This window comes from Streptomyces sp. NPDC006739, assembly GCF_042869815.1.
In the GTDB taxonomy this organism is placed as follows: Bacteria; Actinomycetota; Actinomycetes; order Streptomycetales; family Streptomycetaceae; genus Streptomyces.
Genome location: NZ_JBIAGM010000020.1, coordinates 1 through 55,104 on the forward strand (window position 1 = coordinate 1; position 55,104 = coordinate 55,104).

Here is a 55,104-nt window from a genome sequence, read left to right on the forward strand (position 1 = left end):
ACCACCCACCTCCCCACCCACATGATCCCCACCACCATCACCCCCCTCCCCACACTCCCCACCACCCCCAACGGAAAACTCGACCCCACACGCCTCCCCCCACCTGCCGCTCCGCTTCAGCAACCCACCGGCAAAGAGCCCCGGGACGCCATCGAGACGGGGCTCGTGGAACTCTTCCGCGAGGTGCTCCCGCAGCGGCCCGTCGGGATCGACGACAGCTTCTTCGACCTCGGTGGGGACTCGCTGCTGGCGATGCGTCTGATGGCGCGTGTCCGCCGTGCCTTCGGGGTCGACCTCCGCGTCGGCGCGCTGCTCGAGGCCCCGACCGTCGAGCAGTTGGCGGTCGCGGTGGTGGAGGAACTGCTGAACGAGGTCGACCCGGAGCAGGTGGAGTCACTGCTCACGGGGCAGGAAGAGGAATCGCGTGCGTCGGCCGAGAACCGGCCGGGTCAGGAAAGGTCCGCATGAACATCCGCAACAAGCAGCGCTCGGCCGGCCGGGAAGGGATCTGGGCACTGTTGCGGCAGCGCGAGTTCAGACTGCTGTACATCGGCCAGACGTTCTCGGTCGTCGGGGACGCGATCGTCCCGATCGCCCTGGCCTTCGCCGTACTCGAAGTGACCAACTCGCCTTCGGCGTTGGGTCTCGTGCTGGCCGCCCGGATCCTGCCCACGGTGGTTCTGCTGCTGCTGGGAGGGGTGATCGCGGACCGTATGGCGCGTCGGCTGCTGATGCTCGTGTGCGACGCGACCCGTTTCCTCTCCCAGACGCTGCAGGGTGTGCTCCTGGTGACCGGGCACGCGTCCCTGACGTCGATGATCGTTCTGCAGCTGGTCGCCGGTACCGCGGCGGCCTTCTTCCAGCCCGCCGCCTCCGGGCTGCTGCCCGAGGTCGTCAAGCCGGGGGCGCTGCAACGGGCCAACGGGCTCGTCGGACTCAGCGAGAACATCGCGTGGTCGATCGGTCCCGCCTTCGGTGGTGTCCTGGTCGCGCTCGTCGACCCCGGGTCGGCGTTGATCTTCGACGGTGTGACGTACGCGGTCAGCGCGGTGGCTCTGTACATGCTGCGGCTCGGCCCGAAGAAGACGGCCGACGGCGAGGAGAACTCCAGCGTCCTGAACGATCTGAAGCTGGGCTGGCAGGAGTTCAGTTCCCGCACCTGGCTGTGGACGATGGTGGCCTGGGCCGCGAGCTTCCATCTGCTGGTGCTCCCCGCCTGGCAGATCTTCGGCCCCACCGAGGCGCGCGCCCATCTGGGCGGGGCGCCCGCGTGGGCCGTCATCACGACGTGCAGCGGGATCGGTTCGGTGCTCGGCGGGGTGATCGCCCTGCGCATGCGGCCCCGCTACATCATGCGTGCCTCGTTCCTGCCGCTCGGGCTCTACGGACTGCAGCTGCTGATGCTGGCGTTGCTCGCCCCCGTGCCGGTGATCGCGGCCGCCGCCCTGGTCAGCAATATCGGCCTGTCCATGTTCAACGTCTTCTCGCTGACCGCCATGCAGCAGAACGTGCCGCTCGGTTCGATGGGCCGGGTGAGTTCGTACGAGTGGCTGGGCAGCATCGGCCTGCTGCCGGTCGGTCAGGCTCTCGCGGGTCCGGCGGGCGGGCTGACCTCGCCGGCGACCATGCTGACGATCGGCGCCGTGTGGATGTTCCTCACGCCCGCGTTGCTTTTCGTGGTGCGTTCCGCGCGCATGCTGGAAGCGGTGCACGAGGATCCGGCGGCCGGTGACGGCGAAGGTCACGGCAGTGGCGATGACGGCCGCATCGCGCCGGAGCCGGACGGAAGTGAACCTGCCACGGCCTGATGTGAACCCGCACACCGTGAGACGGCTGGAATGTCCGTATGCCAATTCAAAAGGCCAGCCACTCTTTCCTTCGTCACGTCGGGTTAAACATATTTCATCGACGCTGGCCGAATTTCGTCGGCCCTTGCCTTGAGCCAGGCTATCTGTCAGCCTGAGCCGAGCACCGCACGACCATTCTGAAACGCTTGACTGGCGGCGACAGGGCCAGGAGATCGAAGTCGACCACCCGGGTTCTCTTTCCGCCTGCCTGTACCAGAAGGGGGCACCGCGATACCCGCGTCGCCCCCAAGGGGGATTCTCAGCAATGACCATCAATGTCCTGATATGTGATGAATTGCCAGTGGTACGCGACGGTCTCCGCGCACTGCTCTCCTCGGAGGACGACATCAACGTCGTCGACACGACGGACAGCGGAATTCACGCCATCATGCTGGTCCGGAAACACCGTCCGGACGTCGTGCTCACCGGGCTCTCCCTTCAGGGCCTGTCCGGAATTGAAATGATCCGCAGACTCAGCCAGGAAATCATCGAGCCTTCTCCGCGCGTGGTCGTCTACACGATGAACGACGGATCCGACATTGTGGCCGACGTCATTCACGCCGGGGCATGCGGACTCCTCGTCAAGGAGGTGAGCCGGGAGGAACTCCGCAGCGCCGTGCAGGCGGCGGCGCGCGGGCAGGTGATGCTGGCCCCCCGGGTGGCCCAGCGTCTCGTGCACTGGTTCCGCCGCCAGGACAGCCAGCCCGAGGAACTCCTCCAGCCGGTCCTGACGGCACTGACGCCCCGCGAACGCGAGATCCTGGTCCTCATCGCCAAGGGCATGTCGACCGAGGAGATCGCGGACTCGCTGACGATCGGCAGCGCGACGGTACGCACCCATGTCTACCGGCTGCGCAACAAGCTGGAGTTGAGGGACCGGGCCCAGCTCGTCTCCTTCGCCTTCCGGGCCGGCCTCATGCAGATGTCGATGTCCTAGGGGTTCCGGACGTTCCCGATGTCCTGGCGTCCCGCCGCCCGTCGGAGCCCGGGGCCGGGCCGTCGCCCTCCCGTTCCGCGGCGAAGTGGCAGGCGCTGGGGTGAGCGGTCGGTCCTGCCGCTTCGCGGAAACGATCCGGCACCGCGAGTTCCGGGACCTCGGTCGCACAGCGGTCCTGTGCCATCCAGCATCTCGTCCGGAACCGGCAGCCCGAGGGCGGGTCGGCCGGCGAGGGCACGTCACCGGCCAGGATGATGCGCTCCCGCCGCCGCCCGGCCTCCGGGTCGGGCACGGGAACCGCCGACAGCAGCGCCTGGGTGTAGGGATGGGTGGGGTGGTCGTAGATCTGCGTGACGTCGCCCGTCTCCACCATCCGCCCCAGGTACATCACCCCGACCTGGTCGGAGATGTGCCGGACGACGGACAGGTCGTGGGCGATGAACACGTACGACAGTCCGAACTCCCGCTGCAGCCGGGCCATCAGGTTCACCACCTGGGCCTGTACGGACACGTCCAGGGCCGAGACCGGTTCGTCGCAGATGATGATCTCGGGGTTGAGGGCCAGACCACGGGCGATGCCGATGCGCTGGCGCTGTCCGCCGGAGAACTGGTGCGGATAGCGGTTGACGTACTCCGGGTTGAGCCCGACCACGTCCAGCAGTTCCCGCACCTTGCGGCGCCGGTCGCCCTTGGGCGCGACCTCCGGGTGGATGTCGTACGGCTCCCCGACGATGTCGCCGACCGTCATGCGCGGGTTGAGCGAGGTGTACGGGTCCTGGAAGACCATCTGAACGTTGCGGCGCACGGCCTGGAGGGCCTTGCCGGAGAGCCGGGCGATGTCCTCGCCCTTGTACAGGACCTGTCCCGACGTCGGCTCTTCGAGGCGCATCAGCAGCTTCGCGACGGTGGACTTGCCGCAGCCCGACTCGCCGACGATGCCGAGGGTCTCTCCCCGGTTCAGGCCGAAGGAGACCCCGTCGACCGCCCTGACCGCGCCGATCCGTCGTCTGAGGAGGCCGCCGCGCGTCAGCGGGAAGTGCTTGACCAGATCGCGCACCTCGAGCAGCTCAGTCACCGAAGGTCTCCTTCCAGAAGTGGCAGGCGCTCGTCCGCTCCGGGGCCGGCCGGTCCGGCAGCGGCACCTCGGTGCGGCACAACTCCCTCGCCCGGTGGCAGCGCGGATGGAAGGCACACCCCTCGGGTATCCGCAGCAGACTGGGCGGCAGGCCCTCGATCGACCGGAGCGGGCCGCCCTTGCGGTCCAGCCGGGGGATCGACTCGAGCAGTGCCTCGGTGTAGGGATGAGCGGGCCGCCGGTAGATGTCGCGGACGGGCGCGCTCTCCACGATCCGGCCGGCGTACATCACCGCGATCCGGTCGGCGGCCTCCGCGACCAGCCCCAGGTCATGGGTGATCAGGATCAGCCCCATGTCCGACTCCCGGCGCAGTTCCGCGAGCAGGTCCATCACCTGGGCCTGCACGGTGACGTCCAGGGCCGTCGTCGGTTCGTCGGCGATGATGAGGTCCGGCTCCAGGGCCAGCGCCATCGCGATCATGATCCGCTGGCGCATACCGCCGGAGAACTGGTGCGGGTAGTCGTCCACCCTTGCGCTCGCCGCGGGGATGTGCACCCGGTCCATCAGCTCGATCGCCGCGACCCGGGCGGCTTTGCGGGACATCCCCCGGTGCACCTGGAACATCTCCCCGAGTTGCCGGCCCACGCTGAGCACCGGGTTGAGGGAGGAGAGCGCGTCCTGGAAGATCATCGCGATCCTGCGGCCGCGCAGCCTCCGGCGCTGCTCGCCCGTCATGGTCAGCAGGTCCTGGCCGCGGAAGAGGATCTGGCCGCGGGTGATCCGGCCGGGCGGCATGTCCAGGATGCCCATCACCGCCTGCGCGGTGACCGACTTGCCGGAGCCCGACTCGCCGAGCACGGCCAGCGTCTCCCCGCTGTGCACCTGGTAGTTCACCCCGTTGACCGCCTTGGCGACACCGTCGCGGGTGCGGAACTCGACGTGCAGATCGCGGATCTCCAGCAGGGGCGCCGTCGCCGGCGTCTGTCCGGCCGTGGCCGACGTGTCCAGGATGGCCATGAACGCAGCTCTCCTCAGCGCAGTTTGGGATCGAGGGCGTCGCGCAGTCCGTCTCCGACGAAGACGAAGCCCAGCACGGTCAGCACGATGGCGAAGCCGGGGCAGAGCCACAGGTAGTCCTTGACCCCGACGAACCCGCGGCCGGACGCCAGCATGCTGCCCCACTCCGGTACGCCCGGTGCGACGCCGATGCCGAGGAAGGACAGCGAGGCCACGCCGACGATCGCCGTACCGACGTTGAAGGTCGCGTACACCAGCACCGCGGCCAGGGAGTTGGGCAGGATGTGCTGCCGGATGATCCGCGCCCGGCCGGCGCCCAGGGCCCTCGCGGCGTGCACGTAGTCCATCTCCCGGGTGGTGAGGATGGAACTGCGCAGCAACCGCGCGATGGTGGCCCAGGAGAACAGGGCGAGAGAGATGATCACGGGCGTGATGCCCTGGCCCACCACCAGCATGATCGCTATGGCGCCGATGAGCAGCGGGAAGGCGAAGAAGATGTCCGCGGTCCGCATGATCAGGGTGTCCGCCCAGGTGCCGAAGCAGCCGGCGAGCACGCCCAGCACGATGCCCAGGAAGCAGCTGAGCGCCATGGCGGCGAACCCGACCACCATCGCGATCCGGGTTCCCGCGACCAGGCGGGAGAACAGATCGCGGCCGAGCGCGTCGGTGCCCATCCAGTGCCGGGCGGACGGGCCCGCCAGGGTGTTCCTGAGGTCCTGGGCGTAGGGATCCTGGGGGGCGAGCCACGGGCCGAGGACGGCGACGAGCACCAGGAGGGCGACGATCGCCAGCCCCACCACGGCGAGTCTGTTCTGCAGGAACCGGTGGCGTGCGTCCGCCCACTGCGTGGTGGCGGGGATCGGGGCCTCGGGCGGCGCGACGGCCGCGGCCGCCCCGCCGCCGGAGTGTTCGGTCGGCTCGGTCATGAGTTGGTCTTCCGTCATCGCGGGGGCCGGCTACTCGTATCGGATACGGGGGTCGAGGGCCGCGCAGACCAGGTCGACGAGGAGGTTGAGTACGACGAACACGGCGACGCCGTAGGTCACCACCCCCAGGACGACCGGGTTGTTCTGCTGCTGGACCGCGGAGACCAGTGCCAGTCCGACCCCGTCCCAGTTGAAGATCGTCTCCGCGATCAGCGCGCCGCCGAGCATCAGGCCGAAGGAGATGCCCAGGTAGGTGACGACCGGGATCGCGGAGTTGCGCAGGACGTGCCGGGTGATCACGGTGCGTCGCGGCAGGCCCTTGGCGACGGCCGTCTTGACGTAGTCCGCCCTGAGCACCTCCAGCATGGTGCCCCGCATCAGACGGGCCACCAGGGCCGCGTCGAGGATGGCCAGGCTGAACGCGGGCAGCACCAGCGACTTCAGGTCCCCCTGGCTGAGCAGCGGGAACCAGCCCAGTTGCACCACGAAGAACTTCTGCAGGAGGAATCCCGTGACGAACGTCGGGAAGCCGACGGCGAGCGTGGTCGAGAAGGTCGTCAGAATGTCCCAGACACTGAATCTGAACAGGGCGCCGACCACGCCGACGGACATGCCCAGCACGACGTCGATGACGATCGCGGCCAGGGCCAGTTCGCCGGTGTTCACCAGTTTCGGCCCGAGGATCTCGGTCACCGGGCGGCGCTGGATGAAATCCTCGCCGAGGTCGCCGACGGCCACGTCCTTCACGTAGAAGGCGTATTGCTCGTACACCGGCTTGTCCAGGTGATAGTGCTCCCGCAGCTGAGAGGCCACCACCGGGTCGCTCGCCTTCTCACTGCCCGCCAGGGGTCCGATGGGATTTCCCGGGACCAGGAAGAGACAGGTGAACATGATGACGGTGGCGCCGAGCAGGACGAGGATCAACTGCCCGAGCCTTCGGACCACATACCTTCCCACGAAGGGCCTCTCTGTCGCGCCGCGCGGTTCCGGTCACTTCTTCACCGAGATGTTCTCCAGGTACGGCGTCTCGCCGAAGCTGATGTCGTCGAGCCCGTCGAACTTGTCGGTCCGCACCACGCGGTACTCGGTCCTGGTGAAGGTCGGAATGAGCGCCATGTCGTCCATGGCGAGTTTCTCGGCCTGCTTGTAGATCTCGGTGCGCTGCTTCTCGTCGCGGGTGGCTCGGGCCTTGGTGATCAGCGCGTCGAAGGCGGGATTGGCGTAGCGGGCCCGGTTGTCGCCGACCACCGAGCCGTCCGCCGACCGGTTGATGGAGGCGGTGTCCAGCATCGGATAGAGGTAGTCGTCGGCCGTCGGGTAGTCCGCGCCCCAGGAGTAGCGGAACAGGCCGGTGGCGTTCGCGCTCTGCTCGTCGTCGAAGACCTGCTTGGACGGTTCGCCCTTGATGTTCACCTTCACGCCGAGGACCTGCTCGATCTGCTTGCCGACCGCCTGGATCCAGTCCTCGTGGCCGGCACCGGTGTTGAAGGTCAGGGTCAGCGAGTCACCCGGCTTGAGCCCTGCCTTCCTGGCGTAGGCCCTGGCCTTGGCCGGGTCCGGCTTGAGACAGGATCCGCACAGGCCCGGCTGGTACGACTCGGGCAGAGCAGCGGGGACGAGGGAACTGGACGGCTTCTGGAAACCCTGGTAGACGCTCTGGGCGATCAGCGAACGGTCGATCGAGTAGGAAATCGCGAGCCGGGCGTCCTTGCTCTTCATGGGACCCCGGTCGGTCACCGGCAGCAGATAGTTCATGCCGTTGGTTTCCTTCTGGATCCACTGACCCTGCGGCTTGTACTTCGCCTCGGCCACCTTCAGCTGCGGCGTCGGCACATGCGCGTAGTCGAACTGCCCCGTCTGGAATCCCTGGTACTCCAGGTCGAACACGCTGGTGGGATTGAGCAGATAGATCTCGACCTTGCCCAGATGGGCCTTCTCCAGGCCGTAGTCGTCATTGCGTACCAGCGTGATCAGCTTGTTGTGCTGCCAGGTGCCCTGCATCTTGAACGGGCCGTTGCCGACGGGGGCCGCTTCGAACTTCTTGTTCGGTCCGATTCCGGCCACCTTGGGCATGGGGCTGAAAACGGTGTGGCTGGTCTTCTTGTAGAACTCGCAGTCGGCCGAGCCGAGGTCGACCCGCAGCGTGGTCGCGTCGACGGCCTTCAGTCCGCTGAAGGTGCTGGACCTGCCGTCCTGCAGGTCCTGGAAACCCTTGATGCCGCCGAGGTGGTAGGCCACGTCGGAGGCCATGGCCTTGCTCGCGGCCCGGGTCCAGCCCCGGACGAAGGCCTGGGCGTCCACCGGCTCGCCGTCGGTGAACCGCGTACCGCCCTTGATCCGGAAGGTCCACTGGGTGCAGTCGGCGTTCGAGGTGGCGGACCTGGCCAGCTTGGGTATCAGCCGTCCGTCGGGGGCCACCCGGTACATCCCGGTGAACAGCACTTCCGCGGTCACCATGCCCGGCGTCTCGGCCGCGAGCGCGGGATCGATGGTCCTGGGCTCGGTGAGGCCGAACCGGAAGAGACCGCCGGGCGGACCACCGCCCTCGTCACCGGTCGTGCCGGCGCCGCAGCCGGTCGCGGCGAGTCCGACGGTCAGGACACCGGCGCACCACATCGCACCCATCGAGCCCCGCATGGAATTCCCCCTCAGTCACTACCGCGTCCGCACCGGAACACGGCGCCCACTATCGACCGCTCCCCGACGGCGGGGCGCCCTTTCCTTCATCTCTGTTCGATCACAACCGCCGTGCGTACCAGACCAATTCGCCCCAAAGAACACAGGGCATAAACGAAGCTGCGCATGCGTGCCTCAGCGGACCGACGAGATGTCCGCATCAGCGGGCGCACCATCGGAACACGCGCTAAACGCTGCGTTTATGGCAGGTGGGTCAATTGAGTTGACGTGTCGTCAACGGGGCCGAAAAGAGAGCGGCTCAGTGCGGGAGGCCGGTTAGGCTGCCGGAACGTGGGCGCCGAACCGCCGCGCCCGCCACGGCGGTGTGGACCGCACGCCACGGCGGCTCACCATCCGCCGCCGGACCGGTACTGCGAAGGGTTGCTCTGATGACTGGTCCCACCGACACGCACCCGCTGAGCCCCTACGGCTGGGACGCGGGCGTGGCCGAGGACTTCGCCCCGTACCGCTCACAGGGCCTGGTCCCCGCGCGTGTCGCACGCGTCGACCGGGGGCGCTGCAGCGTCGTCGTCGCGCGGGAGGGGAGCACTGCGACCGTGCACGCCGTCACCGGGCCGGTGGCCGCCGGGGACACCACCCCGTATGTGCCGACGGCGCTCTTCGCGAAGCCGTCGGACGGCAAGCTGCGGACGGTCTGCACCGGCGACTGGGCCGCGGTCGACCTCGAAGCCGATCCTCCCGCCGTACGGGCCCTGCTGCCCCGCCGTACCGCGTTCGTCCGCTCCACCTCCTCCAAGCGGTCCGACGGCCAGGTCCTCGCGGCCAACATCGACCTCGTGGTCATAGCCGTCTCCCTGGCGGTCGAGCTCGACCTGGCGCGCATGGAACGGTTCCTGGCCCTGGCCTGGGAATGCGGCGCCCAGCCCCTCCTGGTCCTGACCAAGGCGGATCTCGTCGAGGACCCGGTCTCGCTCGGCTACCTGGTCTCCGACTGCGAGGCGGCCGCGCCCGGGGTGCCGGTGCTGGCCGTCAGCGCCGAGAGCGGCGCCGGCGTCGACGACCTGGCCTCGGCCGTCGCCGGCGGCACCGCGGTGCTGCTCGGGCAATCAGGCGCCGGCAAGTCCACGCTGGCCAACGTGCTGGCCGGCGCCGACGCCCAGCGGGTACAGGCCGCACGGGACTCCGACGGCAAGGGCCGGCACACGACCACCACCAGGGACCTGATGCCGCTGCCCGGCGGCGGCGTCCTCATCGACACCCCCGGGCTGCGCGGCGTCGGCCTGTGGGACGCCGGGAGCGGCATCGCCCAGGTCTTCTCCGAGATCGAGGAACTCGCCCTCTCCTGCCGCTTCCACAACTGCGCGCATGACGCCGAACCCGGGTGCGCGGTCCTCGCCGCGGTGGCCGACGGCGAACTCTCCGACCGCAGACTGCACAGCTACCGCAAGCTCCTGCGCGAGAACGAGTGGATCGCCTCCCGCACGGACTCACGTCTGGAAGCCGAGGTCCGCCGCGAGTGGAAACGCCGCCAGGTCATCGGCCGCGACCGTGCCCAGCGGGCCGGCGAGGGGCTGGACGACGTGTGACGCCGCGGGGAGATCCGGGGAGGGCGGCGTCGCGCCCGGGATGTGCCGGCAGCGGGTACACCTGATGACACGCCCGCGCCCGCTCCGCGCGCTGTTCCGGCCGGTCGGCCCCACGCTTACACTGGCCTCCCGCCGGAGCGAGGAGCGACCTCCATTGTTCTACTACCTGCTCAAATACGTGCTGTTGGGGCCGTTGCTGAGACTGGTCTTCCGCCCCCGGACCGAGGGCCTGGAGCACGTGCCGGACTCCGGGGCGGCCATCGTCGCGGGCAATCACCTCTCGTTCTCCGACCACTTCCTGATGCCGGCGATCATCAAGCGGCGCATCACGTTCCTCGCCAAGGCCGAGTACTTCACCGGCCCCGGCGTCAAGGGCCGGCTGACCGCGTTCTTCTTCCGCAGCGCCGGGCAGATCCCGGTGGACCGCTCAGGCAAGGACGCGGGGCAGGCCGCGATCCGTGAGGGCCTCGGCGTGCTGGGCAAGGGCGAGCTGCTCGGCATCTACCCGGAGGGCACCCGCTCGCACGACGGCCGCCTCTACAAGGGCAAGGTCGGTGTCGCCGTGATGGCGCTGCGGGCCGGGGTCCCGGTCGTCCCCTGCGCGATGATCGGAACCTTCGAGGCGCAGCCCCCGGGCAAGGTCATCCCGAACATCCACCCGGTCGTCATCCGCTTCGGCAAGCCCCTCGACTTCTCCCGGTATGCCGGCATGGAGGACGAGAAGGCCATCCTGCGTGCCGTCACCGACGAGATCATGTACGCCATCCTGACCCTGTCCGGCCAGGAGTACGTGGACCAGTACGCGGCGGTCGTGAAGGCGGAGCAGGCGGCCACGGCGGAGAGGGAGCGCAAGTTCCCCCGGATGCCGCTGAGTTGAGTCGCGGGCTGGGCGAGGGAGGGGCGGCCGGGGTTTCCGGCCGCCCCTCGTCACCGCCGTGGAGCGGTTACGGCTTGGGCGTGGCGTGCGGGGCGCAGGTCACGTCCGCGGTGTCCAGCTTCCCGGTGAGCAGATAGGTGTCCACCCGTGTGTTGACGCACGGGTGGACCAGGCCGGTCACGCCGTGGGAGCCCGCGTCCCGTTCGGTGATCAGGCGGGAGCCCTGGAAGCGGTGGTGCAGTTCGACGGCGCCGTCGTAGGGAGTGGCGGCGTCCCGGGTGGACTGCACGATGAGCACCGGCGGCAGGCCCTTGTGGGTGGTGACGTCCACCGGCGTCCGCTGCTTGGCGGGCCAGGTCGCGCACGGCAGGTTCATCCAGGCGTTGGCCCAGGTCATGAACGGGTAGTCGGTGTTGAGCCGGGTGTTGTCCCGGTCCCACTTGTGCCAGCTGGCGGGCCAGTGCGCGTCGGTGCACTCGACGGCCGTGTAGACCGCGTTGCCGTTCTCCGAGGCGATGTTGCCGGCGGTGTTCGTGAGGTCGGGGCCGGCCGCGTCGACCAGCGCCTTGGTGTCACCGGCGACGTACTTGGCGAAGACCGTCGCCACCGGCACCCACGAGGAGTCGTAGTACGGGGCGTTCTGGAAGAAGGAGATCAGCTCGGCCGGCCCGACGATCCCGCCGATGGGGCTCTTCCTGGCCGTGGCGCGCAGCTCCAGCCACTTGGCCTGGACGGCGGCGCGGGTGGTGCCGAGGTGGAAGGCGGTGTCGTTGGCTGCGACCCAGTCCTCCCAGTCCTTCCAGCGGCCCTCGAAGGCGACGTCCTGGTCCAGGTTGGCCTGGTACCAGATCTTCTCCCGTGACGGGTCGACCACGCTGTCGACGATCATCCGGCGCAGGTGGCCCGGGAACAGCGTGCCGTAGACGGCACCGAGGTAGGTTCCGTAGGAGACGCCGAGGTAGTTGAGCCGCTTCTCGCCGAGGCCGGCCCGGATGACGTCCAGGTCGCGGGCGCTGTTGGGGGTGGTCATCTGGGGCAGCATCGCGCCGCTGCGCTCGGCGCAGCCCTCGGCGTACTCGCGGGCGAGCTTCCGCTGGGCCCTCTTGTCGGCCTCGGTGCCGGGCACCGGGTCGGCCTTGGGCGCCTTGACGAACGCCTGCGGGTCCTCGCAGGAGATGGGTGCGGAGTGGCCGACGCCGCGCGGGTCGAAGCCCACGAAGTCGTACGCCTTGGCCACGTTGGCCCAGACGGGGTTCTTGGTGGTGACCCGGCGCGGGAAGCGCAGCCCGGAGGCGCCGGGGCCGCCGGGGTTGTAGACGAGCGCCCCCTGACGCTCCTGCGGGGTACCGGTGTTGCCGATGCGGTCGACGGCGAGCTTGATCTGCTTGCCGTACGGCTTGGCGTAGTCGAGCGGTACCGAGACCCAGCCGCACTGGATGGGCTTCTCCAGCCCCCAGTCGGCGGGGCAGTCCTGCCAGTCGATCCCGGCCTCGGCCGCGCGGTCGGCGGCGATCCGGGCGCCCCGGGCCTCGCGGTCCTGTCCGTGGCGGCTTTCGGCGCTGGCCGCGGGTGCCGACACCGCGCCGGCTATCAGGGTCGCGGTGACCAGCACCCCGGCCGAACCGAGCGCCAGCACGCGGCTCTTCGCTCTGTTGTCCCTCAAGTGGGCTCTCCCCCTGCGTCGCTGCGAATGGTCAGGGGGGATCCTCGCGGCTGTGGGCAGCCCGGGAACAGGGGGCGTGTTCCTTCTTTGCCAATCCGATAACCGGACGATCTTGTACCGCTGAGCGGAGAGTCCTAGTTCCGCTCGCCGAGCCGGGCCAGTGACTCGTCCAGCACCCGCCGCAGCCGGAGCGCGTCGGCCGCCACGGCGGTCACCAGGACGGCGGGCCCGGCGAGCGGGACGAGCGCCGCGGACTCGCCCAGCATCCGTGCCGCGGCGGCCTGCTCGGTGAACTCGGGTCTGACGACGACGAGTTGGCCGACGGCGCGGTGTCCCGCCAGTACGGCCGGACCGTCCCAGCCGCCCGGCGCGCCCGGGCCGCAGGCCAGCTCCTGGTCGAGTACGGTGCGGCCCGCGATCCGCACGGTCAGGCGGCTGGTGAGCCGCCCGGGCTCCTCGCCGGTCCGCCCGAGCACCTGCTCCTCGCGCAGCACCAGCCGTGCCCCGGCCCCGAGTTCGGCGCGGGTGGTGACGTACAGGTCGCTCCCCGCGGCGGAGATCAGCTGCTCGGGCAGCCAGCGCAGTTCGCCGTCGTCGTCCACCCGCAGCCGTACGTCGTAGCGCGCCTCCCCCTTCGCCTGGCCCGGCAGCGCGATGGTGGCGGCGGCCGAGCCGATGTGCAGCCGGGCGCCCCGCTCCACCCGTGCGTCGACGGCGAACCGGTCACCGCCGAGCGGCCCGCTCATCGCCCCGACGACCATGACCCGGGCCTCGCCGCCGCTCGCCCGGGTGCGGCGAAGCGCCAGCGGCCCCTCGCCGTCCAGCACGGGCAGGGCCGTACCGCCGCGCCCGTCGTCGCGGGCGACGATCCGGGCGCTCGCCCGTACCCCGGACGCCGTCACGCGGTCCACGCGGCCAGCCGCCCGCGCACCCAGGCGGCCACGTCGGCGACCCCGTCCTCGCCGCGCAACGACTGCAGCACCACCGGGAGTTCGGCGCGCTGCGCCTTGGCGTCGGCGGCCATCCGGGCGAGGTCGGAGCCGACGTACGGCGCGAGGTCGGTCTTGTTGACGACGAGCAGGTCGGCGGTGGTGACGCCGGGGCCGCCCTTGCGCGGGATGTCGTCACCGCCGGCGACGTCGATCACGAAGATCTGTGCGTCCACCAGCCCCTTGGAGAAGGTGGCGGTGAGGTTGTCGCCGCCGGACTCGAGAAGGATCAGGTCCAGCGGCCCGACCGCCTCCTCCAGGTCCTCCACCGCTTCCAGGTTGGCGGAGATGTCGTCGCGGATCGCGGTGTGCGGGCAGGCGCCGGTCTCCACGGCCGTGATCCGCTCGGGCGGCAGCACGGCCTCCCTGAGCAGGAACTCGGCGTCCTCGCGGGTGTAGATGTCGTTGGTGACGACGGCGAGCGACAACTCGTCGCGCAGCGCCCGGCACAGGGCGGCGACGGTGGCGGTCTTGCCCGATCCGACGGGGCCGCCGAGCCCGATGCGCAGCGCGCGCCGTGATCCGTCGGGCCGGTGGGCGTCGGCGCTCACGGCGGCGGGACCGGGATGGGTGTGGTCGAGGTGCATGGATACGGCTCCAAACTTTGTTACGGGTACCCGGGGGGTGAGCGTCCTTACGAGGCGAACAACCGCACCGGCCAGGCCGCGTGGGCCTCGGCGCCGATCTCCAGCACGGGCGCCGAGGTGGCGGGCAGGGCGTCCACCCCCTCGTCGGCCACTCGGCGGGCCGCCTCCACCGCCCGGTCCGCGACGCGGTCCAGCTCCGGTGCCAGCCCGGCCAGCACGGCGGTCGCGTCGAACGGATCCAGGCTCAGCAACCGCACCGTCGCGGTCGCCGGCCCGCTCACGCTCTCGTACGCCGCGCAGTACGCCGCGTCCAGGGGGTCGAGTCCGGCCGCCCGGGCCGCGAGGCCGAGGACCACCGGCTGATGCGCGCCCTTGGGGAAGTCCCGTACCAGGGCGTCGAGTTCGGGTGCGGGCCAGGCGACCCGGGCCGCCCGCACCAGTTGCCGCCCCAGCCGCCGCGCGGCCGTCCGCAGCGCGGGCGACGGCGTCCGGGCGTCCGCCGCCGCGTCCAGTTCCCCGGGATCCAGTCCGAGGACGGCCGACGCGGCGAGCGCCGCCGCCACCAGCCCGGCCGTGTGCAGCCGCCCCCGGCAGAAGTCCGCCAGGTCCGGGGCCCCGGTGATCCGCCCGGCCCTGACGGCCGCCTCCGCCCCGCCGGAGTGCGCGTGCCCCCCCGCGGGAAAGCGGCCGTCGGCCAGGACGAGCAGTGCAGCCCTGGACATCAGAAGAGGAAGTAACGCTGGGCCATGGGCAGTTCGGCGGCCGGCACCGCCTCGACCAGCTCGCCGTCGATGTGCACGGCGAAGCTGTCGGGGTCGATCCGGACGTGCGGCCGGGCGTCGTTCTCCCGCATGTCGGCCTTGGTGACCCCACGGGTCGACTCGATCGCCACGAACCTCTTGCCCAGCCGCAGCCGCTCCGGCAGCCCGTCCTCGATGGCGAGCGGCGCCACGAAGTTGACCGAGTTGGCGGCGGGCGCCCGCCCGATCGCCCCGTACATCGGCCGGGGCAGGATCGGCTGGGGTGTGGGGATCGACGCGTTGGCGTCGCCCATCTGCGCGTACGCGATCTGTCCGGCCTTGAGGACGAGGTGCGGCTTGACCCCGAAGAACGCCGGCTCCCACAGCACCAGGTCGGCGAGCTTGCCGGTCTCCACGGAGCCGATCTCCCGGGCCAGCCCCTGGGCGAGCGCCGGGTTGATCGTGTACTTGGCGACATAGCGACGTACGCGCCGGTTGTCGGCCCGCCCGTCCCCCGGCAGTGCCCCGCGACGCCGCTTCATCACGTGCGCGGTCTGCCAGGTGCGCAGGATCACCTCGCCGACCCGGCCCATGGCCTGGGAGTCGGAGGAGATGATCGAGATCGCGCCCAGGTCGTGCAGGACGTCCTCGGCGCCGATCGTGGACGGCCGGATCCGGGACTCCGCGAACGCCAGGTCCTCCGGCACGGCGGGGTTGAGGTGGTGGCACACCATCAGCATGTCGAGGTGTTCCTCGGCGGTGTTCACGGTGTACGGCCGCGTCGGGTTGGTCGAGCTGGGCAGCACGTGCGGCTCGGAGACGACGGTCATGATGTCCGGCGCGTGTCCGCCGCCGGCTCCCTCGGTGTGGTACGCGTGGATGCCGCGTCCGGCGATCGCGGCGAGCGTGTCGCCGACGAACCCGGCCTCGTTCAGCGTGTCCGTGTGGATCGCGACCTGGATGCCGGTCCGGTCGGCCACCGTCAGCGAGGCGTCGATGACGGCCGGCGTGGAGCCCCAGTCCTCGTGCAGTTTCAGGCCCAGCGCGCCGCCCCGGATCTGCGACAGCATGGCCTCGTGCGAGACGGTGTTGCCCTTGCCGAGGAAGCCGATGTTGAGCGGGTACTGCTCCATCGCCTCCAGCATCCGGGCCAGGTGCCAGGGACCGGGCGTCACGGTCGTCGCCTTGGAGCCCTCGGCCGGTCCGGTGCCGCCGCCGACCAGCGTGGTGATGCCGGCGGACAGCGCCTCGTCGGCGATCTGCGGGCAGATGAAGTGCACATGGGCGTCGATCGCGCCGGCCGTCAGGATGCGTCCGTTGCCGGCGATCACCTCGGTCTCCGGGCCGATGACCAGGTCGGGGTGGACGCCGTCCATGGTGTCCGGGTTGCCGGCCTTGCCGATCCCGGTGATCCGGCCGTCGCGGATCCCGACGTCGGCCTTGACCACGCCCCAGTGGTCGACGATGACGACGCCGGTGATGACGGTGTCGGGGGTGCCCTCGGCGCGCGTGGCGCGGGACTGGCCCATGGACTCGCGGATGACCTTGCCGCCGCCGAAGACCGCCTCGTCACCGGCGAGGCCGGGGCCGCCCGAGCGGTCCTCCTCGATCTCGATCAGCAGGTCGGTGTCGGCGAGCCGGATGCGGTCGCCGGTGGTCGGCCCGAACAGGTCCGCGTACGCGGCGCGGGAGATCTCAGGCATCGAGGGCACCTCCGGTCTCCCCGCGCAGCCCCGGCACGATCCGGGCGCCGGCCAGCGGGACGAGTTCCACCTCGGCGGGAATGCCCGGCTCGAAGCGCACGGCGGTGCCGGCGGCGACGTTCAGCCGCTTGCCGCGCGCCGCGGCGCGGTCGAACTCCAGGCCGGGGTTGGCCTCGGCGAAGTGGTAGTGGGAGCCGACCTGGACCGGCCGGTCGGCGGCGTTGAGCACGGTGAGACGGATGGTCTCGCGGCCCGCGTTGTACACGATCGGGCCGTCGGCGAAGAGGATCTCCCCGGGAATCATCGACGGCCCCCTCAGACGATCGGGTCGTGGACGGTGACCAGCTTGGTGCCGTCCGGGAAGGTGGCCTCAACCTGCACGTCGTGGATCATCTCGGGGATGCCCTCCATGACGTCGTCCCTGGTCAGGAGCTTGCGACCGGAGGACATCAGCTCGGCCACGGTACGGCCGTCCCGCGCGCCCTCCAGGATGTGCGACGTGATGAGGGCGACGGCCTCCGGGTGGTTGAGCCTGAGCCCGCGGGCCCGGCGCTTCTCGGCCACGTCGGCCGCCACATGGATGAGCAGCCTCTCTTGCTCGTGCGGGGTCAGTTGCACGTCCCACCTCACAGTCCTCGCTCCGGACCGTGCGGGGTCCGGTGGCCGCCGCCACCGCGACGGGGAGAGCGATGCGGGCACGAAAACCCCTGGTGGCGTGGATCGGCAGGCTAGTTCGCCGGGGTTTCAACGACGTTAACCAGCCCTTGATCGCCTGTGGCTCAGGTCGGGGTGGGTCCCCGGTGCTCCGCCGCGATGCCGAAACGCTGCCGCTCCCGGGCGGCGGGCGCCACCTCGCGGACCCCGGAGACCGAGCTGATCACCTGCTCCTGCCCCGGCTCCTCGCGCTCCTGCAGTGCGTCGAGGGCGTCGAGCCGTTCCAGGTCGGCGGCGGAGACGAGGGCGACCAGCGGCTTGCCGTGCCGTGTCACGACGACGCGCTCGGCGCCGTACACCACCCGGTTGATCAGGTCGGCGAGTTCAGCCCTGGCTTGCGTCACCGGAATCTCGTAGGCCATGCACCCATCATAACGTCACGTACGTACTGTACATTTTGTACAGACGCTGAGCCGTAGGAGGCTCCGCCCGAGGAGGGGTATGCCATGCCCGCACCGTTCACCCGGCCGTCCGCCCGCTACGTCCTGCCCGAGTTCACCGAGCGCACGAGCCAGGGACAGCGCACGCTCGACCCGTACGCCAAGCTGCTCCAGGAGCGCATCGTCTTCCTCGGCACGCCCATCGACGACATCTCGGCGAACGACGTGATGGCACAGCTGATGTACCTCGAACACGCGGATCCGGACCGGCCCGTCGCGCTGTACATCAACTCCCCGGGCGGCTCGTTCAGCGCGATGACGGCGATCTACGACACGATGCGGTACGTCACCTGCGACGTGGACACCCTCTGCCTGGGGCAGGCCGTCTCCTCGGCCGCGGTGCTGCTCGCGGCCGGCACACCGGGCAGGCGGCAGGTGCTGCCGGGCGCCCGCGTGGTCGTCCAGCAGCCCTCGCTGGACGAGCCGGTGCGGGGCCAGCCCAGCGATCTGGTCCTGCAGGCGGAGGAAATGGTGCGGGTCCGCGCACTGCTGGAGGAGATGCTCGTCCGGCACACCGGGCGCACCCCGGAGCAGGTGCGGGAGGATCTTGAGCGGGATCTCGTGCTGGACGCGCCTGGCGCGTTGGAGTACGGGGTGGTGGATGGGATCGTCCCCAGCCACAGGATCCCGCCCGGCACCCCGGACGCGAGGTGAGCCGCAGATGCTGCCACCGGAACTGCCGCCGCTGCCCGCGCTGACCCGGGCCGAGGGTGAGTTGATCGACCGTTACCTTGAGGCGGTCGACCTGCTGGGCCGGATCAACCCAGCTCAGCACGGCGACACCTACAGCGGTCTGCGGGCCGCCCAGGCGCTGGTGCGCAAGGCGGCCGAGCTGCGCGACGCGCTCGCCCTGATGCACCGGCGGGGCGAGGCGGAGTTGCACGCGGCCACCTTGGCGCGGGCGCTGCGGGTGCTGGACGGCGAGCGCCGTACCGCGCGCGTCACCGTGCCCCCGGACGGCGCCGGTTGACGCTTGCACCCGCGCCACTGAACTGAAACGACCCAAAAGACGTACCCCTGTTCGGACTAGCCGCGCATCCTTTTTCCGGTGTTCCGATGTTGCGAAGAGGCCCGTACGAAAACCGCGGGAAGCGACATCTGCCCTGGTCAGAGGCTGCGCTGCCGTCCCGTCAGGGGCTCGCACCCAGTGCTGTCCACCCAATTGGGCGAGTGGTGAGTAACACCACAAATCCCCGGTTGCGTTGGGATTTTCGTACAGCTGTGGGTGAAGATCCCTGTCTGACGACAAGCCCCCGCCACAGCGGCGGGGCGGTCCGTGCGGACGCCGAATCCTGCCGCCGCCCGGATGACCGGTCGACAGGAGTGGATCGGCAGGAGTGGAGGACCCAGGCAAGACGGGTCGCCGGAACGGACGTTCACCAGTCCATCTGTTCGTTCCGAGCGGTCCTTGGGGTGAAGCCGTGGCAACGCGGCCGGGCAACTTCGCCAGCCCGAATCCGACAGGTCATCCTTCACAGGCGGCTGACGAAGGGTTGCGCATGACTGCGCTCAATCGTGTCCCGTCGCTGATGGTCCGGGCCGGTACGGCCTCGGCCTTCGCCATCGCCGCCGTCGGCGGCTCGGTCGTGGTCCCGGGTGTCGCCACCGACGCCTCGGCCGCGACCGTGGCCACCAAGGCGCTGCAGATCGCGGCGTCCAAGAAGGGATCCCCGTACGCGTGGGGCGCCACCGGGCCCCGCAGGTTCGACTGCTCCGGGCTGACGCTGTACTCGTTCAAGAAGGCGGGCAAGACCCTGCCCCGGACGGCCGCCCAGCAGTACAACAAGACCCGCCACATCTCGGCCGGCAACCGCCAGGCCGGGGATCTGGTGTTCTTCCACTCGGGGTCCAGCGTCTACCACGTCGGCATCTACGCCGGGAAGGGAAAGATCTGGCACGCCCCGAGGACCGGGGACGTGGTGCGGCTGCAGAAGATCTGGACCAGCAGCGTCTGGTACGGCCGGGTGAACTGACCCGGACGGGCCGTCACGGGCCCGATGAGCAAGGGGCGGCGGAGCCAGGGCCCGGCAAGGCCCTACGGCTCCTGCTGCCCCGCCGTCGTCACCGGGTGGGCGCGGACGGTCCAGGGCAGTTCGATGGAGACGGTCTTGCCCCCTTCACGGGTCGGCCGGACCCGCATCCGGCCGCCGCACTCCGCGGTGAGCCAGCGGATGATGACCATGCCGCGCCCGTTGTCCTGCTGCACCGCGGCGGGAAGTCTCTTCGGGAAGCGCGGGTGACTGTCCGTCACCCCGATGCGCAGCTGTTCGTCGCGGTGGAGGGCGATGTCCACCGTGAAGGTGGGCGACTGGCCGAAGGTGTGCTGGACGGCGTTGGTGACGAGCTCCGAGACGATGAGCCGTACGGTGTCGGCCGCTTCCGTGTCCGAGGGCAGGCCCCATTCGGCGAGCGTGCCCACCACGTACGAACGGGCCGCGGAGACCGAGGCGGGATCGCTCGGCAGGGTGACGGATGCTTCCAGATGGTCTGCCATGGCGACGTCGTCCCTTTCCCGCGGGACCGCAGTCCACAAGCAGCGGATGGTTCGAGTACGGTCCCGGACTGGTGCTTCGCCGCCAGACTGCCATCAGCGGACGGTCACGACGAGCGATCCACCGAGATATGCATATATCTGTCGCTCGAAGCGGTGAACTCTGCGACGGCAGACGGTATTCGGGCGGCCCGTAAGGAGTAATGGCGAGTAAGGAGTTGGCCCCATGCAGAACGGTCCCGCGGTGCGCCGCCGGAAACTGGGCGCGGAACTGCGCGCGCTGCGCACCGGCGCGGGTCTCACCAGCGGTGAGGCGGCCCGTCTGGTGGGCTGGCACCAGTCGAAGGTCAGCCGTATCGAGACCGGCGCCAGTGGCGTGAAACCGGCCGATGTGCGGTTACTCCTGGACGCCTACGGGGTCCGCGACGGCCAACTGCGCGAGTTGCTGCTGGTGTTGGCGGGTTCGGAGGACAGACGCGGCCGGCATCACTGGTGGCACGCCTACCGGGGGGTGCTGCCGCCCACCTACCGGGACTTCATCAGCCTGGAGTCGCAGGCCGGCGGGATGCGCACGCTGGAGACCTCGGTCGTCCCGGGGCTGCTGCAGACGCCCGAGTACGCCCGCGCGGTGACCCGGGCGGCCGTGGACGCGCTGGACGAGGAGGGGCTCGACGCGCTCGTCGAGGTGCGTCTGGCCAGGCAGGACGTGCTGCGCCGGGATCCTCCGCTGGTTCTGGACGCCGTACTGGACGAGGCCGTGCTGCGGCGCGAGGTCGGCGGTCCCGAGGTGATGGCGCGGCAGCTGGAGCGGCTGATGGAGGCGGCGCGGCTGCCCCAGGTCAGGCTCCAGGTCCTGCCGTTCGCCGCCGGGGCACACATCGGCCTCACCGGCCCTTTCGTTATTTTCTCATTTCCGAGCACTTCTGATCTGGACGTGGTTGTTCTAGACCAGTTGACGAGTAGCCTCTACCTCGAACGGAAAGAAGACCTCCAGGCCTACTCGGAGGCCTTCAACGCTCTTCAGGCCCTGGCCCTTTCACCCGAGGACACGTTGGATCACATCGCCGGGATAGGTGACGGCGCGTAAGGAGGCACCATGACCGCAATGCCTCGGAACGTACCTTCCAGTACCGATCTGCACGACGTGCGCTGGCTGCGCAGCAGCTACAGCACGGGAGCGAACAACTGCGTGGAGACGGCCCGGCCGCACTCCGGTCCGCTGACCGGGCTGCTCGCCGTGCGCGACTCCAAGGACCCGGCCGGACCCGCGCTGCTCTTCTCCCCCGGGAGCTGGGCGGACTTCGTCGCCGCACTCCGATGACCGGGTACTGACCGGTTCCCGCCCGGGCGACGCACGGCCGTGTCACGCCGACTCATGGTCGCGTCTCGCCGATCACACGTACAGCGCGTTCGATCTCGGCCCCGGAGAGGTCCGCGCGGGCGGTCAGCCGCAGCCGTGAGATGCCGTCGGGCACGGAAGGAGGACGGAAGCAGCCCACGGCCAGGCCTGCCGTACGGCAGTCGGCCGCCCAGCGCACGGCCCCCTCCGGGGACGGTGCCCGCACGGAGACCACCGCGGCGTCCGGACGCACCGCCTCCAGACCCGCGGCGGTCAGGCGCGCGTGCAGTTCCGCGGCCACCGCGCGGGCCCGCGCCGCCCGCTCCGGCTCACGGCGCAGCAGCCTGAGCGCCGCCAGCGCCGCGCCCGCCGCCGCCGGGGCCAGACCGGTGTCGAAGATGAACGTCCGGGCCGCGTTGACCAGGTGGTCGACGACCCGGGCGGGGCCGAGCACCACACCGCCCTGGCTGCCCAGCGACTTGGACAGCGTGGCGGTGACGACGACGTCCCCGTCCCCGGCGAGTCCGGCCGCGTACGGGGCTCCCCGGCCGCCGTCGCCCAGCACGCCGAGCCCGTGCGCGTCGTCCACGACCAGCCCCGCGCCGTGTTCCCGGCACGCCCGGGCCAGCTCGGCCAGGGGCGCCGCGTCTCCGTCGACCGAGAACACCGTGTCGGAGACGACGACCGCGGGTCCCTCGTGGGTGCCCAGCACCTTGCGCACCCCGTCCGGGTCGGCGTGGCCGACCACCTGGGTGGCGCCCCGGGCGAGCCGGCAGCCGTCGATGAGCGAGGCGTGGTTGCCCGCGTCGGAGACGATGAGCGAGCCGTGCGGGCCCAGCGTGGTCACCGCGGCGAGGTTGGCGGCGTAGCCGGAGGAGAAGACCAGGGCCGCCTCGAAGCCGCAGAAGTCGGCCAGCTCGCGCTCCAGCTCCGTGTGCAGCTCGGTGGTGCCGGTGACCAGGCGGGAGCCGGTGGAGCCGCCGCCCCAGGTGCGGGCGGCGGCGGCCGCGCCCTCGGCGACCTCGGGATGGCGGGCCAGGCCCAGGTAGTCGTTGCTCGCGAGGTCCAGGAGCGGCGAGCGGGCCGCCCGGGGCCTGAGGGTCCGCACCAGTCCGGCGCGGCGGCGCTGCTCCGCCTGGTCGTCGATCCAGCCGAACGCCATGGGTCCTCCGGGGCTTTGTAGGTAGCGGACAGACACTAACCGGACGGACGGCCACCCACTGTGTGGCAATACCCACACGTCGAACCGTCTCTGTTGTGCAAACTCTCCTTGGCCCGGAGCGCTCGCGTAGGACAGGATCGGGCCTCATGGACCTGCTGAACACGCTGGTGGACAAGGGGCTTCGGCGCGAGCTGCCGACCCGCGAGGAAGCACTCGCCGTACTGGCCACCTCCGACGACGACGTGCTCGATGTGGTGGCCGCGGCCGGCAAGGTGCGCCGGCACTGGTTCGGCCGGCGCGTGAAACTGAACTACCTGATCAACCTCAAGTCGGGCCTGTGCCCGGAGGACTGCTCGTACTGCTCCCAGCGGCTCGGCTCCACGGCCGACATCCTCAAGTACACCTGGATCAAGCCCGACGAGGCCACCCAGGCCGCCGCCGCGGGCCTGGCCGGAGGCGCCAAGCGGGTGTGCCTGGTGGCCAGCGGGCGCGGTCCGACGGACCGGGACGTGGCCCGGGTCTCCGAGACCATCAAGGCCATCAAGGAGGGCAACGAGGGCGTCGAGGTGTGTGCCTGTCTCGGGCTGCTCTCCGACGGCCAGGCCGAGCGGCTGCGCGAGGCGGGCGCGGACGCGTACAACCACAACCTCAACACGTCCGAGGGGACGTACGCGGACATCACGACCACGCACACGTACGCCGATCGGGTGGACACGGTGCAGAAGGCGCACGCGGCGGGTCTGTCGCCCTGCTCCGGCCTGATCGCGGGCATGGGCGAGAGCGACGAGGACCTGGTCGACGTCGTCTTCTCGCTGCGCGAGCTGGACCCGGACTCGGTGCCGGTGAACTTCCTGATCCCGATGGAGGGCACCCCGCTCGCCGCGGAGTGGCACCTCAGCCCACAGCGCTGTCTGCGGATCCTGGCGATGGTCCGGTTCGTCTGCCCGGACGTGGAGGTCCGCATCGCGGGCGGCCGCGAGGTCCATCTGCGCACCCTGCAGCCCCTCGCCCTGCACCTGGCCAACTCGATCTTCCTCGGGGACTACCTGACCAGTGAGGGCCAGGCGGGCAAGGCCGACCTGGAGATGATCGCGGACGCCGGGTTCGAGGTGGAGGGCGCCGACGAGGTGACCCTGCCGGAGCACCGGGCGGCGGGCGGCTGCGGCTCCCACGAGGGCGGCGGTGTGTGCGGTTCCGCGCAGGCCGCACCGGCGGGCGAGCCCCGTACGGATCTGGTCGCGGTGCGCCGGCGCGGCGCCGGGACGGACCTCGCGCCCAATGCCTGACCTGCCCGTCGACGTGCTGCTGGCGCTGGACCGGCAGCACGTCTGGCATCCCTACGGCCCGATGCCCGGCCGGCAGGAGCCGCTCGTCGTGGAATCGGCGAGCGGGGTGCGGCTGCGGCTGGCCGGCGGGGCGGGCGAGCTGGTCGACGGCATGTCGTCGTGGTGGTCGGCGATCCACGGCTACAACCACCCCGTGCTCAACGAGGCGGCGCGCGGGCAGCTGGCGCGGATGAGCCACGTGATGTTCGGCGGGCTCACCCACGAGCCCGCCGTGCGGCTGACGAAGCTCCTTGTCGACATGTCGCCCGAAGGTCTCGAGCACGTCTTCCTCGCCGACTCCGGCTCGGTGTCGGTCGAGGTCGCGGTGAAGATGTGCCTGCAGTACTGGCGTTCGCTGGGGCGGGGCACCAAGCGTCGTCTGCTGACCTGGCGGGGCGGCTACCACGGCGACACCTGGCAGCCCATGTCCGTGTGCGACCCCGAGGGCGGGATGCACGAGCTGTGGAGCGGTGTGCTGCCCCGCCAGGTGTTCGTGGACGCGCCGCCGGCCGGGTACGAGGAGGCGTACGCGGAGCGGTTGCGCTCGGCGATCGAGGAGCACGCCGACGACCTGGCCGCGGTGATCGTGGAGCCGGTGGTGCAGGGCGCGGGCGGGATGCGGTTCCACTCCCCCGAGTATCTGCGGGTGCTGCGCGAGGCGTGCGACGCGCACGACGTGCTGCTGGTGTTCGACGAGATCGCGACCGGCTTCGGGCGCACGGGCGCGCTGTTCGCGGCGGACCACGCGGCCGTGGTGCCGGACGTGATGTGCGTGGGCAAGGCCCTGACCGGCGGTTACCTGACGCTGGCGGCGACGCTGTGCACGCCGCGCGTGGCCGAGGGCATCTCGCGGGGCGAGGTGCCGGTGCTGGCCCACGGCCCCACCTTCATGGGCAACCCGCTGGCCGCGGCCGTGGCCTGCGCCTCGATCGGGCTGCTCCTCGGCCAGGACTGGCTCGCGGAGGTCCGGCGCGTCGAGAGGGGCCTGCGGGACGGGCTGGCGGCGGCCGCGGAGATGCCGGGAGTGCGGGACGTACGGGTGCTCGGCGCCATCGGGGTCGTCCAGCTCGACCACGAGGTGGACATGGCGGCGGCCACCCGGGCGGCCGTGCGGGAGGGCGTGTGGCTGCGGCCGTTCCGCGACCTGGTCTACACGATGCCGCCGTACGTCACCTCGGACGCGGACGTGGCACGGATCGCGCGCGCGGTGTGCGCGGCGGCACGGGAGGGATGAGATGCCGGTACTGGTGATCACGGGAACGGGCACGGAGGTCGGCAAGACGGTGACGACCGCCGCGGTCGCCGCCGCCGCGGTGGCGGCCGGGAGGTCGGTGGCCGTGCTGAAGGCCGCGCAGACGGGCGTACGGCCCGACGAGCGCGGGGACGCCGACGAGGTGGCGCGGCTCGCCGGGCCGGTGACGACGGCCGAACTGGCCAGGTACCCCGAGCCGCTGGCGCCCGGTACGGCGGCGCGGCGGGCGGGCATGGAGCCGGTGCGTCCTCGGCAGGTGGCGGAGGCCGCCGCCAAGCTGGCGGCCGAGCACGATCTGGTGCTGGTCGAGGGCGCGGGCGGGCTGCTGGTGCGCTTCGACGCGGCGGGCGGCACCCTCGCGGACGCGGCCGGACTGCTGGGCGCGCCGGTACTGCTGGTCGCCTCGGCCGGGCTGGGCACACTGAACACCACCGAGCTGACGGCCCGCGAACTGCGCGGCCGGGGCGTGGAGCTGCTCGGGGTGGTGATCGGCAGCTGGCCCGGCTCCCCCGACCTGGCCTCCCGGTGCAACGTCGCCGATCTGCCCGAGGTCGCCGCGGCCCCGCTGCTCGGCGCGCTGCCCGAGGGGGCCGGGGCGCTGCCGCCCGCCGACTTCCGCAGGGCGGCGGCGGGTTGGCTGGCGCCGCGCCTTGCCGGGACATGGCAGGCGGAGGCGTTCCGGGAGCGCGAGGCGCCCTGAGTCCCGGGCCCTCAGGTCCTCTCGGCCCCTCCCAGGTCCTCCCACGCACCCTCAGTCCCGCTCCGCGAGCAGGCGTACGAGTTCGATGCGCGAGCGGATGCCCAGCCGGGCGAAGACGCCGCGCAGATGGTGGTCGATGGTGCGGGGGCTGAGGGCGAGGCGGTCGGCTATCTCCCGGTTGGTGGCACCCTCGGCCGCCATCCGGGCGACCGTCAGCTGCTGGGCGGTCAGCAGAGCGGCCGGATCCGCGCCGGAGGGAGCGGCGGCCGGGGCGCCCAGGGCGCGCAGTTCGGCCCGGGCCCGGGCCGCGCACTGCGGGGCGCCGAAGGACTCGAAGGCCTCCAGCGCGCTGTGCAGCCGGTCGCGGGCCTCGGTACGGCTGCGCAGCCGGCGCAGGGCACTCGCGAACAGCAGCTCGGTGCGGGCGCGTTCGAAGTCACGGGTGCCCCGGGCGTGCAGGTCGAGCGCGGTGCGGTAGTGCTCGACGGCCTCGGCGCCGGGTGCGAGCAGGGCCCGGCAGCGGGCGCTGAGAGCGAGGTCGTCGGGGCTGCGGACGGCGTCGGCCCAGCGGTGGTAGTCGGCGAGGGCGGCGCGGGCCGCGCGGGTGTCGCCGGTGCGGACGGCCGCCTCGACGTAGTGCGGGGTGGCCAGGTGCCGGATGGCCCGGTGGCCGTGGCCGGGGCCGGAACAGGCCAGGGCGCGCAGCCGGGCCGCCGCCGCGGGAAAGCGTCCGGCGTCCAGGTCCAGGAAGGCGAGCGCCCACTGGGCGAGCGCGGCGGGCAGACCGAGGCCGTGCGCGAGGGCGTGGGCGCGGGCCGCCCGGGCGTGGTCCCGGCAGGCGTGTTCGTCGCCGGTGACCGCGGCGAACATGGCGAGGGCGGCGCGCAGATGGCAGGCGCCGTTGTCCTGTCCGGTGGCGTACGCCTGCTCCAGCGCGTCACGGGCGGCGGCCTCGGCGGCATGGGTGCGGCCGGTCCAGAAGTCGGCGTAGGCGCGGAACTCCAGGGCCTGCGCGGCGGTGACGGGGGTGCCGTGGGCGCGGGCGGAGGCGGCGGCGCGCAGGGTGGCGGTGGCCGCGTGGGTGTGGTCGCCGAGCATGAGGGCGGCGATGCCGGCGTGGATCAGCAGGGTGGGGTCGCCGCCGGGTCCGCAGCGGCCGGCGGTCGCCCTGAGCAGATCGCGGGCGTCCCGGTAGCGGCCCTCGACGGCGGCGGCCAGGCCGGGCAGGGCGCCGGGAGGGGCGAGGCCGCGCCAGTGGGCGGCCAGCCGTGCCTCCCGGCACCGCCTCAGGTCACCGGTGTAGACGGCGGCCTCGGTGGCCAGCGCCAGCAACTCGGCCGCGTCGGTGTCGCGGTCCTGCCGGACCGCGGCCGTGAGCAGGGCGTCGAAGGCTTCCGAGGCGTTGCCGCAGCGCAGGGCGAGCAGACCGGTCAGGGCGGGGTCGTCGGTGCGGGCGGCCAGTCGGCGGGACCGGTCGGACTCCCCCGACCGCCAGGCGTCGGCGGCGGCACGGGCCGTCAGCCGGGCCGCTTCGCCCGGGTCGGGGCAGAGCGCGGCGGCGCGTTCGGCGAGCGCGCGGGCCAGCGCCGGCTGACCTGCCGTGCGGGCTCGCCGCGCGGCGGTGCCCAGTTCCGCCGCGAGCCGTGCGCTGGGGCCGAGCGCGCCCGCTCCCCGGTGCCAGGAGCGGCGGGCCGTCTCGCCGCTGCCGCCGAGCACCCGGGCGAGCAGCCGGTGGACGTCGCGCCGGTCGGCCGGGGAGCCCGCCTCGTACGCGGCGATCGTCGTCCAGTGGTCCCGGAAGACCACCCCGCCGGCCCCGGCGTGCGCGACGCCCGCGGCCTCGGCGGCCTCCAGCGGGCGGGTGTCGAGGCGGGCGGCGGCGACCGCGCGCAGGAAGGCGTGGGTGGCGACGGGGTACTGGTCGGCGGCTGCGAGGAGCAGCAGCAGCCGGGTGTCGTCCGGCAGCGCGCGGATCTCTTGGCGGTGCGCGCGCAGCAACTCCGGGGCAAGCAGGGCGGGTTCGGTGGGCAGCGGGTCGAGGCCGGCGGCCTGCCGGGCGGTCAGGCGCAGGGCGAGTTCGGCGCCGGCGCGCGGATCGCCGTACGCGAGGAAGGTGATGCGCGCGCGGGGGCCCGGCCGGAGCGGGGGATCCGGGGACGGCGCCACGTGCGGGGGCGGCGGTGGCGAGGTGCGGTTTCGCGGCGGGGGGTTGGCCGGAGTCACCACCCCATTGACGTTACTGGCGGGTTAGTTGACTCGTAAAGACTGGCGACTTCACCGATGCGGCGCGCGTAGACCCCTTCGACACTCCTGGCATCCCCCTTCGTCTCAGGAGGCATCATGCAGCGTCACAAGCGTCGCATCGCCACGGCAGCGTCGGCGATGACCGCATCGCTCCTTCTGTCCCTGCCGCTCACCGCGTCCCCGGCCCACGCGGCGAGCCACGACCCGATCGTGTTCGTGCACGGGATCAGCAGTTCGGCGAGCACCTGGGACGACTGGGTCGCGGACTTCGAGGCCGACGGCTACTCCTCCTCGCAGCTGTTCGCGTGGTCGTACGACTGGACTCAGTCGAACGCCACCACCGCGCGGCAACTGGCCACCGAGGTCAAGACCGTGCTGGCGAAGACCGGGGCCGCCAAGGTCGACCTGGTGGTCCACTCGATGGGCGCGCTCAGCGGCCGGTACTACCTCAAGAACCTCGGCGGGACGGCGTACGTCGACCACTTCGTGTCGACGGCCGGGGTGAACCACGGCACGTCGGTCGCCTCGCTGTGCGGGTGGCTGTACACCTCGTGCGAGGAGATGGAGACGGACAGTTCGTTCCTGAAGGCGCTGAACTCCGGTGACGAGACGCCGGGCAGCGTGGCGTACGCCGCCTACTGGTCGAACTGCGACGCGGCCATCGACCCGGACAGCTCGGCGGAGCTGAGCGGGGCGAGCGACGTGGGCGTCGGCTGCGTCTCGCACGAGAACATGAACAACGACCACGGCGTCTACGAACAGGTGCGCGCCTTCCTCGGGTGAGCGGGGAGGCCGACGGCGGGTGGGGCGGCGGCGGGTGGGGCGGGGCCGTGCGGGGGACAATCCCAGCAGGGGCGGGGAAGACCCGACGTCCGGGAGGTGCCCATGCGACCACGGTCCGGCACGGCCGCCCGAGGCCCTGTCCACCATCCGCTGTTCGCCCGCTGCTACGCCCGGCTCAGCGTCGGCGCCGAGTCACGGCTCGGCATGGCCGCCGTGCGCGAGCGGTTGCTCGGCGGGCTGTCCGGGCGGGTGATCGAGATCGGCGCGGGCAACGGCCTGAACTTCGCGCACTATCCGGGCACCGTCTCGGAGGTCGTCGCGATCGAGCCGGAGCCGTTGCTCAGGCGGCTGGCCCGGCAGGCCGCCCTGCGCTGCCCGGTGCCGGTCGACGTGGTGCCGGCCGCGGCGGAGGCGCTGCCGGTCAAGAGCGAGGCCTTCGACGCGGCCGTGCTCTCGCTCGTGCTGTGCAGCGTGCGGGACGTGCCACGGGCGCTCGCGGAGGTACGGCGGGTGCTCCGCCCGGGCGGTGAGGTGCGGTTCTTCGAGCACGGGCGGGGCGGTGGCCGCGCGATGACCCTGACCCAGCGGGCGCTGGACCGGACGCTGTGGCCCGCGCTGAGCGGCGGCTGCCATCTCGCCCGTGAGCCGGTGGCCGCGCTGCGCGGGGCCGGGCTGGAGCTGGGCCCGTACCGCCGGCTGCTGATGCCGGAGACCGGCCCGGCCCTGCCCACCTCGTACTGCGTCCTGGGCACGGCCTGGCGCCCGGCCGCGGACGACCCGGCGGCGCCTGCCTGACCTGGTGCCGCGGCAGGCAACGTTTGCCCGTCAAGGAGCGGCGTCCGGTGCGTGCTCTGGGGGTCCCCCGGCCGGAGGCTTGGGGAGTGCCGGCCGGAAGGCCTCGTACTGGACGTACTTGGACTTTCGGCCGGCGCGGCGAAGGGGGTCCCCCGCCCGAGGCCGCGAAGCCGGTTCGGGCGGGGGCGCGTGCCGGGCGTCGCGACGGGGCGAACGTTGCCTGTTGCGGCACCAGGCCGCACATCCCGTTCGCCGCGGGTCACAGGCTCCAGCGGCGCAGTTCCCGGGCGATCTCGTCGACCGTCGCCTCGCCGCTCTTCACCAGACGAGCCAGGTCGCGCACCTGTTCGGGCGAGGTGACGATCTTCAGACCGCTGGCGACCAGATAGGCGTAGGCGACCGCCGAGGCGAACAGGGCGTTGGAGCGCTCCAGCGCCGGTACGTGGATGAGCAGCTGCAGCAGGGCGGCGGCGCGGGTGTACGGGGTGTCGTAGACGGGCACGCCGAAGATCTCGGCCCGGTGGCGGGCGACGGCGGCGACCAGGGCGCCCCAGTCGCTGACCTGGGGGTCTCCGGGCGTCTTCTGTTCGGCGAGCATGAGCAGCCAGGCGAGGTCGATCGTGAGGTCGCTCAACGGATCAGCCGCGCGCCTCGCCGGTTTCCTCCGCGAAAACGGCCTCGTACTGCTTCATGAAGTCCGCGGCGGCCTCGACGAAGGTCCGGCCCGCCTCCCCGGCGTCCTGTCTCACCAGTTCCTCTATGTAGCGGTTGACGCTCATGCCGCGCTCCAGGGCGCGTTCGCGGGCCGCCTTCGCGGTGTCCTCGTCCACGCGCACGTTCAGCTGGGTCTTCGCCATACTCCGACGCTAGCGCCGGGGCGCTAGCACGGCAAGGGACGGCTCGTGTGGGAAAGGCGACTCGGGGCGCCGGGGGATACCGGGTGTGCGCCCGCTCACACTACGCTCGGCCGGGAGGGACGAGAACGGAAGCCGGCACGTCGGGTGAGCGAGGAGGCGGCCTTGTCCACAGTTGCTGCGGAGCACGCGCACGGCCGGGCGCCGGGCGACGGGGTCGCGGCCCGCGCGCGCGGGCTGACCAAGGCGTACGGCTCGGGCGAGACGACGGTGCTCGCGCTGGACTCGGTGGACGTGGACGTCGCGCGCGGGCGGTTCACGGCCGTCATGGGCCCCTCCGGTTCCGGGAAGTCCACGCTGATGCACTGCCTGGCCGGCCTCGACAGCGTGTCGGCCGGCCAGGTGTGGCTCGGCGACACCGAGATCACGGGCCTGAAGGACCGGGAGCTGACCAGGCTCAGACGGGACCGGATCGGTTTCATGTTCCAGTCGTTCAACCTGATCCCGACGCTGAACGCGGCCGAGAACATCACCCTGCCCATGGACATCGCGGGCAAGCGGCCCGACGAGAAGTGGCTGGACCAGGTCATCGACACGCTCGGGCTGCGGGACCGGCTGCGGCACCGGCCCGCCCAGCTCTCCGGCGGCCAGCAGCAGCGCGTCGCCTGTGCCCGGGCGCTGGCCTCCCGCCCCGAGCTGATCTTCGCCGACGAGCCGACCGGCAACCTGGACTCGCGGGCCGGTCTGGAGGTCCTGGGTTTCCTGCGGGAGGCCGTGGACGCGCTCGGGCAGACCGTCGTCATGGTCACCCACGACCCCGGTGCCGCCGCCCACTCCGACCTGGTGCTCTTCCTGGCCGACGGGCGCATCGTGGACGAGATGGAGCGGCCCACGGCAGAGGCCGTACTGGAGCGGATGCGCCTCTTTCCCGGGGGGAACCCCCGGCCCCCCGGCTCCGACGTCCCGCGGGGACCGTTCGACCGCGACGCCGCCGCCGAGGAGGACTGACCGAGGTGCTCAGGGCGACACTGAGGAGCTTCCTCGCGCACAAGGGGCGGCTGATGCTGTCCGCGCTGGCCGTGCTGCTGTCCGTGGCGTTCGTCGCGGGCAGCCTGATCTTCTCCGACACCGTCACCCGTACCTTCGACCGGCTCTTCGCCTCCACCTCCGCCGATGTGACCGTGGAGCCCAGGCAGGACCTGAAGTCCTCGGTGCCGACCGGCGCGGTCCAGACCGTGCCGGCCGCGCTCGCCGGCCGGGTCGCGAAGGTCGACGGGGTGGCGGCGACCCACGCGGACGTGTCCGTGCAGAACATCGTGGTGGTGGACGGCCACGACAGGTCCGTCGGCCCGACCACCGGTGCCCCGACCATCGCCACCGACTGGCACCTCACCCACCGCAGCCCGGTGAAACTGACCTCGGGGCACGCGCCGCGCGGCGCCGGGGAGGCGCTGCTGGACGCGGACACCGCAGGCAAGAAGCACGTGCGGATCGGGGACCCGCTGAGGGTGCAGGCGCAGCCAGGAACGTTCCGGGTGCGGGTCGTCGGCATCGCCACCTTCACCACCACCAACCCCGGCGCGGCCCTGGTCTTCCTCGACCCGGCGGTCGCCGCCAGGGAACTGCTCGGCTCGGCGGCCCGGGCCACCAGCATCTCGGTGGACGCGGCCAAGGGCGTGACCGACGCCCAGCTCAAGCACCGTGTCGGCGAGGCGATCGGCACCGGCTCCTACGACCTGAAGACGGCCGGCGAGCAGGCCAAGTCGTCCGCCGCCGCCCTCGGCGGGTTCCTCGACGTGATCAAGTACGTGATGCTCGGCTTCGCGGGCATCGCCGTCCTGGTCGGTGTCTTCCTGATCGTCAACACCTTCTCCATGCTGATCGCCCAGCGCACCCGGGAACTGGGCCTGCTGCGGGCGCTGGGCGCCGACCGGCGGCAGGTGCGGCGGTCGGTGCTGACCGAGGCGGTGCTGCTCGGACTGGTCGGCTCGACGCTGGGACTGGCGGCCGGGATCGGTCTGGCGTTCGGGCTGATCCGGCTGATGACGGCGTTCGGCATGAACCTCAAGACCACCGAGATGGCCATCGGCTGGCCCACGCCGGTGGCGGCCTACGCCGTCGGTGTCGGCGTCACCTTCGTCGCCGCGTACCTGCCCGCCCGGCGCGCGGCGACCGTCTCGCCGATGGCGGCGCTCGCGGACGCCGAGGTCGCCGGGGTGGGCAAGCCGTTGAAGGTGCGGGCGGTGGTCGGCTGCGTCGTCGGGGCGGCCGGCGCGGCCGCCCTGGCCGGGTGCGCGGCGGCGACGAGGACCGCCTCGGCGGTCTCCCTGCTGGGCCTCGGGGTCGTCCTTTCGCTGATCGCGACCGTGATCGCCGGGCCGCTGCTGGTCCGTCCGGTGATCCGGGTGCTGGGCGCGGCCTTTCCCGCGCTGTTCGGCCCGGTCGGCCGGATGAGCCAGCGCAACGCCCTGCGCAACCCCCGCCGTACCGGCGCCACCGCCGCCGCGCTGATGGTGGGCCTGGCCCTGGTCGGCGGGATGTCGGTGGCGAGCGCCTCCATGTCGAAGTCGTTCGACCAGCGCATCGACAAGACGCTCGGCGCCGACTTCACCGTCCAGAGCGGCAACTTCCTGCCCTTCACCCGGGAGATCACCGACAAGGTGCGCGGCACCGAGGGCGTGGGGCTCGTGGTACGGCAGCGGTTCGCGCCCGTGGCGCTGCGGCTGCCGGACGGCGAGCGGGTCACGACGACCGCCACCGCCACCGACCCGCTGCTCGACCAGGTCGCCCATGTCACCTACCGGGCCGGCGACACGTCGGCGGCGCTGGCGGACGGGCACCTCGGCATGGACGCGGACTTCGCCAAGGACCACGGTGTGCGGCTGGGCAGCACCCTCCCCGTGGAGTTCCCGGGCGGCCGGACGTCCCGGATGACGGTCGGCGCCCTCACCGACCAGGGCGGCTCCGGCGCGTTCGGGACGCAGGGCGGACTGTTCTTCGGCCTGGCCACCGCGCAGAAGTACCTGCCCGGCGGCCAGGACTCGGCGCTGTACGTCAACCGGGCTCCCGGCACCGACGCCGGCCGGCTGCGCGCGCACCTGGAGCGGACGCTGAAGCCGTACCCGCAGGTGCAGGTCCGCGACCAGGCCGACTACAAGAAGCTGGTCCACGACCAGATCGCGGTCCTGCTGTACCTGGTGTACGCGCTGCTGGGGCTGGCGATCGTCATCGCCGTTCTGGGCGTGGTCAACACCCTGGCCCTGTCCGTGGTCGAGCGCACCCGGGAGATCGGTCTGCTGCGCGCGATCGGTCTGGCGCGGCGGCAGTTGCGCCGGATGATCCGGCTGGAGTCGGTGGTGATCGCGGTGTTCGGCGCGGTGCTGGGGCTGGCGCTGGGGCTGGTGTGGGGTGTGTGCACCCAGCGGGTGCTGGCGTTGCAGGGCATGACGGCGCTGGCGGTCCCCTGGGGCACCATCGTCGCGGTGGTGATCGGTTCGGCGGTGGTGGGCATCGTGGCGGCGCTGCTGCCCGCGCTGCGGGCGTCCCGGATGAACGTACTGGCGGCCATCGCGCACGAGTGATGGAATCACGGCGAGGCTCAAGTCGCTTGTCACCGAGGAGAGTTCATGCCGCGTCCGTTCCGCTTCGGGGTCATCCTGTTCACGACGGCGCCGGGCGCCGAGTGGCGGGCCAAGTGCCGTCGCGCCGAGGAGCTGGGCTATGACGTGATCCTCCTGCCCGACCACCTCGGCCTGCCGGCGCCGTTCCCCGCGCTGGTCGCGGCGGCCGAGGCGACCGAGCGGCCACGGCTCGGCACGCTCGTGCTCAACGCCGGTTTCTGGAACCCGACGCTGCTGGCCCGCGAGGTGGCCACGACGGACGCGCTCACCGGCGGCCGGCTCGAACTCGGCCTCGGCACCGGCTACGTACGGGCCGAGCACGACACGGCCGGACTGCCGTACGGCTCCGCGCGCGAACGGGTGGACCATCTGCGGCGCACGGCCGGGGAGGTGGCGCGGCTGCTCGGCTCCGAGGAGCACCTGCCCCGCCCGGCCCAGTCCCGGGTGCCCCTGCTGATCGGCGGGAACGGCGACCGGATGCTCCGGCTGACCGCCGAGCACGCGGACATCGCCGGTTTCACCGGGGCACGGCCGGTACCGGGAAGCACGACGGGGGCCCTGCGACCGCTCACGGCGAACGAGCTGGACGAGCGGGTGGGCCGCTACCGGGAGTTCGCGGCGGACCGGGCGGAACCCGCCGAGCTGAACCTGCTGCTGCAGTTCGTGGCCGTCACCGACGATCCCGAGGCCGCGATCGCGCCGATGCTGAAGCACGAGTCGCAGCTGACCGTGGAGGAGCCGCTGGCCCTTCCCATCGTGCTGGTCGGTCCCCTGGAGGACCTCGTCACGAAGGTGCGGGCGCAGCGGCAGCGGTACGGGTTCAGCTACCTGACCGTGATGGAGCCCTTCATGGAGGAGTTCGCCCCGGTGATGGAGAGGCTGCGCGCACGGTGATCGCGGACCTGCCTCGACGGCCCGCGCCTACGACCCTCCGCCCACCGGCCTCCAGCGCTGGCCGGCGCTGCCCGTGCAGGTGGCGATGGTCAGCTGGGTCTTGTCGGTGGCACCGTTGCTCGCGTCGGTGAGGCAGAGGCCGGAGACCGGGTTGACGATCTCGCCGGACGAGTTCGCCTGCCACTGCTCGGCCTGGGTGCCGTTGCAGGTGTGCAGTTGGACCTTCGTGCCGGAGGCGGTCGCGCCGCCCGTGACGTCCATGCAGTCGTCGAGCACCTGGAGGGTGAGGTCCGGGGCGGCCTTCCAGGTCTGCGCGGTGGTGCCGTTGCAGGTGTAGATCTGGATGGCGGTGCCGTTCGAGGTGCCGGAGCCGGCGTCGTCGGCGCACTTGCCGGTGGCGGTCTCGACGAGCGGGCCGCGGGGCTGCGCCACTCCGGTGCCCGGGGTGCCGTCGTAGGACGGCGGAGCGGCGGAAGGGGCCGCGGCCCAGGAGGTGTTGGCGGACGAGGAGAGGGTGAAGTCCAGCTGCGCGGAGCCGCTCAGGTAGGAGGCCGGTACATAGGCCTTGTTCCAGGAGCCGCCGTTGAGGCTCAGCGACTGGACGTAGGGCGAACCGTCCGCCGCCGCCGGGGCGTTGACCGTGAGCGTGTGTCCGCCGGCCGTGACGACCGCCGAGGTGAACATCGGGCTGCCGATGGCCAGGTCGGCGGTGCCCGGGATCTCCGGGTAGAGGCCGAGGGCGGACCACACGTACCAGGCGCTCATCTCGCCGAGGTCGTCGTTGCCGGGCAGCCCGCCCGCGGTGTCGGTCCACAGCTGGTCCTGGACCGCCCGCACGGTGGACTGCGTCTTGTACGGCTCCCCCACCCAGTCGTACTCCCAGGGCAGCCCGCTGCTGGGTTCGTTGCCCATGTTGGACTGGGTGCCGATGACACTGCCCAGGCCCTGGAAGCCGCCGAGCACGCTGTCCAGGTAGGACGCCAGGGACGAGGTGCCGCCCTCCAGGGACGCCAGCCGGGCGAGGTTGAAGGGGATCATCGGCGTGTAGGTGAAGGCGTCGCCCTCGGCGAAGTCGTTGGACGAGGTGCCGGTGATCAGCTTGGCGTTGAAGCCGTCCATCCAGCGGCCGTTGGAGTGCCGGGGCTGGATGTAGCCGGAGGACGGGTTGTAGATGTTCTCCCAGTCCTGCGCCCGGTCCTGGAACTTCTTCTGCGTGGCGGTGTCGCCGAGCGCGCCGGCGAACGCCGAGAGCGCGAAGTCGTCGGTGTCGTACTCGAGTTGGGTGGAGGTCGTGGCGTATTCGTGGCAGCAGCCGTAGAGCGAGTTGGTGGGCAGGTAGCCGAACGAGTCCAGGTAGGTCACGCCCGGTGTGACGTCCGTGTCGGTCGTCTGTTCCCTGACCATGGCGGACAGGGCCGTCGCCGTGTCGAAGTTCCGCGCGCCGAAGGCGTGGTAGCCGGCGAGCAGCGGTACGGCGGAGTCGCCCACCATGATGTGCGTCTCGGCGGTCTCCATGCCCCACTTGGTGAGCGTGCCGCCCTGCTGGTAGTCGTCGACGACCGACTGGGCCATGTCGGACGCGGCCGACGGGTCGAGCAGCGCGGTGAGCTGGGCCTGCGAGCGGTAGGTGTCCCAGGTGGAGAAGTCGGCGTACTTCGCCGAGTGACCGCTGCCCACCGTGTGCACCGCGCCGTCGAAGCCCCGGTAGGAGCCGTCCGTGTCGCTGATGACGGCGGGGAACAGCGAGGCGTGGTAGAGCGCGGTGTAGAAGACGTGCTGCTGGTCCGGGGTGCCGCCGGTGACGGCGATCTTCGACAGCTCGGTGTTCCACGCCGACGCGGCCGCCGACCTGACGGCCGCGAAGGACTTCCCGGTCACCTCGGCGTCCCGGTTGGCCGCCGCCTTCGCCACCGAGGTGTAGGAGATGCCGACCCGGGCCTCCACCGTCCTGCTGCTCGTGGTGTCGAACGTCAGGTACTCGCCGCCGGTGAAGGTGCCGGTGGCGGTGAAGGGGTGGTCGAAGGTGATCGCGTAGTAGAGCGTGACCGGGGTGGTGTCCTCGCAGAAGCCGGTGCTGGTGATCGACCCGGTCACCGTGTCGCCGCCGGACAGCCCGAGCGTCGACGAGGTGTACGGCGTCTGGGTGTCCTGCACCTTCAGGAGCAGGCTCGCCCGGGTGGAGGACGGGAAGGTGAACTGGCCGATGCCGGCCCGGGTGCTGGTGGTCAGCGCGACGCCGGTGCCGTTGCCCAGGCTGACGGAGTACGACCCGGGCGTGGCCGTCTCGCCGGAGTGCGAGAAGGACTCGGTCGTCGAGGCGGGGTCCGAGCCGAGCGAACCGACCACGGGCAGGATCGGCAGGTCCCCGGCCGCGTCGCAGCCGACGCCGGAGACATGGGTGAGGCTGAAGCCCGAGACGGCCGAGTCGGAGTAGTCGTACCCGCCGCCCTTGGGACGTGAGGAGGTGTCGGGCGACCACTGGAGCATGCCGTGCGGCACGTCGGCGCCCGGGAAGGTGTTCCCGGCGCTGAAGTCGCCGTTGCCGCCGGTGCCGATGTAGGGGTTGACCAGCGACACGGGGTCGGTCGCGGCCGCGGCCCCGGCCGCGCCGGCCAGTTGGCCGGACACGGCGAGCGCGAGGGCCGCGGCACCCGTGGTGAGGACTCGAAGGAGCGCGCGCGGGCGCCGGGCGTCAGCCACGGACCAGGACATCGCCGAGGGCTCCGTCGGCCGGGGCGGTGATCCAGTCCGAGGAGATGTACGAGGCCCCGTCGGCGGCGAGCAGGGCGATCCGGGCCCGTGCGTCGGCCAGTGACGGCGCGGAGGAGCTGAGCGCCGGCGAGACGTCGTAGGCGTCGGTGACGACCGTCAGATAGTGGTTGGCGTGGTACCACTCGGTGTTGCCGTCGCCGACCCAGGCGCCCGCGTCCGCGTCGAACACCACGAACCAGGGGCGCAGCGTGGTGTCGCCGTAGCGGGTGCGCGGGTCGACGGCCTGGGCGCCGAGGACGCTCGGGAAGACCGCCGCCTGGCCGATGTTCCCGGCGGCGGCGAGGTCCTTGAGGTGCTGGGCGTAGACCACGTCCGACCACGAGGAGGCGGGGCTGACGGCCTGCTCGAAGGTGCCGGGGATGATCTCCACGATCGCCCGGCCGGCGAGCGAGCCGTAGGCCGCCCAGTTGTTCGCCCTCGCGGCGGTGTCGAGATCCGCGTACCGCGAACCGTCGCTCTTGGTGAGCAGGTCGGCGGGTGTGTAGAGGACGCTGCCGAGGTGCGTCTTGACGTAAGCGTCGAACGTGGTCGGCGTCATGCCGAGGGTGCCGTAGAACCCGTTCTTCATCTCGATCTTGACCATGACCGGGTGGCTCGTGGGGTGAGCCTGGAGCCAGATCCGGATGTCGTCGAGGCAGCTGTCGAGGTTCTGGTTGCGGTTGCCGGTGTAGAGGTCGGCGGCCGTGTTCGCCTGTACGCAGTTGTTGTCGCTGCCGAGCGGGTTGCCGTGGCTCACGTCCCACTTGCCGTTGACAACGTTGTGCCAGGTGTCGAGTTCGACCAGGGAGGTGCCGGTGTCCAGGGCGTTGGCCAGGTAGGTGTACGTCGACTTGTCGTTGTACGTGTTGTGGATGCCCGTGCCGGAGACCCCGGCCAGCGTCTGTCCGCCGACGTCGTCGGCGTGTGCGGCGGGCACCGCCACCGCACCGAGCAGCAGGGCCGAGGCCGTCAGGAGCGCGGCCCGGATTCTTCGGCGGATCATGAGCATGCCAGGTCCCTCTCATGGTGCTCGGTGGACGCGCAGAGCCTAGAGGGGACAGGTGGACATCCGCTACGCCTGGGTAACAAGTTGCCGTCGTCACCCTGAAACCCCGGCGCCCAAAGGGCAGTTGGCTGGGTTTGGTCCGGGTGGGCCGGAGGGGGAGCCGACACGGAAAACCCGCTTGTCGGACAGGCGGGGACTCTGGTGGGCTCCCCTCATGTGTGATCTCCACATCCGCCACGCCACCCATGCGGACATCGACACCGTGCTGCGGTTCTGGCGCACCGCCGCCGAAGGCACCAGCATCAGCGACGACCACGAAGGAGTTGCCCGACTCGTCGGACGAGACCCCGAAGCCCTGCTCCTCGCGGAGTGCGACGGCCTGCTCACCGGAACCGTCATCGCCGGCTTCGACGGCTGGCGGTGCTCCGCCTACCGGCTGGCCGTACACCCCGGCCACCGCCGGCAAGGCATCGCCACCGCCCTGCTGGCGGCAGCCGAACGACGATTCGCCGCCCTGGGCGGGCGACGCGTCGACGCCATGGTGCTGGAAGCCAACGAACAGGCCCACCACACGTGGGCCGCCACCGGCTACCACCGCGAGGACCACTGGCGCCGCTGGGTCAAACCGCTGTAGCCCCTCGGCCGCGAGGCGGCCCGGGTTCGGCACGCGACGCGGAGACGCGGGCGGGGACCCCATGGGGCCGGCCGGTCCGCGACGAGACCGCCCCGCATGCCCGGCATGCCCGGCGGGCCGCCGGGTACGCGCCCGAGGAGCACGGGCGACCGGGCGAAGCCGCTCACCGGACCGGGAGCCGCGACCCTTTGCTCGTCCTTTACCATTGAGGGAGCATCCGGTCCTCCATGAAAGGTCGTGAGCGTCCGCCCATGGGCGAGCCTCCCAGTCCGCGACATCGCGCGTTCCCCCCTGCCCTGTCCGACGATGGGACAGAGGTGACCCGATGACCGAAGTGCTCCTCCTGCTGGTGGCGGTCCTGCTGTCGTTCGCCTGCGGGGCCTTCGTCGCCGCCGAGTTCTCGCTGACCACGGTCGAGCGCGGCGAGCTGGAGCGGGCGGCGGAGCGCGGCGAGCGCGGCGCGCCGGGCGCCCTGAAGGCGGTACGGAACCTGACGTTCCAGCTCTCCGGCGCACAGCTCGGCATCACGGTCACCAACCTGGTGGTCGGCATGCTCGCCGAGCCGTCGATCTCCGTGCTGCTGGCGGGCCCGTTCGAGGCGCTGGGCCTGTCCGCGACCACGGCGAGTTCGGTCGCCCTGGTGCTGGGCACGGCCCTGTCCACGGTGTTCCTGATGGTCGTCGGCGAACTGGTGCCCAAGAACTGGGCGATCTCCGCGCCGCTGACCGTCGCCAGGCGGGTGGGCAACGCCCAGCGCTGGTTCAGCGCCGCCTTCCGGCCCTTCATCACCCACCTCAACAACATGGCCAACCGCGTGGTGCGCCGTATCGGCCTCGAACCCGCCGAGGAACTGGCCTCGGCGCGCGGACCGCAGGAACTGGCGGCCCTCGCCCGGCACTCCGCCAAGCAGGGCGCCCTGGAGCCGGACACCGCGGAGCTGTTCGTCCGGACACTGAACCTCGCCGACCTCACGGCCGAGAACGTGATGACCCCCCGGGTCCAGGTCATCGCCCTGGACATACAGGCGACCTGCGAGGACGTGGCCAACGCGACCCGGGCGACCGGACTGTCCAGGTTCCCGGTCTACCGCGGCAGCCTCGACTCGGTCGTCGGCACCGCCCACATCAAGGACGTCCTGGCCATGCCGGCGCGGCACCGGGGCCTGCGCACCGTCGCACAGATCATGCGCGAACCGCTGCTGGTGCCCGAGTCCCTCACCGTCGACCGGCTGCTGGACCGGCTCTCGGGCAGGCGCACGATGGCCGTCGTCATCGACGAGTACGGCGGCACGGCGGGCGTGGCGACCCTGGAGGACATCGTCGAGGAGGTCGTCGGCGAGGTGCGCGACGAACACGATCCGCACGAGACGCCCGACCTGGACCCCGCCGGGGCCGACGACGAGGGCCGGGCGCTGTACTCGGCCGACGGCGCGGCCCGCGTCGACCAGCTCGCGCGGGTGGGACTGCGCGTGCCCGAGGGACCGTACGAGACGCTGGCCGGGATCGTCGCCACCGAGCTGGGCCGCATACCGCGGGCCGGGGACACCGTGACGGTGGCCGGCTGGCGGCTGGACGTGGCGGACGCCTCCGGGCACCGGGCGGCCCGGGTGCTGCTGCACGCCCCCCTGGACGACGCGGAGGGCCACGAGGAGTCGGACGGGACGAGGAGGGGGGCGCGATGACCGCCGTACAACTCCTGATCGGTCTGGCGACCCTCGTCGTCAACGCCTTCTTCGTGGGCGCCGAGTTCGCGCTCATCACGGTGCGCCGCTCGCAGATCGAGCCGTACGCCGACCAGGGCGACCGGCGCGCCAAGAGCGTCCTGTGGGGCCTGGAGCACGTGTCCGCGCTGCTGGCCGCCGCCCAGCTCGGCATCACGCTGTGCACGCTGGTCCTCGGCGTGGTCGCGGAACCGGCGATCGCGCACCTGCTGGAGCCGGTGTTCCACGCGCTCGGCGTGTCCAAGAGCGCCGGCCACGGCGTGTCCTTCGTGATCGCGCTGGCGCTGGCGACGTATCTGCACATGCTGCTCGGGGAGATGGTGCCGAAGAACATCGCGCTCGCCGAACCGGTGCGCAGCGCGCTGCTCCTCGGCCCTCCCCTGGTCACCCTGTCCCGGGCCCTGCGCCCGGTGATCTTCGCGGTGAACGCGTTCGCGAACGGCCTGCTCAAGCTGTTGCGGGTGGAGGCCAAGAGCGAGGTCGCGGCCACCTTCACGGACACCGAGCTGGCCGAGATCGTCAAGGACGCCAGCGAGGCGGGCCTGATCGACGACCGGGCGCAGGAGCGGCTGCACGACGCGCTGGAACTGGGCAGCCGGCCGGTGCGGGACGTGGTGGTGCCGCTGGAGCGGGTGGTGTACGCGCGCGTGGGCGTCACCCCCGAGAAGCTCGAACACCTGGCTGCGGAGTCGGGTTTCTCCCGCTTCCCGGTGGTCGACGAGGGCCGGCGGATCGTCGGCTATCTGCACGTCAAGGACGCGCTGGACACCTCCCCCCGGGATCTGCCGTTCCGGCTGCGGGACATGCGGCCCATCGCGCGCGTGCGGGAGAACACACCGCTGGACGACGTGCTCACCGCGATGCGCGGCAGCCGTACGCATCTGGCGGGCGTGCTCGGCGACGACGGGCGGCTGGCGGGGCTGGTGACCATGGAGGACGTCCTGCGGGAGCTGTTCGGGCAGCGTGCGTGAGCTTTCGGGCAGCGTGCGCGAGCCGAGTGGTGCGGCGGGGACGAGGGTGACCGACCGGCGGGTATGGAGCCGGGATACCATCGCTGTCGCCATGCAGACGAACCCCACACCTTCCGCGGCCACGCCCGCGCGCGTTCCCGCCCACACCAGCCTGGTGGCCGTGGGCGACTCCTTCACCGAGGGCATGTCGGACCTGCTGCCCGACGGCTCCTACCGGGGCTGGGCCGACCTCCTCGCGGCGCGGATGGCCGCCCGCACGCCCGGCTTCCGGTACGCCAACCTGGCCGTGCGCGGCAAGCTGATCGGGCAGATCGTCGAGGAGCAGGTGCCCGTGGCGGCCGCGATGGGGGCCGACGTGATCACGCTGGTCGGCGGGCTCAACGACACCCTGCGGCCCAAGTGCGACATGGGCCGGGTGCGGGGTCTGCTGACGGAGGCGGTGGAACGGCTGGCGCCGTCCTGCCGGCAGCTGGTGCTGATGCGCAGCCCCGGCCGCCAGGGCCCGGTGCTGGAGCGGTTCCGGCCGCGCATGGAGGAGCTGTTCGCCTGCGTCGACGACCTCGCGGCGCGGCACGGCGCGCTGGTGGTCGACCTGTACGCCGCCCCCTCGCTGGGCGACCCTCGCATGTGGGACGTGGACCGGCTGCATCTGACGGCCGAGGGGCACCGCCGGGTCGCCGAGGCGGTCTGGCAGACCCTCGGGCACGAACCCGAGGACACCGAGTGGCACATCCCGATGGCGGCCACGCTGCCGCCGGGCTGGGCGGCCCGCCGGATCGCCGACGCGCGGTTCGCCCGGCAGTACCTTCTGCCCTGGATAGGCCGCCGCCTGACCGGCCGCTCCTCGGGAGACGGCCGGGCAGGCGCCCACTTCAGCGCCGAGCTGGGCAAAGCCTTCTGGGTCACCCCTGCGGACCACACGGATCCCGGCCCGGTGACGGACTGGCGACCGGTGTGGCCCTAGGCCGGATGAGCGATCCCCAGGCCTCCGAAGCCCCGGCCTCCGAGGCCCACGTTTCCACCAGCGGACCGTCGCCGCAGGCCACCAGCTAGTGCCGCATCAGGCAACGTTCGCCCCGTCGCGACGCCCGGCACGCGCCCCCGCCCGAACCGGCTTCGCGGCCTCGGGCGGGGGGACCCCCTTCGCCGCGCCGGCCGAAAGTCCAAGTACGTCCAGTACGAGGCCTTCCGGCCGGCACTCCCCCAGCCTCCGGCCGGGGGGCCCCAGAGCACGCACCGGACGCCGCTCCTTGACGGGCAAACGTTGCCTGCCGCGGCACTAGCGCCGCTTGCGCTTCTTCCTGCTCCGGTTGCCGGCGCCCGGCTTGGTACCGCTCGGCCGGCCGGGCGGTACCGGGTTCGCCGCGGCCTCGCGCAGGCCGATCCGGCGAGTCCGCCGGACAGTCAGCTCCCACAACCCGATCGCGACGCCGACTCCTACGACTCCGGCGGGGAGGGAGCCGAAGTCGGCGTCGGCGGGCTGCGGGGCCAGCCAGCCGCTCGGGTCGACCAGCAGGTCCTCGGTGGTGCCCGCGTCCCTTGTGCCGTCGCAGCCCATGCCGACGATGTCGGCGTGGGCCATCGGCCTGCCGTCGGTCCGCTTCAGCCTGCAGTGGTAGACCGGGCCGGTCTTGCCCCTGGTGGTGTACACCGAGGTGATCCGCACCTCGGTACGCTGCCCCTGGCTCCGCATCAGCGCGGCCCGGAAGACCAGCCCGGAGCCGAGCACGACGGCCAGTCCGATGACCAGCCCGGCGAAGAACACCCACCCCTTGGTCGCGATCGCCATCAGCACCGAGATCGCGAGGGCCACGGTCAGCACTCCGAGGATCAGCGCCGCCGGAAACCAGTCCGGGCCGGTACCGAGCACGCCGATGCCCACCATCAGCAGCGGGGCGAGGGCGGCTGTGCGGGCGAGCCGCCGCACCACGTGCGGGGGCCAGGCCACGTTCTTCCGGGACCGGGGCGCCATCAGCGGCCCTCGAACCGGCGCAGCCCGAGCCGCCGGGACAGCCAGACCAGCAGTTCGAAGAGCACCAGGACCACCGGCAGGGCCCACGCGGCGATGTCGATCCCGCTGTAGTCCGTCTCGGCCGGCTCCGGCGCCGTCCAGCCGTGCGGGTCGACGAGCACGTCCTCGGACTGCCCGACCTCCATCGGCCCGTCGCAGGAGTCGTTGCCCAGCTCGGCGTGCCGGAGCGGCTTGCCGTCCACCCGCTCCAGAAGGCAGGTGTACTCGGGCCCGCGCTTGCCCTGGTACGTCTTCACCGAGGTGACCCGCACCTCCACGCGCTGCCCCTGGTGCGCCATCACCTCCGCCTGCAGCACCGGTCCCGGACCGGACAGCGCGGCGATCCCCACGATCACCCCGCCGACGATCAACCACCCGTTCGGCGCCGCGATGATCATCAGCGAGAGAGTCGCGATCAGCGCGACGGTCCCGAGCACCAGTCCGAGCACGCTCCAGTCCGGATTGGCGGCCAGCAAGGACAGGCCGACGATCACCGGCGGACCGAAGAACGCGATCGTGGTGAGGCGGCGGACCTGCCGCGACGAGGCGGCGGTGGCTGTTCGAGGCACGGCGTCAGTGTGACGAACGGGATCACGGGGCTGAAGAGCGGGGTTGGCTTTGCATAGGCCCGGTCGCGGGCTCCGCCCCGGCGGCTGGCTCGGAGTGCGCGGGTCCGCCTGGCGCGCCAGGCTGAGCGTATGGCTTCCGTGACGCCCGTCATCGTGTACCCACCCGCCGGGGACGGCGGCCGCCGCGTCCGCATCGGCGATCACTTCGTCGGGATCGCGTACGGGGTCACCGACATCGCCGCCTTCGTGCAGGAGGCCGGGCTGCAGGACTGGGACGAGATGGATGTGGTCCGGTCCGCGCTCATCGAATGGCGCGGCGGCGGGCCCGAGGGGTGGGAGCACTGACCAGTCCGGCGAGGGGGCAGCCATGAGGCGATCGAACGCGGGCCTCAGCGTCTGGGCCGCATGACCCCAGGGAGCCGGACGGCCTCCGAGCAGCGGGTACGGGCACGGCTCGCCGCTGGGCGCCCCGTCACGGCGTCAGCCAGAGCGTGCACGCGACGGGGTCGTCGATGTTCTGCGTGCCGAGCGCCGGTACCGCGATGCCTTTGCGGTACTTGGGCTTGAGGGTGTCCACGGCGTGCACTCCATAGCCGCATGCCCGAACCGCGAAGACTTCGCTGGAGTTGATCGGGAGCGTGCTGAACGCGGCGGTGTACGAGCTGTCGTTTCCGGAATGCACATACCGGTAGTTGGTCTCCCCGAGGCTGACGGTGACTCCTCCGTCATAGGAGATGTCGAGCCACACGGCAGGGCTTTCGAAAGTCTGCAGGTAGCTCGTCGCCCAGCGCCGGTCCAGTGCGATCAGTCCCCAGGCGCAGTGCCTGTCCGCCGAGTAGCGGAGCGTGATGCGGGCAGCGTAGTCGGTGACTCCCAGTGAGATCGGGTCGTTCCAGTCGGGCGTGCCGTTCCAGGCGGAGGCCACGGGTCCCCACGGCTCCGTGAAGTCACCGTCGGCGGCTATCGCCTTGGCCTGGTCCCTGGTTTCGTCGCAGAGCGGGTTCGGGGCGGCGGATGTCGGGGGTGCCGCGACGACTCCGGCGGCAGTCAGTGCCGCCGATGCGGTGAAAGCGATCACGCAACGGCGGATCTTGCGGGTGAACGCCATGTCTGTGCGTCTCCAGTCCGATGCCGTGCCAGTTCACGGTGAAAGCAGCTTCACCCGGTCCAGGCTCCGGCGGCATCGCCTGAATGTACTAGTTAATGCTCTATGAGAGCTTTTTCTTCATCGTCTGGAACACGGAGACTCTCACACCTCTCCGATGGCGAATTCGGTTCACCGCGCGCCTTTCACACAGGTGCGCCGCCACGACCGTACGGACGTCACGGAGCCCCCGTGGCTGCCGGGTAAACTCCCTGCACGTGACTTCAGCGCCCGCCAAGCCCCGCATCCCGAACGTCCTCGCCGGACGCTACGCCTCGGCCGAACTGGCCACGCTCTGGTCGCCCGAGCAGAAGGTGAAGCTCGAGCGGCAGCTCTGGCTCGCCGTGCTGCGGGCCCAGAAGGACCTCGGGATCGAGGTGCCCGACGAGGCGATCGCCGACTACGAGCGGGTCCTCGACACCGTCGACCTGGCCTCGATCGCCGAGCGCGAGAAGGTCACCCGGCACGACGTGAAGGCGCGGATCGAGGAGTTCAACGACCTCGCCGGGCACGAGCACGTGCACAAGGGCATGACCTCGCGCGACCTGACGGAGAACGTCGAGCAGCTGCAGATCCGGCTCTCCCTGGAGCTGATGCGCGACCGTACGGTGGCCGTGCTGGCGCGGCTGGGCCGGCTCGCCGGGGAGTACGCGGAGCTGGTCATGGCCGGCCGCTCGCACAACGTCGCCGCCCAGGCCACCACCCTCGGCAAGCGCTTCGCGACCGCCGCCGACGAGCTGCTCGTCGCCCACGGCCGGGTCGAGGAACTGCTCGGCCGCTACCCGCTGCGGGGCATCAAGGGCCCGGTCGGCACCGCGCAGGACATGCTGGACCTGCTCGGCGGGGACGCGTCGAAGCTCGCCGAGCTGGAGCAGCGGATCGCCGGGCACCTGGGCTTCTCCCAGGCGTTCACCTCCGTCGGCCAGGTCTACCCGCGCTCGCTGGACTACGAGGTGGTCACCGCGCTGGTGCAGCTGGCGGCGGCACCGTCCTCGGTGGCGAAGACGGTCCGGCTGATGGCCGGCCACGAGCTGGTCACCGAGGGCTTCAAGCCGGGGCAGGTCGGCTCCTCGGCGATGCCGCACAAGATGAACACCCGCTCCTGCGAGCGCGTCAACGGCCTGATGGTCATCCTGCGCGGCTACGCGTCGATGACCGGCGAGCTGGCGGGCGACCAGTGGAACGAGGGCGACGTGTCCTGCTCGGTGGTGCGCCGGGTCGCGCTGCCGGACGCGTTCTTCGCCCTGGACGGTCTGCTGGAGACCTTCCTGACCGTCCTCGACGAGTTCGGTGCCTTCCCCGCCGTCGTCGCCCGTGAGCTGGACCGCTATCTCCCGTTCCTCGCCACCACCAAGGTCCTGATGGGCGCGGTGCGCGCCGGTGTCGGCCGGGAGGTGGCGCACGAGGCGATCAAGGAGAACGCCGTCGCCACCGCGCTGGCGATGCGCGAGCAGGGCGCCGAGCGCAACGACCTGCTCGACAAGCTCGCCGCCGACGGGCGACTGCCGCTGGACCGGGCCGCGCTGGAGGCGCTGATGGCGGACAAGCTGTCCTTCACGGGTGCCGCCGCCGACCAGGTCGGTGTGGTCGTCGCGCGGATCGAGGACATCCTCAAGCAGCACCCCCAGGCCGCGGGTTACACCCCCGGAGCGATCCTCTGACCCGCTTCACCCAGGCCGAGCTGGAGGCCGCCCGCGACCGTCTCGTCCCGGACGTGGTCGCGGACGGCCTCCAGGTGCTGTTCTGCGGCATCAATCCGGGACTGACGACGGCGGCGACGGGCCACCACTTCGCCCGCCCCGGCAACCGGTTCTGGCCGGTGCTGCACCTGTCCGGTTTCACGCCGAGGCTGCTCAGGCCGGCGGAGCAGTGGGAGTTGCCGGCCTACGGGCTCGGGATCACCAACGTGGTGGCGCGGGCGTCGGCCCGGGCCGACGAGCTGACGGCCGAGGAGTACGCCGAGGGCGGCCGGCTGCTGGCCGCCAAGGTGACCCGGCTGCGGCCGGCCTGGCTGGCGGTGGTCGGGGTGACGGCCTACCGGGCGGCCTTCGGGGACCGCAAGGCCCAGGTGGGGCCGCAGGAGCGGACGATCGGGGACACCCGGGTGTGGGTCCTGCCCAACCCCAGCGGGCTGAACGCGCACTGGACGACGGCGACGATGGCGGAGGAGTTCGGGCGGCTGCGGAGCGCCGCCCGGCACCGGGCGGACTGACGCCCCCTGCGCCCGTACGGCGTCAGACGTCCCGGCGCCGTACGCTCCACGCCCCGGCCAGCAGGGCGGCCCCGGTCCACAGCGCGGTCACCGCGAGACCGGTCCACGGGCCCGGGGTGCCGTCCGTCGTGCTGTGCAGGACGACCTGACCGGCGCGGTCGGGCAGGAAGTCGGCGGCGCCGCCGGACAGGTCGCCGATCACGAAGGACACGATCAGCAGGAACGGGATCAGGATGCCCAGCGTCGCCGCCCCGCTGCGCAGCACGGCCGCCAGTCCGGCGGCGAACAGGGCCATCAGCGTGAGGTAGACGGCACAGCCGAGGGCACCGCGCAGTCCGGAGACGGTGAAGTCGCATGTGAGCGCCGTACTGGCGAAGCTGGGGGCGCGGGACCGCACCCAGGCGGTGATCGCCGCGTACGAGTCGGGGTTCGTGGCCCCCGGCTGATCCGGCGGGGCCTCGCGGGCTGATCCCGGCTGTCGGCGGGCGGGGGCGCCCGGCACTCGCCCGGTGCGCCCGCGCCGAGTACGATCCGCCCCACACGCGCACGAGCTGGGAGGACGGACGTTGGGGCAGCTGACCGGCGGCGATCCCTCGCTGCTGCGAAGGATCAATTCCGCCGTGGTGCTGCACGCCCTGCGGGCCACGGACTGTGCGACGCTCACCGAGATCACCCGGGTGACGGGGCTGTCCCGGCCGACGGTCGAGGGCGTCGTCGAGGGGCTCATCGAGGCCGGGCTGGTGGTGGAGAAGGCCGCCGAGGAGGGTGCCGCGCGGCGTCAGGGGCGGCCGGCCCGCCGGTTCCGGTTCCGGGCCGAGGCCGGGCATCTGCTGGGCCTGGAGATCGGGGCGCACCGTGTGGCCGCGCTCCTCTCCGATCTGGACGGGCGGGTGCTGGGCGCGCAGGCCAAGGAGGTCGACGAGACGGCCGACCCCGACGAGCGGCTGGAGCGGCTGCGGGGCGCGGTGGCGGAGCTGCTGCGGCGGGCCGGGGTCGCGCGCGGCTCGCTGCGGGCGGTCGGCGTGGGCACGCCGGGCATCGTCGAGGCCGACGGCACCGTGCGACTGGGGACCGCGCTGCCCCAGTGGACGGGGCTGCGGCTCGGCGAACGGCTCAGCCGTTCCTTCAGGTGTCCGGTCCTGGTGGAGAACGACGCGAACGCGGCGGCCGTGGCCGAGCACTGGAAGGGCGCCGCGACCGACTCCGACGACGTGGTGTTCGTGCTGGCGGGGCTGAGCCCGGGCGCGGGTTCGCTGATCGGCGGGCGGCTGCACCGGGGGTACGGCGGGGCGGCCGGGGAGATCGGCGCGCTGCACCTGCTGGGCCGGGAGGTCACCCCGGAGACGCTGCTCTCGACCACCGGCCGGCCGCTGCACCCGCTGGACGAGCAGGCGGTCGCCGAGGTGTTCACGCTCGCCCGCAAGGGCGACGAGCGGGCCCGGGCGGCCATGGACCGCTTCATCCAGCGGCTCGTGCACGACGTGGCCGCCCTGGTGCTCGCACTGGACCCGGAACTGGTCGTGGTCGGCGGCTGGGCGGCCGGTCTCGACGGCGTCCTGGAGCCCCTGCGCGGCGAACTCGCCCGCTACTGCCTGCGCCCTCCGAAGGTGACCCTCTCCCTGCTCGGCGAGGCGGCCGTCGCCACCGGAGCGCTGCGGCTGGCGCTCGACCACGTGGAGGAAGAGTTGTTCGCGGTCGAGGGAACGGTGACGGCGCGCCGCTGAACCGCGCACCCGCGCGGGCGCCGCCTGCGGGACAGGCGGCCCCGGCCTTCGGTCGGACGGCAGACCCGGGCGGCAGGCCCGGACGGCGGGATCTAGGAGGCCTGCTGTTCGGGGCCGTGGTGGATCTCCACGCCGCCCGAGTCGCCGAAGGTGAGCCGGCAGGTGTCGGCGCGGTAGGTGGCGACGGAGAGCGCGGCGGTGCGGCCCCGCGCGAAGAAGCGGGTGGTGACGACGAGGACGGGCGCGCCGGGGAGCCGGTCGAGTTCCTTGGCGTCGTCCGCGCGGGCCGAGCCCAGTTCGACGGCGCGGTCCTGGCCCTCCAGCTCCAGGCGCTGCAGCTCCCGCAGGACCGCACGCGCGCGTGCCGTACCCGACGGCGCGTCGATCGCGGAGAGGTCGGGCACCGAGGACGCCGGGATGTAGAGCAGCTCGGCGGCGACGGGCTGGCCGTGGGACACCCGGGAGCGGCGCACGGTGTGCACGCTCTCCTCGGCGCCGGTCTCCAGGGCCGCGGCCACAGCCGAGGGCGGTACCGCCCGGGTGGAGTCGAGGGGCTGCCAGGCGTCGTCGCCGGCCCCCGGCCAGGCATGCTGTTCGGTGCCGACGGCCACGCCCATGCGCGGGGGCGCGACGGTCGTCCCGACGCCGCGCCGGCGCTGCAGCCGGCCCTCCAGCTCCAGCTGTTCGAGCGCCTGGCGCAGGGTGGCGCGCGCGACGCCGAAACGGGCCGCGAGATCGCGCTCGTTGGGCAGGATCTCGCCGACCGAGAACTCCGAGTCGAGTGCCTCACTGAGCACGGTCCTGAGGTGCCAGTACTTCGGTTCCGGCACCGATTCCAGCTGCGTGGTCCCCACCCTGTCCTCCGCAATCGCCGTGGTCCGGCGGCTTTTTAGCGCCCTTGTTTATTAAAGGTTGTTGCACTTGTCTGCGACCATAGGACGGCCCCCACCCTTGGTCAAGACCAATCCTCGGTCGCCGGCGCACCGGGCGGGACCGCCGCCACCGAGCGTTCACGAGCCGTTCTCAGTGGCCGGTCCCGGACCTGAGCGACGCCGCGGAACCGCCGCTGACCTCGGCGGACCCGCCCTCGGCCGCTGCGGCCCGGAACCGCTCGGCGGGTTCCCGGCGCCGCTTCGGATCGACCGCGTGGTGCGGGCGCCGCTCATCGGCGTGTCCGCGGGCCGGCCGGGGAGTGGCGCGCTCGGTACTCACCCGGCCATCCCATCCGACACGACCGGTCGTGTCCACGGAATCGAACCTGCCGGCACCCGCCCGGTCGACAATGTTGGCGGGCCGTCAGCGGTCGGTGGCCGGAAACGGGCCGCGCGCGGCGCGGCGCGACACCCGCGACACGCCCCGCCAGGGGCTACCCGCCGGTAGCAATTGCTGACAAGCTGTCTACGGCGTCCTTCAGCAGCCCCATCCGAGGAGCACCCCATGTCCGCCACCGTCTCCTTCCCGGTCCCCACCCCCCAGGGCCCGAAGAGCGTGACCGTCTCCTACGCGCGCGCGGGCCGCGGGGATCCGCTGGTGCTGTTGCACGGCATCGGCCACCACCGGCAGGCCTGGGACCCGGTGGTGGACATCCTCGCGACCGAACGCGACGTGATCGCGGTGGACCTGCCCGGATTCGGCGCGTCCCCCGCGCTGCCGGACGGCCTGGCCTACGACCTGCCGACGACCAACACCGTCCTCGGCTCGCTGTTCGAGGCGCTGCGACTGGAACGTCCGCACGTGGCGGGCAACTCGCTGGGCGGCCTGCTGGCCCTGGAACTGGGCCGGGAGAAGCTCGTACGGTCCGTCACGGCCCTGTCCCCGGCCGGGTTCTGGTCACAGGCCGAGCGGCGCTACGCGTTCGGCGTCCTGCTCGCGATGCGGCGGATCTCCGAACGGCTGCCGCTGCCACTGGTCGAACAGCTGTCCAGATCCGCCGCCGGCCGTACGGCTCTGACCAGCACGATCTACGCCCGCCCCGCCCGCCGTTCCCCCGAGGCCGTGGTCGCCGAGACCCTCGCCCTGGCCCAGGCAACGGGGTTCGACGCGACGCTCAGGGCCGGTGCCACCGTGCGGTTCACCGACGGCCTGGCGGGCCTGCCGGTCACCGTGGCCTGGGGGACCCGCGACATGCTGCTGGTGCGCCGCCAGGGCGTCCGCGCGAAGCAGGTCATCCCCCACGCGCGGCTGGTACGCCTGCCCGGCTGCGGCCACTGCCCCATGAACGACGACCCCGCGCTGGTCGCCCGGGTCATCCTCGACGGCAGCCGCTGACGGCCGCGACGGCGGTGCGCGGCCGGGCCGTTGTGGGCGTCGTGCCCCGCTCCGGGCCTCCGCGCACCCCAGGACCCCGCCCGTGCGGCCAGTTGTTCACTCGGGGTTTCCGTGGGCGCTGCGGCGCCCCAGTAGTTGTGGCACTGCACACCGGCCGGATCCCGTCCCTGGAGGCGCAGCCATGTCACACCGTCCGTTCCCCGGCCGCCGCAGCGTCCTGCGCGGCTCCCTCGCCGCTTCGGCGGCCCTGGCCCTGCCCACGGGGCTCGGGGCAGCACCGGCGTTCGCCCTGTCGGGACGCCCCCGGGCGGGCTGGGGCGTTCAGGCGGGTGACGTGACGTCCGAGTCCGGGCTGGTGTGGGTGCGTTCGGACCGGCCGGCCCGGATGGTCGTGGAGACGTCGGCCACCGACACGTTCCGCAACCCGCGCAGATGGCACGGTCCGCTGCTGGGCGCGGACTCCGACTTCACCGGCACCACCCGGCTGCGCGGCCTGCCGGCCGGCGAGCAGATCCACTACCGCGTGCTGCTCGCCGACCCGGACGATCCGCGCCGCACGAGCGAACCCGTGGCCGGGACCTTCCGCACCGCCCCCGCCGAGCGGTGCCACGGCGTGCGCTTCGTGTGGTCCGGCGACCTGGCCGGACAGGGCTGGGGCATCAACGAGTCCATCGGCGGCTACCGGATCTTCGACGCCATGGCGCAGGTCGACCCCGACTTCTTCCTGTGCAGCGGCGACAACATCTACGCCGACGGCCCGATCTCCGCCACCGCCGCCCTGCCCGACGGCAGCGTCTACCGGAGTCTGACCACCGAGGAGAAGTCGCACGTCGCGACGACCCTGGACGACTACCGGGGCAACTTCCGCTACAACCTGCTGGACCGGGCGCTGCGCCGGTTCAACGCCCAGGTGCCGAACATCATCCAGTGGGACGACCACGAGGTGCGCAACAACTGGTACCCGGGCGAGGTCATCGGCGCCGGCACCCCCTACCCCGCCGGCACCAGGCTGGACGACCTGGCGTCGCGCTCGCGGCAGGCCTTCTCGGAGTACTTCCCCGTCTCCACGATCAGCGGGCGCCCGGACGGCCGGATCTACCGGGTCGTCAACCACGGTCCGCTGCTGGACGTGTTCGTGCTCGACATGCGCACCTACCGCGACGCCAACTCACCCGACGACCAGCCGACGGACCCGGTGGGCATCCTCGGCCGCGAGCAGCTGGAGTGGCTCAAGCGCGAGCTGGCGAAGTCCCGCGCCGTGTGGAAGGTGATCGCCAACGACATGCCGCTCGGCCTGGTCGTGCCCGACCCGGTGGAGGGCAAGCCCGACTTCGAGGCCGTGGCCCAGGGCGACCCGGGCGCCCCGCTCGGCCGGGAGCTGCAGATCGCGGAACTGCTGCGGTTCATCAAGCACCGGAGGATCACCGGCACGGTGTGGCTGACCGCCGACGTGCACCACACCTCCGCCCAGCACTACGACCCGTCGCGGGCCGCGTTCAAGGACTTCGAGCCGTTCTGGGAGTTCGTGTCGGGGCCGCTCAACGCCGGCGCCTTCCCGGCGAACGCGCTGGACGGCACGTTCGGCCCGGACCGGGTGTTCCTGAAGGCGCCGGCCGTGGCGAACGTGTCACCGGCCGAGGGGTACCAGTTCTTCGGCGAGGTCGACATCGACGGCGACAGCGGCGAACTGACCGTACGGCTGCGCGAGTACGACGGCACCGTACTGTTCACGCAGACGCTGCAGCCGGGCCGCGTCGGCCAGTAACTCCCGTACGCTCAGGTCAAGGCCCCGCACCGGCGTCATCCCCCGGTGCGGGGCCCTGTCGTTCCCCGGCTTAGTAGAAAGCGGAACATAAACGGCGTAAGCATGCTTTACCCATCAGTCACAAAGAGTTCGTGATCACGCAACACGTTTCCTTCACAGTGGGTGCATGACTCGAGACATGTCTGATGTGACGCGTGCGAAGCACGGCCGTCCGGTGCACCACTGGCGGCGGGACGTCGTCGAACTCGCCGCGATGTTCACGGCCGTCGCGGTGGCGGACGCGGTGGCGAACCTGGTCGGGCACGGTCCCGGCGGGCCGGCCCTGCTGGTGATCTCGGCGATCGCGCTGGCCGCGACGGCGGGCTTCCACACCTGGTGGGCACGGCGCCACGGTCACGCGCCCCCGACCGGTGATACCGGTGCCCGGTCCGCCGCCACGGTGGGGCGGGCCGGGCCGTCCGAGGAAACCGCGCCGGACCCGGAGGCGGTGGCCGGGTCGAGCACGCTGTGGCGGATGCGGACGACGGTGAGGGACGAACCGGGATCGCTGGCCGTGCTCTGCACGGCCCTCGCCGGACGGCGGGTGGACATCCTGAGCCTGCAGACGCATCCGCTGGCCGACGGGACGGTGGACGAGTTCCTGCTGCGGGCGCCCGGAGAGCTGACGGCGGCCGAGATGACCCGTCTGGTCTCACGGGCCGGCGGTGCCTCGACGTGGATCGAGCGGGCCGATGCCCATGACCTGGTCGACGCCCCGACCCGGGTGCTCGGGCTCGCGGCGCGCACCGCGCTGGACGCGGCGGAACTCCCGCTGGCGCTCAGGCAGTTGCTGGGCAGGTGCACGATCCGTTCGCTGCCCGCCGCGCCGGTCGGCGGGGGCCGGGCACCGGAGGCGGTGCCGGCCGAGGGGGTGCTGGAGGAGACCGTCATGCGGCTGCGGGCACCCGAGGGCGGGGTGATCACCGTCGAGCGGCCGTATCTGCCGTTCACGCCGACCGAGTTCGCGCGGGCGCGGGCGCTGGTGGAGCTGGACAGCCGGCTGGGGCCGCGCGTCCCGCGCGGCCAGGACGTGCTGACGCTGCCGGAGGGCAACGCCATCACCGTGCGCCGGGCCGACATCGGCGATCTGGA

General features: G+C 71.9%; 54 protein-coding genes, 2 pseudogenes and 1 riboswitch (1 of these 57 only partly in view). Of the genes and pseudogenes, 30 read left to right on the forward strand and 26 right to left on the reverse strand.

Annotated features, from left to right (window positions below; all coding sequences use genetic code 11):
- The 3 genes from ACFYMM_RS31910 to ACFYMM_RS31920 form a co-directional block, all read left to right on the forward strand.
- The coding region (locus ACFYMM_RS31910) for a phosphopantetheine-binding protein (protein ID WP_388392841.1) at window positions 1-468 on the forward strand (468 nt) is incomplete at its 5' end.
- Window positions 465-1,808: an MFS transporter gene (locus ACFYMM_RS31915; protein WP_388392844.1), complete on the forward strand. Its 1,344-nt coding sequence runs from the start codon at window positions 465-467 to the stop codon at window positions 1,806-1,808. The genes ACFYMM_RS31910 and ACFYMM_RS31915, both read left to right, overlap by 4 nt.
- Before the next feature lie 304 nt (window positions 1,809-2,112).
- Window positions 2,113-2,784, forward strand: a complete 672-nt coding sequence (locus tag ACFYMM_RS31920) for a response regulator (RefSeq protein ID WP_388392847.1) — start codon at window positions 2,113-2,115, stop codon at window positions 2,782-2,784.
- Here the strand turns inward: ACFYMM_RS31920 and ACFYMM_RS31925 are convergent.
- From ACFYMM_RS31925 to ACFYMM_RS31945, 5 genes are read right to left on the reverse strand one after another with little or no spacing between them, the layout of a single operon-like run.
- Window positions 2,762-3,859, reverse strand: a complete 1,098-nt coding sequence (locus ACFYMM_RS31925) for an ABC transporter ATP-binding protein (protein WP_388392850.1) — start codon at window positions 3,857-3,859, stop codon at window positions 2,762-2,764. The two genes, ACFYMM_RS31920 and ACFYMM_RS31925, sit on opposite strands and share 23 nt — an antisense overlap.
- Entirely contained in the window at window positions 3,852-4,877 is a 1,026-nt protein-coding gene (locus tag ACFYMM_RS31930; RefSeq protein WP_388392853.1) for an ABC transporter ATP-binding protein, read from the reverse strand. The genes ACFYMM_RS31925 and ACFYMM_RS31930 overlap by 8 nt, the downstream gene beginning before the upstream one ends.
- Before the next feature lie 14 nt (window positions 4,878-4,891).
- Window positions 4,892-5,803: an ABC transporter permease gene (locus ACFYMM_RS31935; RefSeq protein WP_388392856.1), complete on the reverse strand. Its 912-nt coding sequence runs from the start codon at window positions 5,801-5,803 to the stop codon at window positions 4,892-4,894.
- A 30-nt stretch (window positions 5,804-5,833) separates the two neighbouring features.
- Complete coding sequence (locus ACFYMM_RS31940; RefSeq protein ID WP_388392859.1) at window positions 5,834-6,748, reverse strand: ABC transporter permease; 915 nt, start codon at window positions 6,746-6,748, stop codon at window positions 5,834-5,836.
- 45 nt (window positions 6,749-6,793) lie between these two features.
- Window positions 6,794-8,440, reverse strand: coding sequence for an ABC transporter substrate-binding protein (locus ACFYMM_RS31945; RefSeq protein WP_388392862.1), 1,647 nt, complete (start codon window positions 8,438-8,440; stop codon window positions 6,794-6,796).
- Between the two features lie 428 nt (window positions 8,441-8,868).
- Between ACFYMM_RS31945 and rsgA the strand changes: the two genes are divergently transcribed.
- Together rsgA and ACFYMM_RS31955 are read left to right on the forward strand one after the other, a co-directional pair.
- On the forward strand, window positions 8,869-10,026 hold the full coding sequence (rsgA, locus tag ACFYMM_RS31950; protein WP_388392864.1) for a ribosome small subunit-dependent GTPase A: 1,158 nt from the start codon (window positions 8,869-8,871) through the stop codon (window positions 10,024-10,026).
- Between the two features lie 154 nt (window positions 10,027-10,180).
- Complete coding sequence (locus ACFYMM_RS31955) at window positions 10,181-10,903, forward strand: lysophospholipid acyltransferase family protein (RefSeq protein ID WP_388392867.1); 723 nt, start codon at window positions 10,181-10,183, stop codon at window positions 10,901-10,903.
- A 67-nt stretch (window positions 10,904-10,970) separates the two neighbouring features.
- Here ACFYMM_RS31955 and ACFYMM_RS31960 read toward each other — a convergent pair whose 3' ends face one another.
- The 8 genes from ACFYMM_RS31960 to ACFYMM_RS31995 form a co-directional block, all read right to left on the reverse strand.
- Window positions 10,971-12,566 (reverse strand): alpha/beta hydrolase, encoded by a 1,596-nt coding sequence (locus ACFYMM_RS31960; RefSeq protein WP_388392870.1) that lies wholly within the window; start codon window positions 12,564-12,566, stop codon window positions 10,971-10,973.
- Window positions 12,567-12,700: 134 nt separating this feature from the next.
- Window positions 12,701-13,468 (reverse strand): urease accessory protein UreD, encoded by a 768-nt coding sequence (locus ACFYMM_RS31965; RefSeq protein ID WP_388393164.1) that lies wholly within the window; start codon window positions 13,466-13,468, stop codon window positions 12,701-12,703.
- Window positions 13,465-14,142, reverse strand: a complete 678-nt coding sequence (gene ureG / locus ACFYMM_RS31970; RefSeq protein ID WP_388392873.1) for an urease accessory protein UreG — start codon at window positions 14,140-14,142, stop codon at window positions 13,465-13,467. Before ureG ends, ACFYMM_RS31965 begins: the two co-directional genes overlap by 4 nt.
- Before the next feature lie 47 nt (window positions 14,143-14,189).
- Window positions 14,190-14,864: an urease accessory protein UreF gene (locus ACFYMM_RS31975; RefSeq protein ID WP_388392876.1), complete on the reverse strand. Its 675-nt coding sequence runs from the start codon at window positions 14,862-14,864 to the stop codon at window positions 14,190-14,192.
- Window positions 14,864-16,585, reverse strand: a complete 1,722-nt coding sequence (locus tag ACFYMM_RS31980) for an urease subunit alpha (RefSeq protein WP_388392879.1) — start codon at window positions 16,583-16,585, stop codon at window positions 14,864-14,866. Before ACFYMM_RS31980 ends, ACFYMM_RS31975 begins: the two co-directional genes overlap by 1 nt.
- Window positions 16,578-16,889, reverse strand: coding sequence for an urease subunit beta (locus ACFYMM_RS31985; RefSeq protein WP_388392882.1), 312 nt, complete (start codon window positions 16,887-16,889; stop codon window positions 16,578-16,580). Before ACFYMM_RS31985 ends, ACFYMM_RS31980 begins: the two co-directional genes overlap by 8 nt.
- An 11-nt stretch (window positions 16,890-16,900) precedes the next feature.
- On the reverse strand, window positions 16,901-17,203 hold the full coding sequence (locus ACFYMM_RS31990; RefSeq protein WP_028808600.1) for an urease subunit gamma: 303 nt from the start codon (window positions 17,201-17,203) through the stop codon (window positions 16,901-16,903).
- 161 nt (window positions 17,204-17,364) lie between these two features.
- The gene (locus ACFYMM_RS31995) at window positions 17,365-17,661 is read right to left on the reverse strand and encodes a type II toxin-antitoxin system Phd/YefM family antitoxin (RefSeq protein WP_388392885.1); all 297 of its coding nucleotides are present in this window, start codon (window positions 17,659-17,661) and stop codon (window positions 17,365-17,367) included.
- Window positions 17,662-17,745: 84 nt separating this feature from the next.
- Here ACFYMM_RS31995 and ACFYMM_RS32000 point away from each other — a divergent pair, with 84 nt between their 5' ends.
- From ACFYMM_RS32000 to ACFYMM_RS32010, 3 genes are all read left to right on the forward strand, one after another.
- On the forward strand, window positions 17,746-18,393 hold the full coding sequence (locus tag ACFYMM_RS32000) for an ATP-dependent Clp protease proteolytic subunit (RefSeq protein WP_388392888.1): 648 nt from the start codon (window positions 17,746-17,748) through the stop codon (window positions 18,391-18,393).
- A gap of 7 nt (window positions 18,394-18,400) precedes the next feature.
- Window positions 18,401-18,709, forward strand: coding sequence for a hypothetical protein (locus tag ACFYMM_RS32005; protein ID WP_388392890.1), 309 nt, complete (start codon window positions 18,401-18,403; stop codon window positions 18,707-18,709).
- Between the two features lie 303 nt (window positions 18,710-19,012).
- Window positions 19,013-19,235, forward strand: a riboswitch (cyclic di-AMP (ydaO/yuaA leader).
- Between the two features lie 3 nt (window positions 19,236-19,238).
- Window positions 19,239-19,712, forward strand: a complete 474-nt coding sequence (locus ACFYMM_RS32010) for a C40 family peptidase (protein WP_388392893.1) — start codon at window positions 19,239-19,241, stop codon at window positions 19,710-19,712.
- A 62-nt stretch (window positions 19,713-19,774) separates the two neighbouring features.
- On the opposite strand, the gene ACFYMM_RS32015 is transcribed toward ACFYMM_RS32010, so the two are convergent.
- On the reverse strand, window positions 19,775-20,233 hold the full coding sequence (locus tag ACFYMM_RS32015; protein ID WP_388392896.1) for an ATP-binding protein: 459 nt from the start codon (window positions 20,231-20,233) through the stop codon (window positions 19,775-19,777).
- Between the two features lie 223 nt (window positions 20,234-20,456).
- Here ACFYMM_RS32015 and ACFYMM_RS32020 point away from each other — a divergent pair, with 223 nt between their 5' ends.
- Together ACFYMM_RS32020 and ACFYMM_RS32025 are read left to right on the forward strand one after the other, a co-directional pair.
- A complete protein-coding gene (locus ACFYMM_RS32020) occupies window positions 20,457-21,317 on the forward strand; it encodes a helix-turn-helix domain-containing protein (protein ID WP_388392898.1) in 861 nt (286 codons plus the stop codon).
- A 9-nt stretch (window positions 21,318-21,326) separates the two neighbouring features.
- Window positions 21,327-21,551: a DUF397 domain-containing protein gene (locus tag ACFYMM_RS32025; RefSeq protein WP_388392900.1), complete on the forward strand. Its 225-nt coding sequence runs from the start codon at window positions 21,327-21,329 to the stop codon at window positions 21,549-21,551.
- A 52-nt stretch (window positions 21,552-21,603) separates the two neighbouring features.
- Here the strand turns inward: ACFYMM_RS32025 and ACFYMM_RS32030 are convergent, their stop codons facing one another.
- Window positions 21,604-22,731 carry an 8-amino-7-oxononanoate synthase gene (locus tag ACFYMM_RS32030; protein ID WP_388392903.1) on the reverse strand — a complete coding sequence of 376 codons (1,128 nt, stop codon included), beginning with the start codon at window positions 22,729-22,731 and terminating at the stop codon, window positions 21,604-21,606.
- Between the two features lie 146 nt (window positions 22,732-22,877).
- Here ACFYMM_RS32030 and bioB point away from each other — a divergent pair, with 146 nt between their 5' ends.
- From bioB to bioD, 3 genes are read left to right on the forward strand one after another with little or no spacing between them, the layout of a single operon-like run.
- Window positions 22,878-24,017, forward strand: a complete 1,140-nt coding sequence (gene bioB / locus ACFYMM_RS32035; protein WP_388392905.1) for a biotin synthase BioB — start codon at window positions 22,878-22,880, stop codon at window positions 24,015-24,017.
- Window positions 24,010-25,290, forward strand: coding sequence for an adenosylmethionine--8-amino-7-oxononanoate transaminase (locus ACFYMM_RS32040; RefSeq protein ID WP_388392908.1), 1,281 nt, complete (start codon window positions 24,010-24,012; stop codon window positions 25,288-25,290). The genes bioB and ACFYMM_RS32040 overlap by 8 nt, the downstream gene beginning before the upstream one ends.
- Before the next feature lies 1 nt (window position 25,291).
- Window positions 25,292-26,008: a dethiobiotin synthase gene (gene bioD, locus ACFYMM_RS32045; RefSeq protein ID WP_388392911.1), complete on the forward strand. Its 717-nt coding sequence runs from the start codon at window positions 25,292-25,294 to the stop codon at window positions 26,006-26,008.
- A 51-nt stretch (window positions 26,009-26,059) separates the two neighbouring features.
- Here bioD and ACFYMM_RS32050 read toward each other — a convergent pair whose 3' ends face one another.
- Window positions 26,060-28,234 (reverse strand): LuxR C-terminal-related transcriptional regulator, encoded by a 2,175-nt coding sequence (locus tag ACFYMM_RS32050; RefSeq protein WP_388392914.1) that lies wholly within the window; start codon window positions 28,232-28,234, stop codon window positions 26,060-26,062.
- 114 nt (window positions 28,235-28,348) lie between these two features.
- On the opposite strand from ACFYMM_RS32050, the gene ACFYMM_RS32055 reads away from it, so the two are divergent.
- Window positions 28,349-29,035: an esterase/lipase family protein gene (locus ACFYMM_RS32055; protein ID WP_388392916.1), complete on the forward strand. Its 687-nt coding sequence runs from the start codon at window positions 28,349-28,351 to the stop codon at window positions 29,033-29,035.
- Window positions 29,036-29,137: 102 nt separating this feature from the next.
- Window positions 29,138-29,830, forward strand: a complete 693-nt coding sequence (locus ACFYMM_RS32060) for a class I SAM-dependent methyltransferase (protein WP_388392919.1) — start codon at window positions 29,138-29,140, stop codon at window positions 29,828-29,830.
- A 259-nt stretch (window positions 29,831-30,089) separates the two neighbouring features.
- Here the strand turns inward: ACFYMM_RS32060 and ACFYMM_RS32065 are convergent, their stop codons facing one another.
- Entirely contained in the window at window positions 30,090-30,464 is a 375-nt protein-coding gene (locus tag ACFYMM_RS32065) for a fic family toxin-antitoxin system, toxin component (protein WP_388392922.1), read from the reverse strand.
- Between the two features lie 4 nt (window positions 30,465-30,468).
- A complete protein-coding gene (locus ACFYMM_RS32070; RefSeq protein WP_388392924.1) occupies window positions 30,469-30,687 on the reverse strand; it encodes a toxin-antitoxin system HicB family antitoxin in 219 nt (72 codons plus the stop codon).
- Window positions 30,688-30,849: 162 nt separating this feature from the next.
- Here ACFYMM_RS32070 and ACFYMM_RS32075 point away from each other — a divergent pair, with 162 nt between their 5' ends.
- From ACFYMM_RS32075 to ACFYMM_RS32085, 3 genes are read left to right on the forward strand one after another with little or no spacing between them, the layout of a single operon-like run.
- The gene (locus ACFYMM_RS32075) at window positions 30,850-31,692 is read left to right on the forward strand and encodes an ABC transporter ATP-binding protein (RefSeq protein ID WP_388392926.1); all 843 of its coding nucleotides are present in this window, start codon (window positions 30,850-30,852) and stop codon (window positions 31,690-31,692) included.
- 5 nt (window positions 31,693-31,697) lie between these two features.
- Window positions 31,698-34,265: an ABC transporter permease gene (locus tag ACFYMM_RS32080; protein WP_388392929.1), complete on the forward strand. Its 2,568-nt coding sequence runs from the start codon at window positions 31,698-31,700 to the stop codon at window positions 34,263-34,265.
- A gap of 45 nt (window positions 34,266-34,310) precedes the next feature.
- Complete coding sequence (locus tag ACFYMM_RS32085; protein WP_388392932.1) at window positions 34,311-35,198, forward strand: LLM class F420-dependent oxidoreductase; 888 nt, start codon at window positions 34,311-34,313, stop codon at window positions 35,196-35,198.
- Between the two features lie 27 nt (window positions 35,199-35,225).
- Here ACFYMM_RS32085 and ACFYMM_RS32090 read toward each other — a convergent pair whose 3' ends face one another.
- A complete protein-coding gene (locus ACFYMM_RS32090; protein WP_388392934.1) occupies window positions 35,226-37,910 on the reverse strand; it encodes a lectin in 2,685 nt (894 codons plus the stop codon).
- Window positions 37,891-38,952, reverse strand: coding sequence for a hypothetical protein (locus tag ACFYMM_RS32095; protein WP_388392937.1), 1,062 nt, complete (start codon window positions 38,950-38,952; stop codon window positions 37,891-37,893). The genes ACFYMM_RS32090 and ACFYMM_RS32095 overlap by 20 nt, the downstream gene beginning before the upstream one ends.
- A gap of 217 nt (window positions 38,953-39,169) precedes the next feature.
- Between ACFYMM_RS32095 and ACFYMM_RS32100 the strand changes: the two genes are divergently transcribed.
- From ACFYMM_RS32100 to ACFYMM_RS32115, 4 genes are all read left to right on the forward strand, one after another.
- Window positions 39,170-39,589 carry a GNAT family N-acetyltransferase gene (locus ACFYMM_RS32100; RefSeq protein ID WP_388392940.1) on the forward strand — a complete coding sequence of 140 codons (420 nt, stop codon included), beginning with the start codon at window positions 39,170-39,172 and terminating at the stop codon, window positions 39,587-39,589.
- A gap of 325 nt (window positions 39,590-39,914) precedes the next feature.
- Window positions 39,915-41,270: a hemolysin family protein gene (locus tag ACFYMM_RS32105; protein WP_388392943.1), complete on the forward strand. Its 1,356-nt coding sequence runs from the start codon at window positions 39,915-39,917 to the stop codon at window positions 41,268-41,270.
- Window positions 41,267-42,280, forward strand: a complete 1,014-nt coding sequence (locus tag ACFYMM_RS32110; RefSeq protein ID WP_388392946.1) for a hemolysin family protein — start codon at window positions 41,267-41,269, stop codon at window positions 42,278-42,280. The genes ACFYMM_RS32105 and ACFYMM_RS32110 overlap by 4 nt, the downstream gene beginning before the upstream one ends.
- Window positions 42,281-42,371: 91 nt before the next feature.
- On the forward strand, window positions 42,372-43,244 hold the full coding sequence (locus ACFYMM_RS32115) for an SGNH/GDSL hydrolase family protein (protein WP_388392949.1): 873 nt from the start codon (window positions 42,372-42,374) through the stop codon (window positions 43,242-43,244).
- A 315-nt stretch (window positions 43,245-43,559) separates the two neighbouring features.
- Here ACFYMM_RS32115 and ACFYMM_RS32120 read toward each other — a convergent pair whose 3' ends face one another.
- Window positions 43,560-44,252, reverse strand: a complete 693-nt coding sequence (locus ACFYMM_RS32120; protein ID WP_388392951.1) for a hypothetical protein — start codon at window positions 44,250-44,252, stop codon at window positions 43,560-43,562.
- On the reverse strand, window positions 44,252-44,860 hold the full coding sequence (locus tag ACFYMM_RS32125; protein WP_388392954.1) for a hypothetical protein: 609 nt from the start codon (window positions 44,858-44,860) through the stop codon (window positions 44,252-44,254). Before ACFYMM_RS32125 ends, ACFYMM_RS32120 begins: the two co-directional genes overlap by 1 nt.
- A gap of 129 nt (window positions 44,861-44,989) precedes the next feature.
- Between ACFYMM_RS32125 and ACFYMM_RS32130 the strand changes: the two genes are divergently transcribed.
- On the forward strand, window positions 44,990-45,205 hold the full coding sequence (locus ACFYMM_RS32130) for a hypothetical protein (RefSeq protein WP_388392957.1): 216 nt from the start codon (window positions 44,990-44,992) through the stop codon (window positions 45,203-45,205).
- 127 nt (window positions 45,206-45,332) lie between these two features.
- On the opposite strand, the gene ACFYMM_RS32135 is transcribed toward ACFYMM_RS32130, so the two are convergent.
- On the reverse strand, window positions 45,333-45,968 hold the full coding sequence (locus ACFYMM_RS32135) for a hypothetical protein (RefSeq protein ID WP_388392960.1): 636 nt from the start codon (window positions 45,966-45,968) through the stop codon (window positions 45,333-45,335).
- Between the two features lie 254 nt (window positions 45,969-46,222).
- Here ACFYMM_RS32135 and purB point away from each other — a divergent pair, with 254 nt between their 5' ends.
- On the forward strand, window positions 46,223-47,665 hold the full coding sequence (gene purB / locus ACFYMM_RS32140) for an adenylosuccinate lyase (RefSeq protein ID WP_388392963.1): 1,443 nt from the start codon (window positions 46,223-46,225) through the stop codon (window positions 47,663-47,665).
- Window positions 47,662-48,216, forward strand: coding sequence for a G/U mismatch-specific DNA glycosylase (mug, locus tag ACFYMM_RS32145; protein WP_388393167.1), 555 nt, complete (start codon window positions 47,662-47,664; stop codon window positions 48,214-48,216). The genes purB and mug overlap by 4 nt, the downstream gene beginning before the upstream one ends.
- A gap of 22 nt (window positions 48,217-48,238) precedes the next feature.
- Here the strand turns inward: mug and ACFYMM_RS32150 are convergent.
- Window positions 48,239-48,550 (reverse strand): annotated as a pseudogene (locus tag ACFYMM_RS32150) (ABC transporter permease); the annotation flags it as partial.
- A gap of 4 nt (window positions 48,551-48,554) precedes the next feature.
- Between ACFYMM_RS32150 and ACFYMM_RS32155 the strand changes: the two are divergent.
- Together ACFYMM_RS32155 and ACFYMM_RS32160 are read left to right on the forward strand one after the other, a co-directional pair.
- Window positions 48,555-48,662: pseudogene (locus ACFYMM_RS32155) on the forward strand (LuxR C-terminal-related transcriptional regulator); the annotation flags it as partial.
- A 120-nt stretch (window positions 48,663-48,782) separates the two neighbouring features.
- Window positions 48,783-49,940 carry an ROK family transcriptional regulator gene (locus tag ACFYMM_RS32160; RefSeq protein WP_388392965.1) on the forward strand — a complete coding sequence of 386 codons (1,158 nt, stop codon included), beginning with the start codon at window positions 48,783-48,785 and terminating at the stop codon, window positions 49,938-49,940.
- A gap of 92 nt (window positions 49,941-50,032) precedes the next feature.
- On the opposite strand, the gene ACFYMM_RS32165 is transcribed toward ACFYMM_RS32160, so the two are convergent.
- Together ACFYMM_RS32165 and ACFYMM_RS32170 are read right to left on the reverse strand one after the other, a co-directional pair.
- Window positions 50,033-50,794: a GntR family transcriptional regulator gene (locus ACFYMM_RS32165; RefSeq protein ID WP_388392967.1), complete on the reverse strand. Its 762-nt coding sequence runs from the start codon at window positions 50,792-50,794 to the stop codon at window positions 50,033-50,035.
- Between the two features lie 169 nt (window positions 50,795-50,963).
- The gene (locus tag ACFYMM_RS32170) at window positions 50,964-51,152 is read right to left on the reverse strand and encodes a hypothetical protein (RefSeq protein WP_388392969.1); all 189 of its coding nucleotides are present in this window, start codon (window positions 51,150-51,152) and stop codon (window positions 50,964-50,966) included.
- A 225-nt stretch (window positions 51,153-51,377) separates the two neighbouring features.
- Between ACFYMM_RS32170 and ACFYMM_RS32175 the strand changes: the two genes are divergently transcribed.
- From ACFYMM_RS32175 to ACFYMM_RS32185, 3 genes are all read left to right on the forward strand, one after another.
- Window positions 51,378-52,208 carry an alpha/beta fold hydrolase gene (locus ACFYMM_RS32175; RefSeq protein WP_388392971.1) on the forward strand — a complete coding sequence of 277 codons (831 nt, stop codon included), beginning with the start codon at window positions 51,378-51,380 and terminating at the stop codon, window positions 52,206-52,208.
- Window positions 52,209-52,389: 181 nt separating this feature from the next.
- Window positions 52,390-53,973 carry an alkaline phosphatase D family protein gene (locus tag ACFYMM_RS32180; protein WP_388392973.1) on the forward strand — a complete coding sequence of 528 codons (1,584 nt, stop codon included), beginning with the start codon at window positions 52,390-52,392 and terminating at the stop codon, window positions 53,971-53,973.
- Window positions 53,974-54,151: 178 nt separating this feature from the next.
- A protein-coding gene (locus ACFYMM_RS32185) for a GNAT family N-acetyltransferase (RefSeq protein WP_388392975.1) crosses the window boundary here: on the forward strand, window positions 54,152-55,104 show its 5' portion. It continues 484 nt past the right edge of the window; only the first 953 of its 1,437 coding nucleotides appear in the window; its start codon is at window positions 54,152-54,154; its stop codon lies off the right edge, out of view.

Coding starts and splice junctions, on each gene's coding strand:
- ACFYMM_RS32000 (WP_388392888.1), top strand. CDS start 17,746: ATGCCCGCACCGTTCACCCGGCCGTCCGCCCGCTACGTCCTGCCCGAG.
- ACFYMM_RS32015 (WP_388392896.1), bottom strand. CDS start 20,233: ATGGCAGACCATCTGGAAGCATCCGTCACCCTGCCGAGCGATCCCGCC.
- ureG (WP_388392873.1), bottom strand. CDS start 14,142: ATGCACCTCGACCACACCCATCCCGGTCCCGCCGCCGTGAGCGCCGAC.
- ACFYMM_RS32060 (WP_388392919.1), top strand. CDS start 29,138: ATGCGACCACGGTCCGGCACGGCCGCCCGAGGCCCTGTCCACCATCCG.
- ACFYMM_RS32030 (WP_388392903.1), bottom strand. CDS start 22,731: ATGGCGTTCGGCTGGATCGACGACCAGGCGGAGCAGCGCCGCCGCGCC.
- ACFYMM_RS32020 (WP_388392898.1), top strand. CDS start 20,457: ATGCAGAACGGTCCCGCGGTGCGCCGCCGGAAACTGGGCGCGGAACTG.
- ACFYMM_RS31930 (WP_388392853.1), bottom strand. CDS start 4,877: ATGGCCATCCTGGACACGTCGGCCACGGCCGGACAGACGCCGGCGACG.
- ACFYMM_RS32120 (WP_388392951.1), bottom strand. CDS start 44,252: ATGGCGCCCCGGTCCCGGAAGAACGTGGCCTGGCCCCCGCACGTGGTG.
- ACFYMM_RS31935 (WP_388392856.1), bottom strand. CDS start 5,803: ATGACCGAGCCGACCGAACACTCCGGCGGCGGGGCGGCCGCGGCCGTC.
- ACFYMM_RS31975 (WP_388392876.1), bottom strand. CDS start 14,864: ATGTCCAGGGCTGCACTGCTCGTCCTGGCCGACGGCCGCTTTCCCGCG.
- ACFYMM_RS32085 (WP_388392932.1), top strand. CDS start 34,311: ATGCCGCGTCCGTTCCGCTTCGGGGTCATCCTGTTCACGACGGCGCCG.
- ACFYMM_RS31985 (WP_388392882.1), bottom strand. CDS start 16,889: ATGATTCCCGGGGAGATCCTCTTCGCCGACGGCCCGATCGTGTACAAC.
- ACFYMM_RS31995 (WP_388392885.1), bottom strand. CDS start 17,661: ATGGCCTACGAGATTCCGGTGACGCAAGCCAGGGCTGAACTCGCCGAC.
- ACFYMM_RS32105 (WP_388392943.1), top strand. CDS start 39,915: ATGACCGAAGTGCTCCTCCTGCTGGTGGCGGTCCTGCTGTCGTTCGCC.
- ACFYMM_RS32055 (WP_388392916.1), top strand. CDS start 28,349: ATGCAGCGTCACAAGCGTCGCATCGCCACGGCAGCGTCGGCGATGACC.
- ACFYMM_RS32115 (WP_388392949.1), top strand. CDS start 42,372: ATGCAGACGAACCCCACACCTTCCGCGGCCACGCCCGCGCGCGTTCCC.
- ACFYMM_RS31920 (WP_388392847.1), top strand. CDS start 2,113: ATGACCATCAATGTCCTGATATGTGATGAATTGCCAGTGGTACGCGAC.
- ACFYMM_RS32135 (WP_388392960.1), bottom strand. CDS start 45,968: ATGGCGTTCACCCGCAAGATCCGCCGTTGCGTGATCGCTTTCACCGCA.
- ACFYMM_RS32180 (WP_388392973.1), top strand. CDS start 52,390: ATGTCACACCGTCCGTTCCCCGGCCGCCGCAGCGTCCTGCGCGGCTCC.
- ACFYMM_RS32090 (WP_388392934.1), bottom strand. CDS start 37,910: ATGTCCTGGTCCGTGGCTGACGCCCGGCGCCCGCGCGCGCTCCTTCGA.
- ACFYMM_RS32095 (WP_388392937.1), bottom strand. CDS start 38,952: ATGATCCGCCGAAGAATCCGGGCCGCGCTCCTGACGGCCTCGGCCCTG.
- ACFYMM_RS32005 (WP_388392890.1), top strand. CDS start 18,401: ATGCTGCCACCGGAACTGCCGCCGCTGCCCGCGCTGACCCGGGCCGAG.
- ACFYMM_RS32025 (WP_388392900.1), top strand. CDS start 21,327: ATGACCGCAATGCCTCGGAACGTACCTTCCAGTACCGATCTGCACGAC.
- ACFYMM_RS32040 (WP_388392908.1), top strand. CDS start 24,010: ATGCCTGACCTGCCCGTCGACGTGCTGCTGGCGCTGGACCGGCAGCAC.
- bioD (WP_388392911.1), top strand. CDS start 25,292: ATGCCGGTACTGGTGATCACGGGAACGGGCACGGAGGTCGGCAAGACG.
- ACFYMM_RS32175 (WP_388392971.1), top strand. CDS start 51,378: ATGTCCGCCACCGTCTCCTTCCCGGTCCCCACCCCCCAGGGCCCGAAG.
- bioB (WP_388392905.1), top strand. CDS start 22,878: ATGGACCTGCTGAACACGCTGGTGGACAAGGGGCTTCGGCGCGAGCTG.
- ACFYMM_RS32070 (WP_388392924.1), bottom strand. CDS start 30,687: ATGGCGAAGACCCAGCTGAACGTGCGCGTGGACGAGGACACCGCGAAG.
- ACFYMM_RS32010 (WP_388392893.1), top strand. CDS start 19,239: ATGACTGCGCTCAATCGTGTCCCGTCGCTGATGGTCCGGGCCGGTACG.
- ACFYMM_RS31915 (WP_388392844.1), top strand. CDS start 465: ATGAACATCCGCAACAAGCAGCGCTCGGCCGGCCGGGAAGGGATCTGG.
- ACFYMM_RS32110 (WP_388392946.1), top strand. CDS start 41,267: ATGACCGCCGTACAACTCCTGATCGGTCTGGCGACCCTCGTCGTCAAC.
- ACFYMM_RS31980 (WP_388392879.1), bottom strand. CDS start 16,585: ATGCCTGAGATCTCCCGCGCCGCGTACGCGGACCTGTTCGGGCCGACC.
- rsgA (WP_388392864.1), top strand. CDS start 8,869: ATGACTGGTCCCACCGACACGCACCCGCTGAGCCCCTACGGCTGGGAC.
- ACFYMM_RS32100 (WP_388392940.1), top strand. CDS start 39,170: ATGTGTGATCTCCACATCCGCCACGCCACCCATGCGGACATCGACACC.
- ACFYMM_RS32130 (WP_388392957.1), top strand. CDS start 44,990: ATGGCTTCCGTGACGCCCGTCATCGTGTACCCACCCGCCGGGGACGGC.
- ACFYMM_RS31945 (WP_388392862.1), bottom strand. CDS start 8,440: ATGCGGGGCTCGATGGGTGCGATGTGGTGCGCCGGTGTCCTGACCGTC.